This is a genomic window from Streptomyces sp. NPDC053426, assembly GCF_055585405.1.
The window spans coordinates 165,281-221,652 of sequence record NZ_JBVJKE010000011.1 but is presented as its reverse complement, the minus strand read 5'-3'; the positions used below and the strand labels follow the sequence as shown (position 1 = coordinate 221,652).

General features: G+C 71.2%; 51 protein-coding genes (2 of these 51 running past the window's edge). 28 read left to right on the top strand and 23 right to left on the bottom strand.

Annotation, left to right across the window (positions count from 1 at the left end):
• From ACZ62B_RS23360 to arfA, 5 genes are all read left to right on the top strand, one after another.
• Positions 1-33 carry the final stretch of an extracellular solute-binding protein gene (locus tag ACZ62B_RS23360; RefSeq protein ID WP_344564673.1) on the top strand. 1,317 nt of this gene lie to the left of the window's left edge, so the window shows 33 of its 1,350 coding nt (coding positions 1,318-1,350); its start codon lies beyond the left edge, outside the window; its stop codon occupies positions 31-33.
• Positions 30-971 (top strand): carbohydrate ABC transporter permease, encoded by a 942-nt coding sequence (locus ACZ62B_RS23355; RefSeq protein ID WP_344564675.1) that lies wholly within the window; start codon positions 30-32, stop codon positions 969-971. The genes ACZ62B_RS23360 and ACZ62B_RS23355 overlap by 4 nt, the downstream gene beginning before the upstream one ends.
• The gene (locus ACZ62B_RS23350; protein ID WP_344564677.1) at positions 968-1,834 is read left to right on the top strand and encodes a carbohydrate ABC transporter permease; all 867 of its coding nucleotides are present in this window, start codon (positions 968-970) and stop codon (positions 1,832-1,834) included. Before ACZ62B_RS23355 ends, ACZ62B_RS23350 begins: the two co-directional genes overlap by 4 nt.
• 21 nt (positions 1,835-1,855) lie before the next feature.
• Positions 1,856-2,824, top strand: a complete 969-nt coding sequence (locus tag ACZ62B_RS23345; RefSeq protein ID WP_469691918.1) for an arabinan endo-1,5-alpha-L-arabinosidase — start codon at positions 1,856-1,858, stop codon at positions 2,822-2,824.
• Positions 2,825-2,928: 104 nt separating this feature from the next.
• A complete protein-coding gene (arfA, locus tag ACZ62B_RS23340; RefSeq protein ID WP_344564681.1) occupies positions 2,929-4,434 on the top strand; it encodes an arabinosylfuranosidase ArfA in 1,506 nt (501 codons plus the stop codon).
• Between the two features lie 16 nt (positions 4,435-4,450).
• Here the strand turns inward: arfA and ACZ62B_RS23335 are convergent, their stop codons facing one another.
• Positions 4,451-7,303, bottom strand: coding sequence for a glycoside hydrolase family 35 protein (locus ACZ62B_RS23335; protein WP_344564683.1), 2,853 nt, complete (start codon positions 7,301-7,303; stop codon positions 4,451-4,453).
• 294 nt (positions 7,304-7,597) lie between these two features.
• On the opposite strand from ACZ62B_RS23335, the gene ACZ62B_RS23330 reads away from it, so the two are divergent.
• The 3 genes from ACZ62B_RS23330 to ACZ62B_RS23320 all read left to right on the top strand — a co-directional run bounded on the left by ACZ62B_RS23330 (position 7,598) and on the right by ACZ62B_RS23320 (position 10,844).
• The gene (locus tag ACZ62B_RS23330; RefSeq protein WP_468889370.1) at positions 7,598-8,248 is read left to right on the top strand and encodes a DUF4360 domain-containing protein; all 651 of its coding nucleotides are present in this window, start codon (positions 7,598-7,600) and stop codon (positions 8,246-8,248) included.
• Between the two features lie 203 nt (positions 8,249-8,451).
• The gene (locus ACZ62B_RS23325; protein WP_344564687.1) at positions 8,452-9,429 is read left to right on the top strand and encodes an arabinan endo-1,5-alpha-L-arabinosidase; all 978 of its coding nucleotides are present in this window, start codon (positions 8,452-8,454) and stop codon (positions 9,427-9,429) included.
• Positions 9,411-10,844 carry a family 43 glycosylhydrolase gene (locus tag ACZ62B_RS23320; RefSeq protein ID WP_469691915.1) on the top strand — a complete coding sequence of 478 codons (1,434 nt, stop codon included), beginning with the start codon at positions 9,411-9,413 and terminating at the stop codon, positions 10,842-10,844. Before ACZ62B_RS23325 ends, ACZ62B_RS23320 begins: the two co-directional genes overlap by 19 nt.
• 69 nt (positions 10,845-10,913) lie before the next feature.
• On the opposite strand, the gene ACZ62B_RS23315 is transcribed toward ACZ62B_RS23320, so the two are convergent.
• The 4 genes from ACZ62B_RS23315 to ACZ62B_RS23300 form a co-directional block, all read right to left on the bottom strand.
• Positions 10,914-12,125, bottom strand: a complete 1,212-nt coding sequence (locus ACZ62B_RS23315; protein WP_344564691.1) for a helix-turn-helix domain-containing protein — start codon at positions 12,123-12,125, stop codon at positions 10,914-10,916.
• Between the two features lie 214 nt (positions 12,126-12,339).
• Positions 12,340-13,281 carry a hypothetical protein gene (locus ACZ62B_RS23310; protein WP_468725009.1) on the bottom strand — a complete coding sequence of 314 codons (942 nt, stop codon included), beginning with the start codon at positions 13,279-13,281 and terminating at the stop codon, positions 12,340-12,342.
• Between the two features lie 36 nt (positions 13,282-13,317).
• The gene (locus ACZ62B_RS23305) at positions 13,318-14,910 is read right to left on the bottom strand and encodes a DUF6801 domain-containing protein (RefSeq protein WP_468725007.1); all 1,593 of its coding nucleotides are present in this window, start codon (positions 14,908-14,910) and stop codon (positions 13,318-13,320) included.
• Positions 14,911-15,011: 101 nt separating this feature from the next.
• The gene (locus tag ACZ62B_RS23300) at positions 15,012-15,644 is read right to left on the bottom strand and encodes a hypothetical protein (RefSeq protein ID WP_344564697.1); all 633 of its coding nucleotides are present in this window, start codon (positions 15,642-15,644) and stop codon (positions 15,012-15,014) included.
• 651 nt (positions 15,645-16,295) lie between these two features.
• Between ACZ62B_RS23300 and ACZ62B_RS23295 the strand changes: the two genes are divergently transcribed.
• From ACZ62B_RS23295 to ACZ62B_RS23230, 14 genes are read left to right on the top strand one after another with little or no spacing between them, the layout of a single operon-like run.
• Positions 16,296-17,306: an ABC transporter ATP-binding protein gene (locus tag ACZ62B_RS23295; protein ID WP_468725005.1), complete on the top strand. Its 1,011-nt coding sequence runs from the start codon at positions 16,296-16,298 to the stop codon at positions 17,304-17,306.
• A complete protein-coding gene (locus ACZ62B_RS23290; RefSeq protein ID WP_344564701.1) occupies positions 17,303-18,067 on the top strand; it encodes an MlaE family ABC transporter permease in 765 nt (254 codons plus the stop codon). The genes ACZ62B_RS23295 and ACZ62B_RS23290 overlap by 4 nt, the downstream gene beginning before the upstream one ends.
• A gap of 6 nt (positions 18,068-18,073) precedes the next feature.
• The gene (locus ACZ62B_RS23285) at positions 18,074-18,880 is read left to right on the top strand and encodes an MlaE family ABC transporter permease (RefSeq protein WP_085574364.1); all 807 of its coding nucleotides are present in this window, start codon (positions 18,074-18,076) and stop codon (positions 18,878-18,880) included.
• A 1-nt stretch (position 18,881) separates the two neighbouring features.
• Positions 18,882-20,156, top strand: coding sequence for an MCE family protein (locus ACZ62B_RS23280; RefSeq protein WP_344564703.1), 1,275 nt, complete (start codon positions 18,882-18,884; stop codon positions 20,154-20,156).
• Complete coding sequence (locus ACZ62B_RS23275) at positions 20,153-21,217, top strand: MlaD family protein (protein WP_344564705.1); 1,065 nt, start codon at positions 20,153-20,155, stop codon at positions 21,215-21,217. Before ACZ62B_RS23280 ends, ACZ62B_RS23275 begins: the two co-directional genes overlap by 4 nt.
• Entirely contained in the window at positions 21,214-22,254 is a 1,041-nt protein-coding gene (locus tag ACZ62B_RS23270; RefSeq protein WP_468724999.1) for an MCE family protein, read from the top strand. The genes ACZ62B_RS23275 and ACZ62B_RS23270 overlap by 4 nt, the downstream gene beginning before the upstream one ends.
• On the top strand, positions 22,254-23,276 hold the full coding sequence (locus ACZ62B_RS23265; protein WP_468878579.1) for an MCE family protein: 1,023 nt from the start codon (positions 22,254-22,256) through the stop codon (positions 23,274-23,276). Before ACZ62B_RS23270 ends, ACZ62B_RS23265 begins: the two co-directional genes overlap by 1 nt.
• A complete protein-coding gene (locus ACZ62B_RS23260; protein ID WP_344564711.1) occupies positions 23,273-24,547 on the top strand; it encodes an MCE family protein in 1,275 nt (424 codons plus the stop codon). The genes ACZ62B_RS23265 and ACZ62B_RS23260 overlap by 4 nt, the downstream gene beginning before the upstream one ends.
• On the top strand, positions 24,544-25,824 hold the full coding sequence (locus ACZ62B_RS23255) for an MlaD family protein (RefSeq protein WP_344564713.1): 1,281 nt from the start codon (positions 24,544-24,546) through the stop codon (positions 25,822-25,824). Before ACZ62B_RS23260 ends, ACZ62B_RS23255 begins: the two co-directional genes overlap by 4 nt.
• Complete coding sequence (locus tag ACZ62B_RS23250) at positions 25,821-26,336, top strand: hypothetical protein (protein ID WP_468878583.1); 516 nt, start codon at positions 25,821-25,823, stop codon at positions 26,334-26,336. Before ACZ62B_RS23255 ends, ACZ62B_RS23250 begins: the two co-directional genes overlap by 4 nt.
• Entirely contained in the window at positions 26,333-27,022 is a 690-nt protein-coding gene (locus tag ACZ62B_RS23245; protein WP_468889384.1) for a hypothetical protein, read from the top strand. Before ACZ62B_RS23250 ends, ACZ62B_RS23245 begins: the two co-directional genes overlap by 4 nt.
• A gap of 26 nt (positions 27,023-27,048) precedes the next feature.
• Entirely contained in the window at positions 27,049-27,597 is a 549-nt protein-coding gene (locus tag ACZ62B_RS23240) for a nuclear transport factor 2 family protein (protein WP_468724988.1), read from the top strand.
• 49 nt (positions 27,598-27,646) lie between these two features.
• Entirely contained in the window at positions 27,647-28,450 is an 804-nt protein-coding gene (locus ACZ62B_RS23235; protein WP_469691910.1) for a hypothetical protein, read from the top strand.
• A 52-nt stretch (positions 28,451-28,502) separates the two neighbouring features.
• Positions 28,503-29,765: a lytic transglycosylase domain-containing protein gene (locus tag ACZ62B_RS23230; protein WP_344564721.1), complete on the top strand. Its 1,263-nt coding sequence runs from the start codon at positions 28,503-28,505 to the stop codon at positions 29,763-29,765.
• Positions 29,766-29,798: 33 nt separating this feature from the next.
• On the opposite strand, the gene ACZ62B_RS23225 is transcribed toward ACZ62B_RS23230, so the two are convergent.
• The 8 genes from ACZ62B_RS23225 to ACZ62B_RS23190 form a co-directional block, all read right to left on the bottom strand.
• Positions 29,799-31,559: a pyridoxal phosphate-dependent aminotransferase gene (locus ACZ62B_RS23225; protein ID WP_468878590.1), complete on the bottom strand. Its 1,761-nt coding sequence runs from the start codon at positions 31,557-31,559 to the stop codon at positions 29,799-29,801.
• Positions 31,560-31,717: 158 nt separating this feature from the next.
• Positions 31,718-32,875 carry an aldose epimerase family protein gene (locus tag ACZ62B_RS23220; protein WP_344564725.1) on the bottom strand — a complete coding sequence of 386 codons (1,158 nt, stop codon included), beginning with the start codon at positions 32,873-32,875 and terminating at the stop codon, positions 31,718-31,720.
• 55 nt (positions 32,876-32,930) lie between these two features.
• Positions 32,931-34,178, bottom strand: coding sequence for a multiple monosaccharide ABC transporter permease (gene mmsB, locus ACZ62B_RS23215; protein ID WP_344564727.1), 1,248 nt, complete (start codon positions 34,176-34,178; stop codon positions 32,931-32,933).
• On the bottom strand, positions 34,175-35,725 hold the full coding sequence (mmsA, locus tag ACZ62B_RS23210; protein ID WP_344564729.1) for a multiple monosaccharide ABC transporter ATP-binding protein: 1,551 nt from the start codon (positions 35,723-35,725) through the stop codon (positions 34,175-34,177). Before mmsA ends, mmsB begins: the two co-directional genes overlap by 4 nt.
• A gap of 34 nt (positions 35,726-35,759) precedes the next feature.
• Positions 35,760-36,872 carry a multiple monosaccharide ABC transporter substrate-binding protein gene (chvE, locus tag ACZ62B_RS23205; RefSeq protein ID WP_344564731.1) on the bottom strand — a complete coding sequence of 371 codons (1,113 nt, stop codon included), beginning with the start codon at positions 36,870-36,872 and terminating at the stop codon, positions 35,760-35,762.
• A gap of 141 nt (positions 36,873-37,013) precedes the next feature.
• Positions 37,014-37,982 carry a hypothetical protein gene (locus tag ACZ62B_RS23200; RefSeq protein WP_344564733.1) on the bottom strand — a complete coding sequence of 323 codons (969 nt, stop codon included), beginning with the start codon at positions 37,980-37,982 and terminating at the stop codon, positions 37,014-37,016.
• Between the two features lie 128 nt (positions 37,983-38,110).
• Positions 38,111-39,115 (bottom strand): zinc-dependent alcohol dehydrogenase, encoded by a 1,005-nt coding sequence (locus tag ACZ62B_RS23195; protein ID WP_344564735.1) that lies wholly within the window; start codon positions 39,113-39,115, stop codon positions 38,111-38,113.
• A 28-nt stretch (positions 39,116-39,143) separates the two neighbouring features.
• Positions 39,144-40,307: a mandelate racemase/muconate lactonizing enzyme family protein gene (locus ACZ62B_RS23190; RefSeq protein ID WP_344564740.1), complete on the bottom strand. Its 1,164-nt coding sequence runs from the start codon at positions 40,305-40,307 to the stop codon at positions 39,144-39,146.
• Between the two features lie 241 nt (positions 40,308-40,548).
• Here ACZ62B_RS23190 and ACZ62B_RS23185 point away from each other — a divergent pair, with 241 nt between their 5' ends.
• On the top strand, positions 40,549-41,370 hold the full coding sequence (locus tag ACZ62B_RS23185; protein ID WP_468889392.1) for an SCO2400 family protein: 822 nt from the start codon (positions 40,549-40,551) through the stop codon (positions 41,368-41,370).
• Between the two features lie 325 nt (positions 41,371-41,695).
• Here the strand turns inward: ACZ62B_RS23185 and ACZ62B_RS23180 are convergent, their stop codons facing one another.
• Positions 41,696-42,133, bottom strand: a complete 438-nt coding sequence (locus tag ACZ62B_RS23180) for a MarR family winged helix-turn-helix transcriptional regulator (protein WP_344564744.1) — start codon at positions 42,131-42,133, stop codon at positions 41,696-41,698.
• Positions 42,134-42,225: 92 nt separating this feature from the next.
• Here ACZ62B_RS23180 and ACZ62B_RS23175 point away from each other — a divergent pair, with 92 nt between their 5' ends.
• The 3 genes from ACZ62B_RS23175 (at position 42,226) to ACZ62B_RS23165 (ending at position 44,767) form a co-directional block, all read left to right on the top strand.
• Positions 42,226-43,245, top strand: coding sequence for an NADP-dependent oxidoreductase (locus ACZ62B_RS23175; protein ID WP_344564746.1), 1,020 nt, complete (start codon positions 42,226-42,228; stop codon positions 43,243-43,245).
• Positions 43,246-43,361: 116 nt separating this feature from the next.
• Positions 43,362-44,156: an EI24 domain-containing protein gene (locus ACZ62B_RS23170; protein WP_344564747.1), complete on the top strand. Its 795-nt coding sequence runs from the start codon at positions 43,362-43,364 to the stop codon at positions 44,154-44,156.
• Positions 44,153-44,767 carry a LysE family translocator gene (locus ACZ62B_RS23165; RefSeq protein ID WP_344564749.1) on the top strand — a complete coding sequence of 205 codons (615 nt, stop codon included), beginning with the start codon at positions 44,153-44,155 and terminating at the stop codon, positions 44,765-44,767. Before ACZ62B_RS23170 ends, ACZ62B_RS23165 begins: the two co-directional genes overlap by 4 nt.
• On the opposite strand, the gene ACZ62B_RS23160 is transcribed toward ACZ62B_RS23165, so the two are convergent.
• From ACZ62B_RS23160 to ACZ62B_RS23150, 3 genes are all read right to left on the bottom strand, one after another.
• Positions 44,739-45,986 (bottom strand): pyroglutamyl-peptidase I, encoded by a 1,248-nt coding sequence (locus ACZ62B_RS23160; protein WP_469691905.1) that lies wholly within the window; start codon positions 45,984-45,986, stop codon positions 44,739-44,741. The two genes, ACZ62B_RS23165 and ACZ62B_RS23160, sit on opposite strands and share 29 nt — an antisense overlap.
• Positions 45,987-46,420: 434 nt before the next feature.
• Positions 46,421-47,398 (bottom strand): aldose epimerase family protein, encoded by a 978-nt coding sequence (locus tag ACZ62B_RS23155; RefSeq protein ID WP_468889395.1) that lies wholly within the window; start codon positions 47,396-47,398, stop codon positions 46,421-46,423.
• 15 nt (positions 47,399-47,413) lie between these two features.
• Complete coding sequence (locus ACZ62B_RS23150; RefSeq protein WP_469691903.1) at positions 47,414-48,313, bottom strand: SGNH/GDSL hydrolase family protein; 900 nt, start codon at positions 48,311-48,313, stop codon at positions 47,414-47,416.
• Positions 48,314-48,508: 195 nt separating this feature from the next.
• Between ACZ62B_RS23150 and ACZ62B_RS23145 the strand changes: the two genes are divergently transcribed.
• Positions 48,509-49,003, top strand: coding sequence for a DUF3145 domain-containing protein (locus ACZ62B_RS23145; protein ID WP_344564755.1), 495 nt, complete (start codon positions 48,509-48,511; stop codon positions 49,001-49,003).
• A 216-nt stretch (positions 49,004-49,219) separates the two neighbouring features.
• Here ACZ62B_RS23145 and fabF read toward each other — a convergent pair whose 3' ends face one another.
• The 5 genes from fabF to fasR form a co-directional block, all read right to left on the bottom strand.
• Positions 49,220-50,491, bottom strand: a complete 1,272-nt coding sequence (gene fabF, locus ACZ62B_RS23140) for a beta-ketoacyl-ACP synthase II (RefSeq protein ID WP_344564758.1) — start codon at positions 50,489-50,491, stop codon at positions 49,220-49,222.
• A 115-nt stretch (positions 50,492-50,606) separates the two neighbouring features.
• The gene (locus tag ACZ62B_RS23135; protein ID WP_344564761.1) at positions 50,607-50,864 is read right to left on the bottom strand and encodes an acyl carrier protein; all 258 of its coding nucleotides are present in this window, start codon (positions 50,862-50,864) and stop codon (positions 50,607-50,609) included.
• Positions 50,865-50,944: 80 nt separating this feature from the next.
• Positions 50,945-51,946 carry a ketoacyl-ACP synthase III gene (locus tag ACZ62B_RS23130; RefSeq protein WP_344564763.1) on the bottom strand — a complete coding sequence of 334 codons (1,002 nt, stop codon included), beginning with the start codon at positions 51,944-51,946 and terminating at the stop codon, positions 50,945-50,947.
• Between the two features lie 23 nt (positions 51,947-51,969).
• Positions 51,970-52,881, bottom strand: coding sequence for an ACP S-malonyltransferase (locus ACZ62B_RS23125; protein WP_344564765.1), 912 nt, complete (start codon positions 52,879-52,881; stop codon positions 51,970-51,972).
• Positions 52,882-52,970: 89 nt separating this feature from the next.
• The gene (gene fasR / locus ACZ62B_RS23120) at positions 52,971-54,176 is read right to left on the bottom strand and encodes a fatty acid biosynthesis transcriptional regulator FasR (protein ID WP_468889398.1); all 1,206 of its coding nucleotides are present in this window, start codon (positions 54,174-54,176) and stop codon (positions 52,971-52,973) included.
• A 59-nt stretch (positions 54,177-54,235) separates the two neighbouring features.
• On the opposite strand from fasR, the gene ACZ62B_RS23115 reads away from it, so the two are divergent.
• Positions 54,236-54,898 carry a pirin family protein gene (locus ACZ62B_RS23115; RefSeq protein WP_469691900.1) on the top strand — a complete coding sequence of 221 codons (663 nt, stop codon included), beginning with the start codon at positions 54,236-54,238 and terminating at the stop codon, positions 54,896-54,898.
• Positions 54,899-54,928: 30 nt separating this feature from the next.
• Here the strand turns inward: ACZ62B_RS23115 and ACZ62B_RS23110 are convergent, their stop codons facing one another.
• Positions 54,929-56,372: the 3' portion of a serine/threonine-protein kinase gene (locus tag ACZ62B_RS23110; protein WP_469691898.1), read on the bottom strand. The gene runs 83 nt beyond the window's last position; 1,444 of the gene's 1,527 nt are visible here — the last part of the coding sequence; its start codon lies beyond the right edge, outside the window; it ends in the stop codon at positions 54,929-54,931.

The following is a 56,372-nucleotide window of genomic DNA, read 5'->3' as shown; positions in this document are numbered from 1 at the left end:
CACACCGCCGCGCAGGGAGGTGCGGTCGCATGACGACGACCGGCGCAGAGACCGTCATCCGCCCGGCACGCGCGAAGACCGCCACCGCCGGCGCCACCGTCCGCCGCAAGCAGGGCTTCCAGCACGGGGGCTGGTTCGTCGCCCCCTTCCTGGCGCTCTTCGTGCTGTTCATCGTCTGGCCGCTGCTGCGCGGCGTCTACCTCAGCTTCACGGACGCCAACATCTCCGGCGAGGGCGCGAGCTTCGTCGGCCTCGACAACTACCGCGAGGCGCTGAACGACTCGGCGATGTGGGACGCGCTCGGCCACAGCGCGTACTTCACGCTCCTGGTCGTGCCCTGCATCACCGTCATGGCCTTCCTCCTCGCGATGCTCGCCCACCACATCGAACGCGGCAAGTGGCTGTGGCGGCTGTGCTTCTTCGTCCCGTTCCTGCTGCCGTCGACGGTCGCGGCCAACATGTGGCAGTGGCTGTTCACCCAGGGCATCGGCCTGTTCAACCACACCCTCGGGATCGACACGCCCTGGCTGACCGACAAGTCGTACGCCATGCTCGCCATCGTGATCCAGACCCTGTGGTGGACGGTCGGGTTCAGCTTCCTGCTGTACCTCGCCGCCCTCCAGGGCATCCCCGGCCACCTGTACGAGGCGGCCAAGCTGGACGGGGCGAACGCCTGGCACCGCGTGGTCCACATCACCCTGCCGATGCTGCGCAACATCACCGGCCTGGTGATCGCGCTCCAGGTCCTCGCCTCGCTGCAACTGTTCGACCAGGCCGTCGTGATGATGGACTTCAGCCCCGGACCGGAGCTCAGCACCCGCTCCTTCGTCCAGTACACCCTCGAACAGGGCTTCACCAGCTACCGCGTGGGCTACGCCTCCGCGATGTCCATCATCTTCTTCGTGATCATCGCAGCCGTCGCCCTGGCGCGGATGTGGCTGCTGCGCAACCGTGAGGAGGGCGGCCGATGACCACCGCCGCGACCACGCCGATACGCACCAAGTCCCGCAAGCGCTGGACGCCCAGCCAGATCGTCCTCACCCTGCTCGGCACCGCCGTCTCCGCCGTCTTCGTGGCGCCGATCGCCGCGGCCCTGTTCACCTCGCTCAAGTCCGAGGCGGAGGCCGCCGAGATCCCGCCGCACTGGCTGCCGGAGGTCTGGACGGGCCAGGCCTGGAAGGCGCTCTTCGAGACCGGCAACATCACCAACTGGTTCGTGAACTCCCTGGTGGTGTCCGTCTGCGTGACGGCGATCGTGCTGGTGACCAGCGCCCTCGCCGGGTACGGCTTCGCCCGCACCGAGTTCCGCGGCAAGAACGTCCTGATGGGCGTCGTCATGGCCGGCCTCATGGTCTCCCCGGCCGTGCTCGGCGTCCCCCTGTTCACCACCGTCCAGCAGATGGGCATGGTCGACACCTACTGGGGCATGATCCTGCCGCAGTGCGCGCCCGCCGCGATGGTCTACATCCTCTACAAGTTCTTCCAGGGCATCCCGCGTGAACTGGAGGAGGCCGCCTTCATCGACGGCGCCGGCCGCTGGCGCGTCTTCTTCACGATCATCGTGCCGCTCTCCCGCCCCTCCCTCGCGGCCGTCGGCATCTTCACCTTCATCAGCTCGTGGAACAACTTCCTGTGGCCCTACATGGTCACCAACAACCCCGACCTGATGACCATGCCGAACGGCATCGCGACCGTCATGAACTCCTACGGCATCCAGTGGGCCCAGCTCATGGCCGGCGGTCTCATGGCGGGCCTGCCCCTGATCATCGTCTTCGTCTTCTTCCAGCGCCAGATCGTGGCGGGCGTCGCCCACACCGGTCTGGCCGGCCAGTGATCCCGCCGAGCGGAGCCTGATGTGAAACGCCTGAGACTCGTCACCCTCCTGGCCGCCGCGGTCGTGGCCCTGCTGCCGACCACGGCCCGGGCGGACGTGACCTACCCCGACCCCCAGCCGGTCACCGGCCAGCAGATCATCCACGACCCGACCGTGATGCGCCTCAAGTCCGGCGGCTACGTGGCCTATTCGACCGGCGGCGTCATCGGCGCCCGCACCTCGAAGGACCGCGTCCACTGGACGGACGCCGGCAACGCCTTCGCCGAACCCCCCGCCTGGTGGTACGAGTACAACGACACCGGCGACCCCTGGGCCCCCGACCTCTCCTACCGCGCCGGCCGCTACTGGCTCTACTACGCCGTCTCCTCCTGGGGCACCAACCGCTCCGCGATCGGCGTGGCCACCTCCCGCACGGGCCTGCCGGGCACCTGGACCGACCACGGCAAGGTCTTCACCTCACAGACCACCGACCACTGGAACGCCATCGACCCGGCGGTCGTCCGGGCCGACGGCCGCCTGTGGATGACCTTCGGCTCGTACTGGACCGGCATCCGCATGGTCGAACTGGACCCGGCGACGGGCAAGGCGGTCGAGGACGCCCCGGTCCACCACCTGGCCACCCGCCCCGACGAGCCGTACGCGGTCGAGGGCCCGGAGATCGTCAAGCACGGCCGCCACTACTACCTGTTCGCGTCCTACGACGCGTGCTGCTCGGGCGTGAACTCGACGTACAGGATCAAGGTCGGCCGCTCGACATCGATCACCGGCCCGTACGTCGACAGCGAGGGCACCCCGATGCTGGAAGGCGGCGGCGACCTCCTCCTCGCCGGCCACGGCAAGTACGTGGGCACGGGCGGCCAGTCGGTCTTCCGCGACCGGGGCGGCGACTGGCTGGCCTACCACTATTACGACGCAGAGGACGAAGGCACCCCCAAGCTGGGGCTGAACACCTTGAGCTGGACAAGAGACGGCTGGCCAACCGTCCGCTAGGGGCGCGGGGCTGTGTCGATATGCGGCTCCGCCGCGTGTGCGCGACCAGCCACCGACGACCCGCAGCCGCGATGACACAGAAACCCCATATTCGAAAGGCGCACATGCGAACCGCCCGTTTCACCCTGGACCCCGCCTTCACCGTAGGTGAAGTAAACCCCCGCCTCTTCGGATCGTTCGTAGAACACCTCGGCCGTTGCGTGTACACCGGCATCTTCGAACCGGACCATCCCACAGCAGACCCGGAGGGACTCCGGACAGACGTCCTCGACCTCGTCAGGGAACTCGGCGTCACCGCCATCCGCTACCCCGGCGGCAACTTCGTCTCCGGCTACAAGTGGGAGGACTCCGTAGGCCCCGTGGAGGACCGCCCCCGCCGCCTGGACCTCGCCTGGCGCTCCACGGAGACCAACCGCTTCGGCCTCTCCGAGTACATCGCGTTCCTGAAGAAGATCGGCCCCCAGGCCGAGCCCATGATGGCCGTCAACCTCGGCACCCGGGGCGTCGCCGAGGCCCTGGAGCTCCAGGAGTACTCCAACCACCCCTCCGGCACGGCCCTTTCGGACCTGCGCGTCGAGCACGGCGACAAGGACCCGTTCGACATCCGCGTGTGGTGCCTCGGCAACGAGATGGACGGCCCCTGGCAGACCGGGCACAAGACCGCCGAGGAGTACGGCCGGATCGCCGCCGAGACCGCCCGCGCCATGCGCCAGATCGACCCGGGTGTCGAGCTCGTCGCCTGCGGCTCCTCCGGCCAGTCCATGGAGACCTTCGCCGAGTGGGAGGCGACGGTCCTCAAGGAGACGTACGACCTGGTCGACTACATCTCCCTGCACGCCTACTACGAGCCGCTCGACGGCGACGTCGACTCCTTCCTCGCCTCCGCCGTCGACATGGAGTCCTTCATCGAGAACGTGGTCGCCACCTGTGACCACGTCGGCGCCCGTCTCAAGTCCAAGAAGAAGATCAACCTCTCCTTCGACGAGTGGAACGTCTGGTACCTCTCCCGTACGGAAGCCCAGGTCAGCGCTCTCGACTGGCCCGAGGCCCCCCGCCTCCTGGAGGACAACTACAACGTCACCGACGCCGTCGTCTTCGGCTCGCTGCTCATCGCGCTGCTCCGGCACGCGGACCGCGTCACCGTCGCCTGTCTCGCCCAGCTCGTCAACGTGATCGCCCCGATCATGACCGAGCCCGGCGGCCCGGCCTGGCGGCAGACGACGTTCTTCCCGTTCGCCCAGGCCTCGAAGTACGGCCGGGGCGAGGTGCTCGACGTCCGCGTGGACTCACCGACGTACGAGACGAAGAAGTACGGCGAGGCCGACCTGCTGCACGCCACCGCCGTGCGCGCCGAGGACGGCACGGTCACCGTGTTCGCCGTCAACCGCAGCCGCACCGAGTCGCTGCCGCTGGACGTCGTCCTCAACGGCCTCGACCTCACCTCGGTCGTCGAGCACAGCGCCCTCGCGGACGCCGACCCCGACGCCCGCAACACCCTCGCCGAGCCCGAGCGGGTCGTCCCGCACACGGTCGACGGCACGGCCCTGGACGGCGGCCGGCTCTCCGCCGTACTGGAGCCGCTGTCCTGGAACGTGATCCGGCTGGCGTGAGCGCCCGGCGGTGGGCTCACCTGCCGGGTCGTCTCCCGGGTGAGTCCACCGCCTCCACCGGAACCCCGCCCCGCACCGCGCCCAGCAGGGTCAGCCGTACGTCACGCGGGCCCGAGGGTGTGGTCCCGTCGGACAGCACCGCCAGGGCCAGTGTGTTGGTCCCACGTGTGCGCAGAATCCCGTTCGGCAGGACGAAGGTGTGCTGCGGGCCCACGTCGTTGATGTACTGGCCCATGTTCCAGCCGTTGAGGAAGATCTGGACCCGGTAGGCGCGCTCCGGGTCGTCGTCGATCGTGAGCCCGATCGAGGCGTCCACGTCGGTGGGCACGTCCAGCCGGAAGCCCGTCCGGCACCAGGTCACCCCCTGCCGCCGCACCTCCCGGGGGAACTCCGCGGTCCGCCACTCCCGGTCGTCGAACCCCGGCAGGTGCCAGCCCTCCCGCTCCCCGTACAGTCCGCCGTTGTTCAGCGGCCCGCGCACCCGGTCCGGCGCCGTGGCGCCCTGGATCCGCCACTCCACGCTCCGGGAGCGGCCCCCGAACTCGACGGCGACGAGCCCGCGCGCGGCCTTGTGCGTGTCCTCGGCCCGCTCGTCCCCGTCGTGCTGCATCGGCCGTACGAGCACCGACAGCACGTGCGGGCCCCGTTCGCGCCGCTTCTCCGGCACGTCGAAGGAGGCCGTCGCCGTCCACGTGCCCCGATCCGCCGTGTCCTCGTCCGGCACCGGCATGCGGTGCGTGCCCAGCGGGCGGCCGTCCAGCCAGGCCATCAGCAGCCCCTGCGTACCGGTGCTGTAGGACAGCGACACGGACTCGACACCGCGCGTGTCCTCGAACCGCCCCCGGTACCAGACGTCGCCGTGGTGGAAGCCGTAGTCGTCCGCGAAGAGGACGGGACCACCCTCGGGCACGGGCGTCGTACTGTGCGACGACGTGAGATCGGCGGCCGGCCACGCCGAGTCGTCGAAATCCACCCCGGACTCCGGGTTCTCCGCCTGCCTCCGCCAGCCCTTCAGCGCGGGCAGCCGCACCTCGGGGACGTCCGGCATCAGCCTCTCCATCACCAGGCTCCCGGCCCGGCTCACACGGGTACGCACCGGCTGCCCGTTCCAGGTCACGGCGGTGATCCCGCGCGGTGCCCACACCTCCAGGCCCATCCTGCCGACGTGGTCGCCGACGAGATGGGCGGTGGAGCCGCGCAGGGTGACCGAGCGGAGCAGCGCCGGGCCGTGGACCAGCAGTGAGCCGGAGGGGGTCTCGTACGGCCACAGGTGCAGCGCCGTCGCGTCGTCGGCGAACAGCAGCACCATGGGCGTCTCGGAGTCCCCGCCCTCGACCAGCACCCTGCTCAGCCCGCCCACCCCGAGCGGCACCACGACGTTCAGCCTGCCCCGGTCGTAGGACCATCCGGGCTCGTCGTCCAGCCGGTTGGTGACCGGCTCGGTGTCGCAGTCCAGCGCGACCTGTGCCGTCTCGCCTCTGCGGCCCGTGAACAGGGCGATGTCCTGCCGTCCGACGGTCGTGTTCAGCATGGGCTGCGCGGTGGAGTACGCCAGTTTCCGCCGGCCCAGTTCCAGCCCGGTGACGAGCAGCTTGGCGTCGCGGGCGCCGACGGTGACCGGTACGTCGATGCCGGTGTCCGGCAGCATCGAGTCGACCGGCTCCTCGGAGTCGTTGTGCAGGACGTACACCTGGGCGCCGGTGTCGGGGTTGGCCAGGTGGCGCACCTTCAGCCGGCCGTCCTCGGCCCGTACCTCCTTCGCCGGGTCCAGCCGGGCGAGGTCGGGCACGGTCCGCAGCAGATGGCCGAGCTGCTGGAGCGCGGCCAGTTTCGGCGTCGGCCGGCGGCCCTCGGTGATCGCCGCCCCGTAGTCGTACGAGGTGTAGACGCCCGGCGAGGGCAGCCAGCCCCACGAGGTCCCGCCGAACGCCACGCGGACGTTGTGCACCGTGGCGCCGGCGGCGAGGCTCGTGAGGTGGTCGCGCCGCTCGTGGGCCGCGTCGTGCGTCCGCCGCACCTCCGCGTACCCCTTGCCGCCGGAGGTGGCCCCGCCCCACGGATCGGCCGCCCCGCCGGCCGCCGCGGCCACGAACGAGGGCGTCAGCCGGCCGGTCCCGCCCTCGTCGAAGCGGCCGTCCGCGTGGAACAGCGGTACGTCGATGCGGTCGGCGCGCGCCTTGTCGTACAGATGGGTCAGATAGGCCCGCCCGGCCGGATCGCCGATGGAGACCCCGGACCCGTCCTCGAACTGGTACAGCAGCACGGTGCCGCCGCCCGCGGTGAACAGGTGCCGGACGGCGATGCGGTTGACGGCGCTCAGCCACTCGTCGACGTGCCGCAGATACCGGGGGTCGGCGGTGCGGGCGCGGCCCTCGGCGGCCGTCAGCCATCCGGGGAGGCCGCCGGCGTCGAGATCGGCGGAGCCGAGGTACGGGCCGGGGCGCAGGATGACGTACAGCCGTTCCTCGGCGGCCATGGTCAGGAAGAGGTCCAGGTCCCGCACGCCGGTGAAGTCGTACGTTCCGGGCGCGGGGGAGTGGTAGTTCCACGGCACGGGGACGCTGACCGCGTTGCAGCCGCCCGCGCGCAGCTTCTGCAGCACGTCCCGCCACAGGGACGGGCTGGGCAGCCGGAAGGGGTGCAGCTCGCCGGACCACAGCACCAGGCGCCGGCCGTCGACCAGCAGCGAGTACCGGTCGTGGCCGATCCGGTGCCGCTTGCCGTCCGCGCTCGGGGGAGGGGGCGGCGGGCCCGTCGGCACGCCGCGCGGTCCGTGCGCGCCGGTCGCCGCCCCGCCGCTGCCGGCGAGCGCGAGACCGAGCGCCGCCGTACCGGCCAGGGCGGTGAAGGTACGCCTGCTGAGCTCCAAGGGAGCGCCTCCTGCTTGTACTGCCACACGGGGTGCCGGTGGGCCATTGTCCATGAACCGGCGCCTCCGCGTTCACACGAGGGTTCCGGTACGCCTGTTTCCTCCCGGTTCGGTGTGACGGAAGTGAATGGCCGGAGTTCGCCCTGTCCGCCGGTCGCGGGGCTTCGTACGATGCGAGCGCTCCCGGCCTTCACCGCACCTTCATGCCTCCTTCACGAGGCCGGGAGCACGTGTGCGCGCCTTATTGGCATGTACATGACGCTTCAATCACCCCCCACCGAAGGATGGAGAACCATGGCTGGTGGACTGCTCCTGAGCGCGGCGGCGGCCGCGCTCCTCACCGCCGCGTTACCCGCGCACAACCCGGCGACCGGTTTCGAGGACCCGCCGCCGGACAAGATCGTCATCAAGGTCGCCACAGTGAACGGTTCCGGTTGCCCCCAGGGCACCGCCGCGGTCGCCGTCTCCGCGGACAACACCGCCTTCACCGTGACGTACAGCGACTACCTCGCCCAGGCCGGCGGGAACTCCGCCCCCACGGACTCCCGCAAGAACTGCCAGCTCAGCCTGCTGGTGCACGTCCCCCAGGGCTTCACCTACGCCATCGCCAGCGCCGACTACCGGGGCTTCGCCTCGCTCCAGCCCGGCGCGAAGGGGACGCAGAGGGCGTCGTACTACTTCCAGGGCTCCCCGAACACGGAGTACCGCAGCCACCCCTTCACGGGCCCCATCGACGACAACTGGCAGGCCACGGACGAGACCGACTGGGCCCAGCTGGTCTACGCACCCTGCGGGGTCCAGCGCAACTTCAACATCAACACGGAGCTGCGGGTGAGCGCGGGCACCACGGCGCCCGACGACGTCAGCTTCATGACGATGGACTCCACGGACGGGGACATCAGCACCGTGTACCACCTCGCGTGGAAGGAGTGCCCGGAGGAGTGAGGGCCCGCTGAGAAGCGGGAACGGGAGCGGGCGGGCCGACGCGGCCCGCCCGCTCCTTTCGGCGGGGCCGTCCGCGCGGAGGCAAGCGGTGCTGCGCGGACCATTGACGCGCAAGTGGTTCGATTCTACGGTCCGTTCGAACTTGCGATCGCCGTTCGGAATCCCGAACGGCCTCCCCACCCCCACCGCAAGGAGAACCCCGCATGAGCCGCACCCTCCGCAAGCGCACCGCCCTCCTCGCGATCCCCGCCGCCGCCCTCCTGGCGCTGATGCCGACCACCGCCTCGGCGTACCCCAACCCCGGCTACGTCACCGGGTCCGTCGTCACGCACGACCCCTCGATGATCCGGACCTCCTCCGGCCAGTACCTCCTCTACGCCACCGGCGACGGCATCACCAGCAAGACCTCCACCGACCGCACCGCCTTCTCCGCCGGCGCCGACGCGTTCTCGTCCCGCCCGAGCTGGTGGCGGAACTACTCCGCCGAGCCGGAGGCCTGGGCGCCCGACATCTCGTACCACGGCGGCAAGTACCTGATGTACTACTCCGTCTCGTCGTTCGGTGAGAACACCTCCGCCATCGGGCTGGCCGGCTCCACCACCGGACAGCCGGGCAGCTGGACCGACTACGGCACCGTCTACACCTCGAACTCCTCCAGCGACTACAACGCCATCGACCCCAACCTCTTCGTCGACGACGACGGCAAGTGGTGGCTGTCCTTCGGCAGTTGGTGGACCGGGATCAAGATGATCCAGATCGACCCGTCCACCGGGAAGCAGCTCTCCTCCAACACCACCCGCTACTCGCTCGCCTCCCGCCCCTCCGGGACGAAGGCCGTCGAGGCGCCGTTCATCGTCAAGCGGAACGGCTACTACTACCTCTTCGCCTCGTACGACACCTGCTGCGCCGGCACCAGCTCCACCTACAAGGTCAAGGTCGGCCGCGCCACCAGCGTCACCGGGCCGTACCGCGACCGGAACGGCGTCTCGATGATGAACAACGGCGGCACGCCCGTGCTCGAGTCGCACGGCAGCGTCATCGGCCCCGGCGGCCAGTCGATCATGAACGACGTCGACGGGGACCTGATCGTCTACCACTACTACGACGGAAACGACAACGGCACCCCCAAGCTCGGCATCAACCTCCTGAACTGGAGCAGCGGATGGCCCGTCGCCTACTGACCCTGCTGGCCGCGCTGCTGCTCGCCCTGACGCTCGGGCAGTCGTCCGCGCAGGCGGCCTCCTTCGCCAACCCCGTCAAGGCCCAGAAGGGCGCCGACCCCTGGATCGTCCGCCACGACGGGAACTACTACCTGATCAGCACGTCCTGGACCGACGTCATCACCATCCGCAGGTCACCCACCCTCGGCGGCCTCGCCACCGCCCCCAGCGTGCAGGTGTGGCAGGGCGACGCGGCCTCCCGGTGCTGCAACATCTGGGCGCCGGAACTGCACTACCTCAACGGCCGCTGGTACCTCTACTACGTCGCCGGGCAGAACGTCGCCGACTACAACCCCACCCAGCGCAGCCACGTGCTGGAGAGCGCGGGCTCCGATCCCATGGGGCCCTACACCTACAAGGGACAGCTCAACTCCTCCTGGATGCTGGACCCGACGGTCGCCACCATCAACGGGCAGCTGTACCTCTTCGGCAGCACGCACAACGGCACGCAGAACATCGTCGCCGCGCGGATGTCCAATCCGTACACGGTGAGTTCGTCGTTCTCGACGATCTCCACGCCCACCCACGACTGGGAACGGCAGGGCGGGACCGTCAACGAGGGCCCCGAGATCCTCCAGCGCGACGGGCGCACCTTCCTCGTCTACTCGGCGAGCGGCTGCTGGACTCCCGACTACAAGCTCGGCCAGCTCACTCTCACCGGGTCGAACCCGGCCTCCGCCTCCTCCTGGACCAAGAAGTCCACGCCCGTCTTCCAGCGCAGTGACGGCAACGGCGTCTACGGGCCCGGCCACAACGGGTTCTTCACCTCGCCGGACGGCTCGGAGAGCTGGATCGTCTACCACGCCAACGACTCCGCCTCCGAGGGGTGCGACAACGGGCGTACGGCGCGGGCGCAGAAGTTCACCTGGAACTCCGACGGGTCACCGGACTTCGGCACACCCGTGCGGCTCGGAGCGAGCCGGGCCGGGCCCTCGGGGGAGCCGTCCGGCACCTCCACCACGTACACCCTCACCAACCGCAACAGCGGCAAGTGCCTGGACGTGGCGGGCGGTTCGTCCGCCGACGGTGCCGATGTGCAGCAGTACGCCTGCAACGGCGGCGCCAACCAGCGGTGGCGGCTGGAGGACCTCGGGGACGACACCCACCGGCTGGTCAACGTGGCCACCGGCAAGGTGCTCGACACCGAGAACTGCTCCTCAGCCGACGGCGCCGACCTGCGGCAGTGGTCGTGGCTGGACAACACCTGCCAGCGGTTCCGGTTCGTGGCGACGGACAACGGTCACGTCCGCATCGTCAACCAGGCCACCGGCAAGGTCGCCGACGTCGCCGACTGCTCCACCGCGGACGGCGCCGACGTACGCCAGTGGACCTGGCTGAACAACGGCTGTCAGCAGTGGCGGCTGAACCCGGCGTAATACCTGTACGAGGTCGGCGTGAGGCCCGTACGAGGTCTCACGCCGGCCTCGGGGGCACTGCCTCGGGGGTCACTCCGCGCTGTCGTGGCCCCGCAGGTGGAGCGAGCGGAGGGCCACCTCGATGGCGAAGCGGTGGTCGGGGTCGGCGAGCCGGTCGCCCAGATAGGTGTCCAGCATCCGCAGGCGGTAGCGGACGGTCTGGGCGTGCACGCCCAGTATCTCGCCGACCTGCTCGGCGGGCGCCCGGGTGGAGACGTGGACCCGGAGGGTCTCGACGAGCCGGTCGCGCCGCCTGGCGGGCAACTCGTCGAGCGCGGCCAGTTCACGCGCCGCGACCCGGTCGACGAGGGCGGAGTCGGACAGCAGCCACAGGGTCGTCAGATGGTCCTCGCAGCGGATCAGCGGGGCGTCGGGTATGACATCGTCGTCAACGAGCTGGAGCACACGACGGGCCCAGCGGACGGAGTCGGCGGCCTGCGCGATCGGCACGGTCAGGCCCACCGCGGCACGGGTGCCGGTCAGGGCCGTACGGATCATGTCGAGGCGCCGGGGGGTGAGGTCCCCGGGCACGAGCAGGTGCGGCTGCGGTATGTCCAGGTCGGCGAGGACGTCCCGGTCGAGTCCCGCCTGGATGTGCTCCGGCGCCGGAGGGCGCAGGGCGACGAGGAAGCACGAGCGGGGCAGCTCCCAGGCGGCGGCCTTGCACAGTTCGGAGAGGGTCGTCCGGGGCATCGGCGAGGAGGCCAGGAGGAAGTGTAATAACTGCCTCCGTAACGCCGACTCCTCGGAGGCGGCCCGCTCCCGCACCTCCGCGTACCCCTCGCGGGTGATCGCCTCCAGCTCCTCGACGTACGCGAAGAGGGCGTCGGCGAAGGCGAGGATCAGCGCGGGGGAGAGGCTGTACTGCCGTCCCAGGGTCTTGGCCCGGCGCAGTGCGATGCGGGCGCCGAGCCGGTAGGCGCCCTGGAGGACCTCCAGGTCACGGCCCTCGTAGGCCTCCACCCGGCCGAACCTGCGCAGCAGTTCGTCCCGCAGCTCCGAACTGCTGCCGGGGTCGGCCACCCGGTCCACGAAGGCGGTCAGCGCCTGTTCGACGCCCTGGCGGATCGCGTCCCCGTCCGGGCCGTTGAGCAGCCTGCCGTACACCGGGTAGGTGCGGGTGACCTCGGTCCGTATCTCGTTCAGCAGCCCCGGAAGCAGTGGCCGCATGAAGGCCGCGAACTTCTTGGGGAGCGGGTCGAGCGGTTCACCGAGCACCGAGGGACGCGCGCTTGAGGGCATGAGTGATCCCCTTGCTCTCCGACATGTCCGGTGGGGCGGCCGGCCGGGCCCCGCCCTCGTCGGGCGGCACCCGGACCGGTCCACCGGTGTTCACCGGCTTGGCAAGCTGACGGTAAATCAACTTTGTTGTGTTGTACATCACTTGTGGAGGAATCGCGTCACGGTTGTGAGAGTCGGCCGCCGGGGCGGCCGCGCGGTTCTGGTCCCGTGGTGGCTACTCGGCGGCGGAGTGCCAGTTCTCCGCCAGGACCTTGCCGGCGTCGGGGGCGACGGTCCCGGGGGCGTTGAGGCCGGTGAGGTGGGTCTGCGTGTCATTGAGGGTCAGGCTGTTGTTCCCGGAGGCGGAGGGCAGCCCGGTCTTCGCGTTGACCGCGGCGTTGATCAGGCCGACGTTCAGGCCGCAGCCGGTGGCGCCGGGGACGGCGAAGGTGCTGTCGTTCTGGGTGGCGCCGGTGAGGTCGATCCGGCTCATCTCGCCGGCCGGGTCGAGGGTGCCGTCACCCTGGAAGAAGGTCATCCCGAACGCCGGGTACTCGCGGTTCTCGGGGCGCAGCACGATCGGGTCGGCGGCCGTTCCGATGTAGCACTTGCTGCCGAGGAGCGGGTTCTCCAGGTGGATGCGGACCGGCAGGGCGATGATGGGTGCGTCCGTGAGGACGCCCGCGGTCTGGTCGAAGGCGTAGGGCGCGCCGACGGACTCCATGGTCGCGGTGATCTTGTTGAGGCTGGAGTTCTCCAGCGACTCGCAGATGCCCGTGATCACGAAGATGTCGCTCGGGCACATCAGGCCGAGCAGCCCGCCGGGCACGGTGGCGGGCTCGGCGACCAGCGCGCCGGAGGCCGGGGCGACCACGCTGCTGGTGCCGTCCGCGTTCTGGACGACGCCGATCTGGAGGTTGGTCCTGCCGGTCGTCACGATGGTGTCGCCCAGCTTGATGGAGCCGCTCGCCGAGGTGGAGACCACGCACTGCGGGGTCTTGTCGAAGCCGTCGGCGGCCAGCATCGCCGGGGCGTCCACGGGACAGCGGGTGAAGGGCGCCCACTCGCCGTTCAGCGCGGGGTCGGCGGCGGTCGCCGTGCCCAGGGAGGCGAAGGCGCCGAGCGCGGTCAGCGCGGACACGGTGGCGAGCCGGGTGCGGGCGGGGATCGGGGGCATGGTGGTGGCCTTCCGTGGAGGTGGGGACAGGGGGGGTCAGTGCTCGGCGACGGGGATCTCGTAGGGCTGGAGGTCCTCGGTGCACTGGCCTTCGTTGGTCGGGCTCGGGAACACGGGGGCGGCGATCGCGCACGTCTGGCCCTGGACCTGCTTGATGAGGTTGCCGGGACCGGAGACGGAGGCGGTGAGCAGGCGGTCGAGGTCCTCGCCGTCGGTGCCGCAGCCGGTGAAGGCGGGAATGGTCGCCTCGCCGGACAGCGTGCCGCCGCTCAGCAGCAGGTAACCGGTGGCCGGCTGGCCGATGATCTGCTCGCCCCGGCCGTACAGCACCAGGTGGTCGCCCGGGAAGTTCGCGGGGTCCGGGTCCTCGGAGACGAGGGGCGTCTCGGTCCGGCACCCGGAACCGACGTCCAGGGGCGTTCCGTTGACCTCGAGATCCAGCACGTGCAGGACCAGCGGGGCCCGGACGTAGGTGTCCGTGATCGTGGTGAAGTCGGTCAGGCGCATCTTCATGCGCGAGTCGATCCTCATGGGACCCGTCTGCTTCAGCACCATGGTGGCCTTCACCGGGGCGAAGTCGAAGGACAGGAAGGTCGCCTCGAAGGGCGGTGTCTGCTCGCGCTCCTGGTAGTGGAAGTTCGCGTACGACACGGTGTCGAAGATCAGGTACTCCGGGTCGGGGGGACCCATCACGGGGATCCCCTGCTCGATCAGCACGCACGACGGCGGCAGGTACGCCGCGCCCTTCAACTTCTTCACGTTGGCGTAGCCGGTGACGTAGGCGTTGAGCGACACGTCCGTGGGCGGGTGCTGTTCGTCGTAGCGGCACGGCGGTACGTCGCGGTCCGCGGCGGTGCCGGGCGAGTTCTCCAGCACCTTCGGCGACCGGTCCCCCTGCCGCTCCTCCGGCCGCTCCCCCCGCCCGTCCCCCGGTGAGCCCGATGGCTCCGCGGACCCGGACGGGGAAGGCGAGCCGCTCGCCCCGGGGCCGCCCGTGCCGACCGGTACGGTGGCCAGCAGCCCCTGGTCCGGAGCGTCCTCGGCGAGGGAGCAGTCGACGGTCAGCGCGCCGGGGCCGGCGGCGGACGGGTCCGCCGGGTCCGCCGTGCCGAGCGCCAGGTCGATCGCGAGGTCGCCGGCGGTGAAGGTCAGGTCGCCGTCGCTCCGGCCGGTCACCGAGGGGACGTCGCCCTTCGTGGTCAGTGCCAGCGGCCCGGAGGCGGGAAGGGCGACGGGTTCGGCGTGTCCGCGCCAGGTCGCCGTGGCCGTCGCCGCGTTCTGGGCGACGCCCACGGCGAGCCGGGTCGCCGCCCGTACCTCGGCCGCCTCACGCGCGGTGAGGTCCGCGACGGCCTCCGCCGGGAGTTCCACGGTGGTGGTGACGCCGGTGGGCGAGAACGCCTCGCCGCTCTCCGCCCGTTCCGGGAAGTCCGCCGAGATCCGCACCGTCGCGGGCAGTTGTCCCGAGGGGAGGGTACAGACGTAGGGGAGCTCGGCCTCGACCTCCTGGGGCCCCGTGGCGGAGGCCGTGGTCGGGATCAGGGCGGCGAGCACGACGAACGCGGCGATCGACGTGGTCCGGGCGCGGGCACGGGAGGGCCGCGGGGCGGCGGCTCGTTGGACTCTCATACAACTCCGCTCGATAGGAGACCGGTGTCGGCGGGACGCGGCACGGAGCCCGCGAACGCCCGGCCGGGGTCGCCGGCCGGGCGGACGTGGGCGGGAGCGGTCTACGGGTTGGAGCCGACGATGGTCGGGATGGCGCCGGTGCCCGCCACCTTGACGGCGTAGTTGCCCTTGAAGGTGGGCTTGGTGTTGACGGTGACGATCGCCCCGCAGTTGACGGGGTTGCTGACCTTCAGCTCACCGGCGACGCTGTTGACCGCCAGGACGCCGGTGGAGTTGGTGTAGGTGGCCGAGGCCTCGCCCGTCACCGTGAACTTGCAGGCGCCGGCGGTCACGTTGGCCGTGACGTTGCCGACGTGGCCCGTGGTGACACCGGTCGAGGCGTTGTAGTCCTCCGCGACGACGTCCCAGGGGGTGACCGACGTGGTGGTGACGTTGCCCAGGACACTGGTGCACGGCGAGCCGGAGGCACCGAAGTTCATGGTGGTGATGTCGGCGACGTCCGCGGGGTTGCCGGTGGCGCTGTTCATCACGCCGGCCGCGTTGGAGGTCGTACAGGTCATCGGGATGGTGGCGGTCAGCACGATGTTGCCGACGTTCACGGCCTGGAACGAGGCCGGCGAGGGGGTGACGGTCCACACCGTGGAGGGCACCGCGGAGGACGGGCCGGCGGCGAGACCCAGCGCCGACGCGGCCGCGCACACCACGATGGCCGACCTTCTCGTGTTCTTCTTCATGACTCGGACGCTCCTTGAGGGTTGACCTGCAGTGAGCGGTGACGTTACTCGCCGGAAACTTAGCCGAACAATGCGGTTGTCCATGATTCTTTTAAAAGTGGAACAAGCTGTTTCCCCAGTGAGTGATTCACGGTTCGCCTTAGTCACGTGCTGCCAAGGCGGAAGCCTTCGGTGGAGATGATCACGCTCTCCGGGCGCTCCCCGTACCGGGGGTCGTGACACTCACCCGCCGACAACATCGGTAGGGTTTTTTGTGTCCCGCGTGACAGGTTCCGGATGGCCGGAGTCGGTATCCCGGAAAACTCGGATTCCGGTGTTGCCCGCCGAGGTTACCCGGCCGTAACGTGCCGGTGTGGTGCTCGGTTCCAGGTCGGTGGCCCCCGTCGGCCGGAGCCATGACGGGCGCTTTCCGGCCCCCCTCCCACCGGGCTCGGGCGTCCGTCGGCAGGGTCTCACGGATCCACACCCCCCGTAGCCGCGGGACCCTGCCCTGTCTCCCCGGAGACAAGTGCGGGGCCGGTGTGTTGTGTGCGCGGTGACAAGTTCCGCAGGGCCGGCGGGGATCCGGCGCCGCACCCGTTGTCAGTGCGCTCCGCGCCGACTTAACGTGCGCCCGCGGCACATATCCGATTGACGTCCGCTGGAGGTGATATGGGAATCGAAGTGGTGGTCGAGGGCCTGACCAAGTCCTTCGGTGAGCAGAGCATCTGGCGGGACGTGACACTCACCCTTCCCGCCGGGGAGGTGAGCGTGATGCTGGGTCCGTCCGGCACCGGGAAGACCGTTTTCCTGAAGTCGCTCATAGGGCTGCTCAAACCCGAGAAGGGCCGTGTCCTCATCGACGGGGTGGACATGGTGAACAGCCCCGAAAGGGATATCTACGAGACCCGTAAATTGTTCGGTCTCATGTTCCAGGACGGGGCCCTCTTCGGGTCCATGTCCCTTTTCGACAACATCGCCTTCCCGCTGCGCGAGCACACCCGCAAGAAGGAGTCCGAGATCCGCCGCATCGTCATGGAGCGGATCGAGGTCGTCGGGCTGCTGGGCGCGGAGGGCAAGCTTCCGGGAGAGATCAGCGGAGGCATGCGCAAGCGGGCCGGACTGGCCCGCGCGCTCGTCCTCGACCCGCAGATCATCCTGTGCGACGAACCGGACTCCGGACTCGACCCGGTCCGCACCGCCTACCTCTCCCAGCTGCTGATCGACCTGAACGCGCAGATCGACGCGACGATGCTGATCGTCACCCACAACCTCGACATCGCCGCCACCGTGCCCGACAACATGGGGATGCTCTTCCGGCGCGAACTCGTCACCTTCGGCCCGCGCGAGGTGCTGCTCACCAGCGACGAGCCGGTCGTGTCCCAGTTCCTGGGCGGCCGGCGCGAGGGCCCCATCGGGATGTCCGAGGAGAAGGACGCGGCCACCCTCGCCGCCGAGGCGGACGCCGCCTCCTCCGCCCCCGCCGCACCCCGGGTGATCGTCCCGCAGCTGGAACCGTCGCCCGGCCTCCCGCAGCGCCGGGCCGTCGCCCGGCGGCGCAACCGTGTCATGAGCATGATCGACACCTTGCCGCCCGCCGCGCGCTCCGCCATCCGGGACACCTACGCGAAGAACCCCGAGGCGGCCACCCTGCCGATGCCCACCACCGGGAGCGGCGCGTGATCACCGGCGCGCTGCGGCAGACCGGCCGGCTCTTCGCGCTCGCCGCCGAAGTCGCCCGCGCCGTCTTCCGAAGACCCTTCCAGTTCCGCGAGTTCGTCGAGCAGTTCTGGTTCGTCGCGAGCGTGACCATCCTGCCCGCCGCCCTCGTCTCGATCCCCTTCGGCGCCGTCATCGCCCTCCAGGTCGGCTCCCTGACCGAGCAGTTGGGCGCCCAGTCGTTCACCGGCGGCGCCAGCGTCCTCGCCGTCGTCCAGCAGGCCAGCCCGCTCATCGTCGCCCTGCTCATCGCCGGCGCCGGCGGCTCGGCCATCTGCGCCGACCTCGGCTCCCGCAAGATCCGCGAGGAACTCGACGCGATGGAGGTCATGGGCGTCTCACCCGTGCAGCGCCTGGTCGTGCCCCGCGTCCTGGCCGCCATGGGCGTGGCCGTCCTGCTCAACGGCCTGGTCTCCGTCGTCGGCATCCTCGGCGGCTACTTCTTCAACGTCGTCATGCAGGGCGGCACCCCCGGCGCCTACCTCTCCAGCTTCTCCGCCCTCGCCCAGCTCCCCGACCTGTACATCAGCGAACTCAAGGCGCTGGTCTTCGGGTTCATCGCGGGCATCGTCGCCGCCTACCGGGGCCTCAACCCGCGCGGCGGCCCCAAGGGCGTCGGCGACGCCGTCAACCAGTCCGTCGTCATCACGTTCCTCCTGCTCTTCTTCGTCAACATGGTGATGACGGCCGTCTACCTCCAGATCGTCCCGCCGAAGGGAGGCTGAGGTCCGATGGCCTCCCCGCTCGTCTGGCTCGACCGCTCCGGCGACCAACTGCTCTTCTACGTCCGCGCCCTGCTGTGGATCCCGCGGACCCTGCGCCGTTACCTCAAGGAGGTGCAGCGCCTGCTCGCCGAGGTGGCCTTCGGCTCCGGCGGCCTCGGGATCATCGGCGGCACCATCGGCGTGATGATCGCGATGACGCTCTTCACCGGGACCGTCGTCGGACTCCAGGGCTACGCGGCCCTCGACCAGATCGGCACGGCCGCGTTCACCGGATTCGTCTCCGCCTACTTCAACACCCGCGAGATCGCCCCCCTCGTCGCCGGACTCGCCCTCTCCGCGACCGTCGGCGCCGGCTTCACCGCCCAGCTCGGCGCCATGCGCATCAACGAGGAGGTCGACGCCCTGGAGGGCATGGGCATCCGCTCCATGCCCTACCTGGTCACCACCCGCATCATCGCCGGCGTCGTCGCCATCGTCCCGCTCTACGCGATCGGGCTGCTCTCCTCCTACGTCGCCTCCCGCTATGTGACCGTCCTGTTCAACGGACAGTCCCGGGGGACGTACGACCACTACTTCAACCTCTTCCTCTCCCCGACGGACGTGCTGCTCTCCGTACTGAAGGTGCTGATCTTCAGCGTGATGGTGATCCTCGCCCACTGCTACTACGGCTTCCGCGCCTCGGGCGGCCCCGCCGGCGTCGGCGTCGCCGTCGGCCGGTCCGTGCGCAACGCCATCGTGCTGATCAGCGTCACCGACTTCTTCCTGTCGCTCGCCCTGTGGGGCGCGACCACGACCGTGAAGGTGGCGGGGTGAGATGAGCGGACCCCGCGGATCCCGAGGACACGGAGGCCGGACGCTGCGCCGCCGGCTGGCCGGGGTGGTGTTCGTGCTGGTGCCGGCCCTGCTGATCTGGCTGTCCGTCGCCGTCTACGACAAGAAGTTCACCGACTCCGACCCGGTGGTCGTCGAGACCGGCAGCGCCGGCAACCAGATGCACCCGGGCGCCGAGGTGAAACTGCGCGGCGTCGTCGTCGGCGAGGTCCGCGCCATCGACGCCACCGGCGACGGCGCCCGGCTCACCCTCGCCATGAAGCCCGGCACGCTGGACGACGTACCGTCCGACGTCCGCGCGCAGATGCTGCCGACCACCCTGTTCGGCGAACGGTTCGTGGCCCTCGTACCGCCCGAGGACCCCTCGCCCGAGCCCCTGGCCGCCGGAGCCGTCGTCCCCCAGGACCGCTCCGAGAACGCCATCGAACTCCAGCAGGTGCTCGACGACGTCCTGCCGATGCTCACCGCCGTCCAGCCGCAGAAGCTCTCCGCGACCCTGTCGGCCGTCTCCCAGGCCCTGGAAGGCCGCGGGGACCGGCTCGGCGAGACGCTGAGCCTGCTGGACGAGCACCTGGCGGAGTTCAACCCCCACCTGCCCGCCCTCAACCGTGACCTCAGGGAACTCGTGAAGGTCAGCCATGTCTACGCGGACGCCGCGCCCGACGTCATCACGGCGCTCACCGACTTCACCACCACCAGCGGCACCCTCGCCGAGCAGGAGGCCGAACTCGCCGCCACCCTCGGCGCCACCACCCGGACGGCCGAGGACGTGACGGCCTTCCTGCGGAAGAACAAGGACAACATCATCCGGCTCGGCGCCGCCGGCCGGCCCACCCTGGAACTGCTCGCCGAGTACTCCCCGGCCTTCCCCTGCACCCTGCGCACCCTCGCCGAGTTCGTCCCGGCCATGGACAAGGCGCTCGGCAAGGGCACCGACCGGCCCGGCATCCACGTCGACGTCACCACCGTCGCCTCGCGCGGCGCCTACCGCCCCGGCCGCGACACCCCGGTGTACGACTCCGGCGGCGGCCCCCGCTGCCCCTCCGTGCCCTACCTCGGCTCGCTGCCCCGGCCCGCCGCCCCGGCCGCCGGCCCCGCGGCCGAGCAGGACCTCGGACCCGCCAACTCCCCTGCGGAGAACGACCTCGTCAACGAACTCCTCGCCCCCGCCGCCGGCAAGAGCCCCGGCGACCTGCCCGACTGGAGCAGCCTGCTCGTCGGCCCCGTCTACCGCGGTACGGAGGTGACCCTCGGATGACCACCGCCGACGACGCGCACACCCGGCGCCGCCCGCTGACCGGGCCGCTGCTCAAGTCCCTCGCCTTCGTGGTGGTCACCGCCCTCGCCACGACCGTGCTCGGCATCGGCGTCGCCAACACCGGCGTCGGCTCCGACACCGGCACCACCACCTACAAGGCCCTGTTCACCGACGTCACCGGACTCGTCGACGGCGACAGCGTGCGGATCTCCGGGGTGGAGGTCGGCGAGGTCACCGACGTGCGCGTGGTGGAACGGCGCACCGCGCAGGTCACCTTCACCGTCCGCGACGACCGCCGGCTGCCCCGGTCGACCACCGCCGCCGTGAAGTACCTCAACATGGTCGGCCAGCGCTACGTCTCCCTCGGCCGCGGCAGCGGCGACCTCACCGGCACCCTGGAGGAGGGTGGCACCGTCCCGCTGGAGCGCACCACGCCCGCGCTCGACCTGACCCTGCTCTTCAACGGCTTCAAACCGCTGTTCGAAGGACTCTCGCCGAAGGACGTCAACGAACTCGCCGGATCCATCGTGCAGGTGCTCCAGGGCGAGGGCGCCACCGTCGACAGCCTGATCCGCCACATCGGCTCGCTCAGTACGACCGTCGCCGCCAAGGACGAGGTGATCGGCCAGGTCGTCGGGAACCTCACCACCGTCCTGGACACCCTCAACGACCGCGAGGACAGCTTCGACGACCTCGTCGTCACCCTCCAGGAACTCGTCACCGGCTTCAACGAGGACCGCGAACCCCTCGGCAAGGCCGTCGCGGCCATGGGCGACCTGACCACCGTCACCGCCGACCTCCTCGAGGACGGACGGGAGCCCCTCGAACAGGACATCCGCGAACTGGGCCGGCTCTCGGCGAACCTCGGCGAGCACACCCCGCAGATCGAGGACTTCCTGGAGAAGACCCCCGCCAAGATGACCGCCCTGGCCCGCCTGTCCTCCTACGGATCGTGGTTCAACCTCTACCTCTGCGAGGCGCGCGTGAGCGGAGTCACCACCTCCGACGGCTCCGAACCGCCGACCGGCATCGCGATCACCGAATCGAGGTGCCGCGGATGAGACGCCCGCACATCAAACCCGTGAAAGAGCGCGACCCCGTCGCCGTCGGCGTCGTCGGGCTGCTCGTCCTCACCCTGATCGCCCTCCTCGCCTACAACGTCGACCGGCTTCCGTTCGGCGGCGGAACCGCCTACAGCGCCGACTTCTCCGAGGCCGCGGGCCTGGACGAGGGAGACGAGGTGCGCATCGCGGGTGTCAAGGTCGGCCAGGTCACCGGCGTCGCGCTCGACGGCGCCAAGGTGAAGGTCACCTTCGAGGTCGAGGACGCCTGGCTCGGCGACCGCACGACCGCCGCCATCGCCATCAAGACCGTCCTCGGCGACAAGTACCTGGCGCTCGACCCGCTCGGCTCCGGCCGGCAGGACCCCGGCAGCCGCATCCCGCTGACCCGCACCACCTCCCCCTACGACGTGACCCAGGCGTTCCAGGACCTCAGCGGCACCGTCGACGACATCGACACACGGCGGCTCGCGGAGAGCTTCGAGACCATCTCCGACACCTTCGAGGACTCACCGCCCCATGTGCGCAAGGCCGCCACCGGCCTGTCCGACCTGTCGCGGTCCGTCTCCGAGCGCGACGCGGAACTGGCCGAACTCCTCAAGGGCAGCGCCAGGTTCACCAAGACGCTGGAGAACAGGAAGTCCAGCTTCGAGACCCTCATCGAGGACGGCGGCTCCCTGCTCGGCGAACTGAGGGACCGCCGCGCCGCCATCAAGGCCCTGCTCAAGGGCAGCAAGGACCTCGGCACCGAACTCGGCGGCCTCGTCGAGGACAACGAGAAGCAGCTCGGCCCCACCCTCAAGGCCCTGAGCCGCGTCACCGGTGTCCTGGAGGAGAACAACACCCAGCTCGGCAAGACCCTCGCGCTGGTCGGCCCGTACTACCGCCTGGTCGGCAACACCCTCGGCAACGGCCGCTGGTTCGACAGCTACCTGTGCGGTGTCGTGCCCCGCGACTACCTGCCCGAGACCTCCCAGCCCGAGACCGGATGCCTGCCGCCGAAACAGCCGGCGGCGGCCCAGGGGAGCGGTGAGTGATGAACCGACGCGGAAAGATCCTCACCGGCGTGCTCGCCTTCCTGGTGCTCGCCGCCGGCGGCGTGGCCACCGTCCGGGCCCTCGCATCCGACGGCACCCGCATCACCGCCTACTTCGACCGCGCCACCGGCATTTACGCCGGATCCGACCTGCGCGTCCTCGGGGTACGGGTCGGCGAGGTGGAGTCGGTGCGGCCCGAGGGCACCACGGTCCGCGTCGGCCTCCGCCTGGACGAGGGGGTCAAGGTCCCCGAGGGCGCGCGGGCCGTCGTCGTCGCGCCGAGTGTCGTCGCCGACCGCTACGTGCAGCTCACCCCCGCCCACAGCACGGGCCCCGCCCTCGCCGACGGCGCCGTGCTGCCCGCCTCGCGCAACCGCCTCCCCGTCGAGATCGACCAGATCTACGAGTCGATCACCGAACTCGGCGAGGCCCTCGGCCCGGACGGCGCCAACGCCGACGGCGCCCTGTCCGAACTGCTGAGGACCGGCGCCGACAACCTCGACGGCAACGGCGAGGCCATCGGCGAGAGCGTCGAGGAGTTCGGCAAGGCGGCCAAGACCCTCGACGGCAGCAGCGGCGACCTGTTCAAGACCCTCGGCAGCCTCCAGACCTTCACCACCATGCTGAAGAACAAGGACACCGACGTGCGCACCGCGCAGGAACGCCTGGACGAGGTCGTCGGCTTCTTCGCCGACAACAAGGACGACCTCACCGGCGCGCTGGAGGAACTCGGCAAGGCTCTCGGCCAGGTCAAGACCTTCATCGAGGACAACCGGGGCGAGCTGAAGAAGAACGTCGACCGGCTCGTCCCCATCACCCGCACCCTGGTCGAGCAACGGGCCTCGCTGGCCGAGGCGCTGGACGTGGCACCGCTGGCCGCGGGCAACGTCGTAAGCGCCTACAACCCCGACACCCGCACCCTCGACGGCCGCGCCAACCTCAACGAGATCAGCATCGGCGGCCCGCTGCTGCCGCTGCCCGTGGCCGGTGCGTCCGACGGGCGGAAGGGGGACGGCCGATGAAGCGCGGCGCGCTCACCGCGGGCCGGGCCGCGGGCCTCACCGCGGGCGGACTGATCGCCCTCGGCCTCGGCTTCACCCTCGCCCTCGGCGCGGTCACCGTCGGACCGCCGCGCTTCGACGGCATCGAGGACCTGCCGCTGCCCGGCGGCGCCGACCTCGGCGACCACCCCTACACCGTCACCGCGGAACTCCACGACGTGCTCAGCCTGGTCCCGCACGCCGCGGTGAAGGTCGACGACGTCGCCGTCGGCCGGATCACCGGCATCGAACTCGGCCGCGACGACTGGTCGGCCCGCGTCACCATGGAGATCAACGGCGATGTGCGGCTGCCCGCCGACACCACCGCACGGCTCGAACAGTCCAGCCTGCTGGGCGAGAAGTACATCCAGCTCGTCGCACCCGCCGAGGAGACCGGAGCCGGCCGGCTGACGGACGGGAACGTCATCCCGCTGGCCCGCACCAGCCGCAACACCGAGGTCGAGGAGGTGTTCGGCGCGCTGTCCCTGCTCCTCAACGGCGGCGGCGTCAACCAGCTCAAGACCATCACCCGGGAGCTCAACGCGGCCCTCGGCGGCCGCGAGCCCGAGGTCCGCTCCATGCTGAAACGGGTCGACACCCTGGTGACCGACCTCGACGACCACCGGGGAGACATCACCGACGCCCTCGACGCCGTCAACCGGCTCTCCTCGACCCTCGCCACCCGCAAGGACGACGTCGGCACCGTCCTCACCGGCCTCTCGCCCGGACTGAAGACGCTGGAGAAGCAGCGCGGCTCCCTGCTGACCATGCTGCGCTCCCTCGACACGCTCTCCGGCGTCGCCGTCTCCACCGTCAACGCGAGCAAGGACGACATGATCGCCGACCTCAAGGCCATCGCGCCGACGCTGAAGGCGCTCGCCGACGCGGGCACGGACCTGCCCGACTCGCTCCAGGTGCTGGTGACGTACCCGTTCACCGACGAGGTGCTGCGCGGGGTGAAGGGCGACTACCTCAACGCGTACCTGAACATGGCCGCCGTACCGGGGACACAGGTGATCCCGCCGATCGAGGACCCGTCCTCGCCCTCCCCCACCCCCACCTTCACGGTGGGCGGCGGGACGGGCGCGGCGGGGAAGAAGCGGTCCTCCGGGGAGGACGACGGCGGGAAGACGGGCTCCGGGGCGCCGTCCGCCTCGTCCTCCGGGTCGCCGTCGTCGTCCGCGTCGCCGCCGGGGAGCTCTTCGCCCCTGCCGCTGCCCTCCGTGTCCGGGTCCGGAGGTGAGAGCAGGTGATCACCCTCGCCGTACGGCTGAAGAACCTCGCCTTCCTCCTCGTCGCCGTCCTCGCCCTCTCCTTCCTCGGCATCCGCTACGCCGACCTCGGCCGGTACGTGGGCGTCGCCGACTACTACACGGTGGACGTGCGACTCCCGCACACGGGAGGCCTGTTCACCCACTCCGACGTCACCTACCGGGGCGTCTCGGTGGGCCGCGTCGGCCCGATCGGCCTCACCGCCGACGGCGTCGTCGCCGAACTCCGCATCAAGAAGTCCGCCCCCCGCATCCCCGCCGACACCAAGGCCGTGGTCGCCGGACTCTCCGCCGTCGGCGAGCAGTACATCGACCTGCGGCCCGAGAGCGACGGCTCCCCCTACCTCGCCGACGGCACCCGCATCGAACAGGCCGACACCCAGGTGCCCGCACCCGTCACCGACGTCCTCACCAGCGTCGACGAGCTCGTCAGCTCCGTCCCGCTGGAGGATCTGCGCACGGTCGTCGACGAGTTCGGCAAGGCCTTCGAAGGGCACGGCGACGACCTCCAGGCGCTGATCGACAGCGGCGGCGACTTCGTCGAGGCCGCCGACCGCGCCCTGCCGTCCACCACCCTGCTCATCGACGACGGCGAGACCGTCCTGCGCACCCAGGCCCAGGAGGCGAAGGCCATCCGAGACTTCGCCACCGGGGCGGAGGAACTGGCCCGCGCCCTCAAGGGCTCCGACGCCGACCTGCGCCGCCTCCTCGCGGTCACCCCCGAGGCCGCCACCCAGGTCAGCGGCCTGCTGCGGGACCTCGACCCGAGCCTCGGCGTCGTCCTCGCCAACCTCCTCACCACCTCCGAGGTCGCCGTCACCCGGCAGCGCGGCATCGAGGAACTCCTCGTGAAGTACCCGGCGGCCGTCGCCGCCGGCTCCACCGCCGTCGACGGAGGGAAGCTGAACCTCGGCATGGCCGTCACCTTCTTCGCCCCCCTGCCCTGCACCGACGGATACGGCGCCACGCGCTACCGCAACGGCCTCGACCTCGGCACCGCGCCCGCCCTCAACACCGGCGCGGCCTGCACCGCCCCGGCCTCGGGCGGCTCGAACGTACGCGGTTCGGCGAACGCCCCGAAGGGCGGCGCGGTGCCCGAACCGGCCAGGCCCGGCTCCCTGCCCTCGGGCAGCGGCGGGACACCGGCGAAGGACGGGTCCGCGGCGCTCCCCGGCGCGCTCGCCCTGCCCGGACGGAGCGGCGAGGCACCGGCGGACCTGTCGGGACTCCTCACCCCGGCCACCGGTGGTACGCGATGAGGAGGGCCCGGATCCTCACCGGGGCAGGGCTCGTGCTGGCCCTCGGCTTCTGCGGCACCGGCGCGTGGACGTACGCGCAGGCCCGCACCGACGACTCGCTCGCGTACGGCCGGGAGCGGGACGAGGCGCTCGCCGACGGACGGGCGGGCATCGCGGCTCTCACCACGCTCGACGCCTCCACCCGGCAGCGGGCGGAGCAGGGCATCCGGGCCTGGCGCGCCGCCTCCACCGGGCCGCTGCGCGAGGAGTTGGGCCGTACCGACGCCGAGGCGGGCGCCTCGGCGCGCGGCACGGTCACCGAGGCCGCCGTCACCGCGCTCGACACGCGGTCCGGCACGGCCAAGCTCATCGCCACCGTCCGCGTCGAGGTCACGCCCGCCGGGACGAAGCGGCCGACCACCGACCGCAAGCGCCTGGAGGCGGTCCTGGCCCGCACGGGCGAGGGGGAGTGGAAGGTGAGGGCGCTGAGCGCGGTACCGGTCGAGGGCGAGAAGGAGGACGGCGACCGATGACGCTGACGCGACTGCTGCGCAGGGGCGGACCACCGGAGCCCGGCACGGAGGCGGACCCGGCGGGCGCGCCCGCCGGGAGGGAGGGCGGGGACGGGCCCGAGTCCGTAGCGGAGGAGGGCGGGCAGGAGCCCGGGTCCGCCGCCGGCGTGCCGGACGGTGCCCGCGCCCACCGCCCGCCGGACGGGCGGCTGCGGCGGGCCGCGGCCGTCACAGCCGTCGTGGTGCTCGTCCTCGGTGGCGGTGGCTTCTTCCACGGGGCCCACCAGTTGAGGTCGGCCGCGTCCGCCCGCAACCACGCGCTCACCGACACCGGGGCCACCACCCGCGTCGCCGGCGACGTCGGCAACGCCCTCGCCCGTGTCTTCTCCTACACGCCGGACGGCACCGCGGCCGCCGAGCGCTCCGCGCGCACCGTTCTCGACGGGCGCGCCGCCCGCCAGTACGAAACCCTCTTCGAGCGGGTCCGCGACGACCTCACCGAGCAGCGCGTCACCCTGAGCACCCGGGCCGTCCGCACCGGAGTGGTCGAACTCGACGGCGACGAGGCCCGCCTGCTGGTCTTCCTCGACCAGACCTCCCACAAGGGCGGGGGCGAGGCCGAGGTCACCACCGCGGCGGCCCAGCTCACCGTCACGGCCCGGTTCGAGGACGACCGGTGGCGGATCGTCGACATCAAGGCCCGCTGAACGTGCGCGGGAGACTGGAGCACCCCATGGAACGCGTGGTCCGCGCCCTCGCCGGAACCCGCTCCCGGCCGCTGCCGGCCCTGGTCCTCGCCCTCACCCTCGTGGCGGGCGGCTTCGCCGCGTGGGCCGGGCAGGACTGGTACCGCGCGGCCCACGACGACCGGGCCGCGTACGCCGGGCAACGGGACGAGGCACTCGCCGCCGGGGAGCAGGCCGTACAGAACCTCAACACGCTCGACCACCGCGACGTGGACCGGGGCCTCGACCTCTGGGAGTCGTCGACCACCGGCGAACTGCACGAACAACTGACCTCCGGACGCGCCGAGTTCGCCGAACAGGTGAAGGCGGCGAAAACGGTCACCACGGCCCGGGTGCTGTCGGGCGCCGTCACCGAACTCGACGACCGGGCCGGCCGCGCCCGGGTGCTGATCGCCCTGCGGGTCACCGTCAAGGCGTCCGACGGCGCGAAGACCGACAAGGACAGCCGCATGCTCGGCGAACTCACCCGGACCGACGGCCGGTGGAAGCTGAGCGCCCTGGGCCAGGCACCCGTGGGCGGCACATCGGCCGGCTGACCCGGTCCCGTACCGCGGCAGCCGGCCGCACCGAGGAGGACACCGCACCATGTCGACGACCCGCCACCACATCAACCGCCAGCGCCGCCGCCAGGCCCGCGAGACCCGGCCCGCCGCCCCCGCCGCCCCCGCCGCCCCCGCCGGCTCCGCCGGGGCCCCGGAGAGCACGGGAGGCCGGACCCGTACGCGCGGCACGGCGCTCCTGTCCCCCTCCGGCGCCTCGTCCCCGTCGCCGGCCTCCGCGCGGACGGCGGAACCGGTCGCGGCCGACGACGGGAAGGCCGGCCGGACCCGGCCGCGCCGGCCGGTGGGCCTCGTGGCGCTCTGCGCGCTGACCGTGCTCCTCGGCGGCTTCGCCGGCTGGGCGCACGCGGAGGCCGAAGCGCTCCGGGACGACCCCGCGCGACACAACACCGCCCTGACCGACCTGGCCCGCACCAGCGAGATCAAGGGGCAGACGGCCAAGGCCGTCGACGCGCTCTTCTCCTACGACCACACCGACCCCGGCGCCCTGGAGAAAGCCGCGGAGGACCTCCTCACGGGAAAGGCCGTCGACCAGCACGGAGCCCTGCTCGCCGACGTCCGCGAGCGGGCCGACGAACAGAAGGCGGTGATCACCACGACGGTCACCGAGAGCGCGGTCGAACGGATCGACGGCGACCGGGCCCGGGTCCTCGTCTACGCCGACCAGAGCAGCGTCGGCACCGCCGGGAGCACGAAGGACGCGAAGGACGCGGAGGACTCGAAGGACGCGAAGGACGAGGGCGTGTACGCGGGGGCCATGCTCGCCGTCGACGTCGTACACCGCGACGGACGCTGGCTCGTCTCCGGCATCGACACCTTCGGCCGCTGAGGACCGTACGACCGCCCCTCCCACCGGCACACCACCCACAGGAGCGACAGTCATGCCCGTACGCCGCGCCGCCCGACGCCCGTATGCCGGCCGGACCCGCAGGGGACTGCGGACGACCGCCGTCGCAGTGGCGGCCATGGCGGCCCTCACCGCCTCCCAGGCGCCCGGCCTCACCCGGGACGCGAAGGACGACCGCGCCGCCCCGCTCGCCGACGACGTGCGCACACCGGCGGCAGGCGGCCCGTACACCGAGTTAGCCCCTCCGGGTGACGGCTCCTACCACACCGAACTCCCGCCCCTGGACACCCCGGACGTCGCGTCGGCGCCCCCGGTGCTCGTGCGGGACCTCCGTTCCCAGTCGGGCATCCCGGCCACCGTGCTGCGCGCCTACCGCGGCGCCGAGGCCTCCGTCGGCGACACGGACCCCGGCTGCCGGCTGCCCTGGGAACTGCTCGCGGCGATCGGCAAGGTCGAGTCGGGCCAGGCGCGCGGCGGCGCGGTCGACCGGAACGGCACGACGCTGGGCCGCATCACCGGACCGCCGCTCAACGGGCGGGGTTTCGCCCTGATCCGGGACACGGACGGGGGCGCCCACGACGGTGACACGGTCTACGACCGCGCGGTGGGGCCGATGCAGTTCCTGCCGTCCACCTGGGCCCGCTGGGGCACGGACGGCAACGGCGACGGCCGCGCCGACCCGAACAACGTCTTCGACGCGGCCCTGGCGGCCGGCCACTACCTGTGCGCCGGCGACCGGGATCTGGGCCGGGCGGCGGACCTGGACCGGGCGGTCCTCAGCTACAACCACTCGTACTCCTACCTGAGGCTGGTCAGGTACTGGCTGGAGTTCTACGGCCGGGGGGTCCACACCGTCCCCGACGGCGAGGGCGTCGTCCCGAGGAGTCCCGGCGCGGGCGGTGAGACCCCGGCGACCGAGCCCGTCGACGGCGGGAGCGGCGGCAAGGGGGGCGGGAACGAGGGCGGCGGCATCGTCATCGGCCCGGACCCGGGCACGTCGGGCGGCCCCGGGCCGTCCCCCTCCGCTCCCTCACCGTCGTCCACCCCGCGTCCGACGACCTCCCCGTCTCCGGAGCCCTCCTCCCCGACGGCGTCTCCGACGAGCCCGGACCCCTCGCAGCCGCCCGGCGAGTCCCCCACCGGGTCCCCGTCACCCTCGCCGGACCCGACCGGCCCGAGCCCCTCGCCCACCGCCCCGGACGACTGCGCCACGGAGTCCGCGACCCCGTCCCCCGACCCCAGCGCCTCCCCGACCGCCTCGCCCTGCCCGACCGTCCCGGCCACTCCCTCCGAGTGAGGCCCGGCACTCCCTGAGCGGATGCCGGCGGGCTCAGCCCACCTGGTCCATCCCCGCCGGGTTCGGCCAGCTCCGCGGCCCCTGCCAGCCCGTCGCCGGGGCCATGGAGAGGCCGTCGGTGCCCCTGACCTGGGCGGCCGTCAGGCCGCCGCGGGCGGGGACACCGGGCGGGGTGGGACCGGCGGGCGGCGGCATCTGCGGTGGTACCTGGGCCGCCGTCGGTGCCGGTGCGGGGAACGCCGCGGCGGGCATCGGCGCCTGCGCCACGGGCGCGAGCGGCTGGACGGGCGCAGGCACCGGCACGGGCTGCGGTACGGGCTGCGGCACCGACGCCGGGACCTGCTGTGGCACGGGCTGCGGCACCGGCGCGGGGACCTGCTGCGGCACGGGCTGGGCGACCGGCTGAGGCGTTCCGGGTGCCCCCGTCACCACCGAAGCCGCGGCCGGCACCGGCATCCCGCCGCCCGCGCCCACCGCGGGGGCGGACGCGGCGGCGGGGAGCGGCATGCCGGTGCCGGCGGACGGAGCGGCGGCGAACCCCGGAACGCCGGCACCGGCGGTCTGAGCGGCGAGCCCCCGCACGCCGGCCCCGTTGGTCCGGCTCACCAGCCGGTCCACGGCCGCCGTGCCCGAGCTGTAGCCGGTCCCGGTGGCCTGCTCGGGCGCGGCGCCTCCCCTCCTGGACGTCCCGTAGAGCACCTGTTCCAGGCCGGACACCAGGCGGCGCACGTCGACCTGGGGGCGTACCACGAGACGCAGGAAGCGGCTGGACGAGCCGATCTTGTTGCCGCACTCGCGGACCAGGATCCGGTGCTCGGTGAGCATCCGGTCCCGGACCACGGTGCCCTCGGCGCCCACGGGGAGGCGCACGAAGAGGAAGTTGCCCTGGGACGGGTAGACCGTCAGTCCGGGCAGCGAGGAGAGCTGGCCGGACATGTCCATCCGGTCGCGGCGGACCTGGTGCAGGCTCTGGGCGTACTCGGCGCCGTGCTCCTTCAGCATGAACACCACGTGCTCGGCGAAGGAGTTGAGGTTCCACTTGGGGAGCATGGATCTCACCCGCCCCGCCAGGGCCGGGTTGGCGACCAGGTAGCCGAAGCGGATGCCGTGCAGGCCGAAGTTCTTGCCGAGGCTGCGCAGCACGATGACGTTGGGGCGCAGCATCGCCTCCTGCACCACGCTCGGCTCGTTCTCCGCGTCGGCGAACTCCAGGAACGACTCGTCGATCACCACCAGGTCCAGGTCGGCCATGGCGTCCATGAACTGCACGATCGCGTGCTTGTGGAGGAAGCCGCCGTCGGGGTTGTTGGGGTTGCAGATGACGGCGACCCGGGTGCCGCGCGCCCGGATGAACTCGGCGTACTGCGCGAGGTCGAGGGCGAAGCCGCCGGCCTCCTGGAGCGGGAACATGTCGACCCGTTTGCCGGTCTCCATGGGCTGGTCGGTCCAGCGGCCGAAGGTGGGGACGGGGACGGCGAGGGACTCACGGACCAGCAGGTGGTCGATCCAGGTGATCAGCTCGGTCGAGCCGTTGCCCATCGCCACGCACTGCGGCGGCAGTCGGAGCAGGCCGCACAGTTCGGCCGTGATGGTGTCGGCGCTGCTCGGGTAGTACGTGATGATGTCGCGCAGCCGGCCCGCCATGTCCTCGAACATGGCGGGGGTGGGGAAGTACGGGTTGCAGGGGATGCAGAAGTCCACCGGGCCGGCCCCGTCGCTCTCCCGTGTCAGCGCCGCCATCGACGGACTGTGCGCCGTGGTGCTGCGGAACAACGAGGTGACGTTGTCGGCCAAGGGAACCTCCGTGTGCGGCGGGCCCGCTGGGGAGGTGGCGGACCCGTCATGCCTGGGTGGCCCGCGCGGGGGAGCACGGGCCACCCAGGAGTACGGAGCGGGACGCGCCGCCGTTCAGTTCGTGTGAGGAAAATGTGACGGCGGCGATTCGCCGGGGCTCATGCCCCGAACGAGTGGACCGTCGTCGTCCGGTACGTCTGCCCCGGCCGCAGCACGGTCGACGGGAACGACGGCTGGTTCGGCGCGTCCGGGAAGTGCTGGGTCTCCAGGCACAGCCCGTCGCCCTGCCGGTAGACCCGGCCGCCGGTGCCGACGAGGGTGCCGTCGAGGAAGTTGCCGGAGTAGAACTGCAGGCCCGGCTCGTTCGTCGCGATCCTCAGCGTGCGGCCGGAGGACGGGTCGCGGAGGACGGCGACCTGCTCGGGACGGCGGGTGATGCCCTTGTCGAGCACCCAGTTGTGGTCGAAGCCCTGCCCGTAGAGCACCTGCTGGTGTGCGGTGCGGATGTCCCGGCCGACCGGCTTGGCCCGGCGGAAGTCGAAGGGGGTGCCCGCGACCCGCGCCAGTTCGCCCGTGGGGATCAGCCCCGAGTCGACCGGCGTGTAGCGGGAGGCGGCGATGGACAGCTCGTGGTCGTGGATCGAGCCGCTGCCCTCGCCGGCGAGGTTCCAGTAGACGTGGCTGGTGAGGTTGACGACGGTGGCCTTGTCGGTGGTGGCCTCGTAGTCGACGCGCCAGTCGCCGTCACGGGTGAGGGTGTACGTGACCTTCGTGCGCAGCGTGCCCGGGTAGCCCATCTCGCCGTCGACGCTGGTGTAGTACAGGCGCAGGCCGACGTCGGAGCCCCGGGTGAACGGCTCGACGTCCCAGACCCGCTTGTCGAAGCCCTGGGCGCCGCCGTGCAGGCTGTTCTCGCCGTCGTTGACGGAGAGCTGGTACGGGGTGCCGTCGAGGGTGAAGCGGCCCTGGTCGACGCGGTTGCCGTAGCGGCCGATCAGCGCGCCGAAGTAGGGGCTGGAGGCGACGTACTCCTCGATGGTGTTGAAGCCGAGGGAGACGTTGGTGTACCGGCCGCGGCGGTCGGGGATCTCCAGGGACTGGACGATGCCGCCGTAGGAGAGGACCTTCATCCGGGTGCCGCCGTTCTCCAGCGACCAGCGGTGGACCTTGGTGCCGTCCGCGAGTCTGCCGAAGAGCGACTTCACCGGCTTCCCCCTGCCTGACGAGGCGTGTGCCGTTCCGCCGAACGCGGTGGTGGTGGCGGCTGCCCCGGCCGCCGCCGCGCCCGCGATGACCGTGCGTCTGTTCAGTTCCATCCGTGCGGCTCCCGAAAAGGAAGGGGCCCCGCCGTCCGGCGGGGCCCGAGCTGACTTACGAACCGGACTTGCGCTTGTTCCACACGTCGAAGCCGACGGCCGCCAGCAGCACCAGGCCCTTGATGACCTGCTGCCAGTCGGTGCCGATGCCGACGAGGTTCATACCGTTGTTCAGCACGCCCAGGACCAGGCCGCCGATGATCGCGCCGAGGACCGTGCCGACGCCGCCGCTCATCGACGCGCCGCCGATGAACGCGGCGGCGATCGCCTCCAGCTCGAAGTTGAGGCCGGCCTTGGGAGAGGCCGCGTTGAAGCGGGCGGCGAAGACCAGACCCGCCAGGGCCGCGAGCATGCCCATGTTCAGGAAGACCAGGAAGGTGACCTTCTTGTCCCGCACGCCCGACAGCTTGGCCGCGGGCAGGTTGCCGCCGATGGCGTAGATGTGGCGGCCGATGACGGCGTTGCGCATCATGTAGCCGAAGCCGACGAGCAGCGCGCCGAGGATCAGCAGCACGATCGGGGCGCCCTTGTAGCTGGCCAGCAGCAGCGTCACGACCAGGATGGCGGAGCCGAGCGCGACGAGCTTCAGCAGGAACAGCTTGGTGGGCAGGACGTCGAGGTCGAACTCCTTCTGGCGGCGGCGGTCGCGGACCTCCTGGAGGACCACGAGCGCGATCAGTGCGAAGCCGAGGAGCAGGGTGAGGTTGTGGTAGTTGGTCTCGGGGCCGACCTCGGGCATGAAGCCGTTGGCGACCTTCTGCAGGCCCTTGGGGAAGGGGCCGAGGGTCTGGCCCTCCAGGAAGATCTCGGTGAGACCGCGGAAGGTCAGCATGCCCGCGAGGGTCACGATGAACGACGGTATGCCGCCGTAGGCGATGAACCATCCCTGTATCGCGCCCGCGAGGGCGCCCACGGCCAGACACAGCACCACCGCGACCGGCCAGGGCAGGTCGTTCCTGACCATGAACACCGCGGCCATCGAGCCGACGAACGCCGTCAGTGAGCCGACCGACAGGTCGATGTGGCCCGCGATGATGATCAGCATCATGCCGATCGCGAGGATCAGGATGTAGCTGTTCTGCAGCACCAGGTTGGAGACGTTGCGCGGCAGCAGCAGGTCGCCGCCGCTCCACACCGCGAACAGCACCACGATCAGGCCGAGCGCCATCAGCATGCCGTACTGCCGCATGTTGCGGCGCATGCCGTCCAGCATGATCTGGAGCAGGCCGTCGCCGCCGCCCGCCCCGCCCTTGCCCGGCGGCGCGGCCGCCGGCGTCTTGTCGGTGACTTCCGTGCTGCTCATCGGGATACCTCTTTGTCCTTAGTCATCTGACGCATCAGCGATTCCTGGGAGGCCTCGGCCCGCGAGAACTCACCGGTCAGCCGCCCCGCGGCCATCGTGTAGATGCGGTCGCACATGCCGAGCAGTTCGGGCAGCTCGGAGGAGATGAAGACGACCGCCTTGCCCTGGGCGGCCAGCTGGTCGATGACCGTGTAGATCTCGTACTTGGCGCCGACGTCGATGCCGCGCGTCGGCTCGTCGAGGATCAGCACATCGGGACCGGCGAAGATCCACTTGCTGAGCACGACCTTCTGCTGGTTGCCGCCGGACAACTTGCCCACCGGCTCGAACACCGTCGGCGCCTTGATGTTCATGGACTTCCGGAAGCCCTCGGCGACCTGCCGCTCCTCGTGCTCGTCCACCACACCGCGCCTGGCGACCTTCTTCAGGGCGCTGAGCGAGATGTTGCGGTTGATGGTGTCGATGAGGTTCAGGCCGTAGTGCTTGCGGTCCTCGGTGACGTACGCGATGCCGTGGCCGACCGCCTCGGGGACGGTCTTCGTACGGATCTCCGTGCCGTCCTTGAGGACGGTGCCCGCGGCGTGCCGGCCGTAGGTGCGGCCGAAGACGCTCATCGCGAGTTCGGTGCGGCCGGCGCCCATCAGCCCGGCGATGCCGACGATCTCGCCGCGCCGGACCGTCAGCGACACGTCGTCGACGACCTTGCGGTGCTGGTCGATCGGGTGGTGCACGGTCCAGTTGCGGATCTCCAGGGCCGGGGCGGCGCCCTCCTCCGGCTGGTGCGGGGTGCGCTCCGGGAAGCGGTGCTCCAGGTCGCGGCCGACCATCCCGCTGATGATCCGGTCCTCGCTGGTCTCCGGGGCCTTCACGTCGAGCGTCTCGATGGTGCGCCCGTCCCGCAGGATCGTCACCGAGTCGGCGACCGCGCGGATCTCGTTCAGCTTGTGGGAGATGATGATCGAGGTGATGCCCTGATCCTTCAACTGGAGGATCAGGTCGAGGAGTTTGCCGCTGTCCTCGTCGTTGAGCGCCGCGGTGGGCTCGTCGAGGATGAGCAGCTTCACCTTCTTCGACAGCGCCTTGGCGATCTCCACCAGCTGCTGCTTGCCGACGCCGATGTCGGCGACCCGGGTCTCCGGGTGCTCGTCGAGCCCGACCCGGCGCAGCAGTTCGGTGGCGTGCCTGAGGGTGTCGTTCCAGTTGATGAACCCGCGCGTGGCGTGTTCGTTGCCGAGGAAGATGTTCTCGGCGATCGACAGGTAGGGCACCAGGGCCAGTTCCTGGTGGATGATCACGATGCCGTGCTCTTCGCTGGCCCGGATGTCCTTGAACCGGCAGAGCTGTTCCTCGAAGAGGATGTCGCCCTCGTAGGTGCCGTGCGGGTGGACGCCGGAGAGGACCTTCATGAGGGTCGACTTGCCGGCGCCGTTCTCGCCGCAGATGGCGTGGACCTCGCCCTGCTGGACGGTCAGGGTGACGTCCGACAGCGCCTTGACGCCGGGAAAGGTCTTGACGATCGAGCGCATTTCCAGGACGGGTCCCGCCATGGTCGTGCCTTCCAATCCGTGGGGGGGGCGGGGGTCAGTTGAGGTCGCTGTCCTTGATGTAGCCGGAGTCGACGAGGGTCTTCTGGTAGTTGTCCTTGTCCACCGCGACCGGCTCCAGCAGGTAGGCGGGGACGACCTTGGCGCCGTTGTCGTAGGACGTGGTGTCGTTGGTCTCGGGCTTCTTGTCGTTGAGCAGCGCGTCGACCATGTTGGAGGCGACCTTGGCGAGTTCGCGGAGGTCCTTGAAGACGGTCATCGACTGCTGGCCCGACATGATCGACTTCACCGAGGCCACCTCGGCGTCCTGGCCGGTGACGACGGGCAGCGGCTTGTCCTTGGCGCCGTAGCCGTCCGACTTGAGGGCGGACAGGATGCCGATGGAGATGCCGTCGTACGGCGACAGCACCGCGTCCACCCGGTCGCTGCGGTAGGCCGAGGTCAGGATGTCGTCCATGCGCTTCTGCGCGGTGCCGCCGTCCCAGCGCAGGGTGGTGACCTGGTTCAGCTGCGTCTGGCCGGACTTGACGACGAGCTGCTTCTTGTCGATGTAGGGCTGCAGGACGTTCATCGCGCCCTGGAAGAAGTAGCGGGTGTTGTTGTCGTCGTTGGAGCCGGCGAACAGCTCGATGTTGAAGGGGCCCTTCTCGCTGCCGTCCTTCAGGCCGAGCTTCTCGACGATGTAGCTGCCCTGGAGCTCGCCGACCTTCTCGTTGTCGAACGAGGCGTAGTAGTCGACGTTCTCCGTGCCGAGGATGAGGCGGTCGTAGGAGACCACCGGGATGTCGGCGTCCTTGGCCTGCTGCATGACGTTGTTCAGCGACTTGTTGTCGATGGCCGCCACGATCAGGGCGTCCACGCCCTGCGTGATCATGTTCTCGATCTGCGAGACCTGCTGGTCGGGGTCGTCCTCGCCGAAGACCAGCTTGGTCTTGTAGCCCTTGGCCTCGAGTTCCTTCACGACGTTGTTGCCGTCGGCGATCCAGCGCTCGGAGGACTTGGTCGGCATCGCGATGCCGATGGTGGCTCCGTCCGAGCCGCCCTTGTCCTCCTCGCTGCCGCCCTCGCTGCTCTGGCCGCAGGCGGTCAGGGTGAGGGCGAGGGCGGCGGCCGAGGCGACGGCGGCGAGTGCGGCTCTGCGATTACGCATGATCATCATCCTTGATGTGTGTGCGGGGTCGGTCCGGACGAGCAAGGCGTTCTCGGGGGTGGGACCGGAGGGGGCCGGAAAAGAGGTGTGTGCGATTGTGCGCGGCTGTGTCCACTTGTGTGAAGCCGAGTTTCCGGAACGTTATGACGAGATCTCGAACCGCCGCTGGTCACCCGGAAGCCGGGATCCGAGCGGCGCCATGTCGCCGTCCGCGCCGTGGCGGGCCAGCAGGTCCAGGGCCAGCCGGCCGCGCCGCACACGCTCCTTCGCGGTCGCCAGGGTCAGCTCCCGCAGGTGGTGCCCGTACGGGTAGATACCGGGCGCCTTGGCCAGACCGAACTTCAGGTACAGCGGGGCGCCGCGCCGGATGAGTTCGGCGACCTCGTACATCCGCACATAGCCGCCGAGGTCGTCGGGGGCCTCGATGTACATGTCCATCGGCGTGGCCGAAACCCGCCGTATCTCGGTGAGGTGATCGAGCGTCAGATCGCTGGGGACGTTGATCGAGTCGGCGCCGAGCCGCTCGTAGACCGCGAACGAGGCCGGGTTGACCGGCCCGACGAGCGCCGACAGCTTCAGCGTGGTGTCGGCGGGGAGCAGCCCGGCCGCCCGCGCCCGGTGCAGCGTCCACAGCACGCCCTCGTCGGCGACGAGCAGGCACTTGACGCCCAGCTCCGTGGCGCGCACGGCGTCCTCGACACAGCCGGCGACCGCGTCGTGGCCCCGGGCGCGCAGTCCGGCGCCGCCCGAGTCGGTACGGGTGGAGCCGCCGATGTCCCAGGTGCCGCGCGGGCCGGTGAACAGGCAGAGCTCGATGTCGCGCTCCGCGGTGGCCTCGACCATCTCGGTGATCTCGGCGTCGGTCAGCATCCAGACGCCGCTGCCCTGGCTGATCCGGTGGATCGGCACGTCGAGGCGCGAGGCCTCCTTCAGTACCACGGCCAGCGCCTCGGGCCCCTCGCACGAGGGGACCTCGGTGCGCCAGCGGCCGCCGCCGGGGAAGGTGTGCGGCGAGGCGTCGGCGGGATCGGGGGCGGGGGCGCTCATGCCGAGCGCGGCGAGGGTCTGCTCACCGGGCCTGCGGGGAGCCGTGGCGGAAGCGTCGGTCACAGGGTGTCCTTTGGTTCGATATATCGGACGAAGTTCGCGGCTCGGGGTACGAGTCGGGCGGGTTCGGGGCGGGGCCGGGTGCACGCCGGTACGGGGGCCGTCAGGTCGTCCCCGCACCGGCGTACGGACTAGGGACGCAACAGCACCTTGCCCACCTTCGGGTCGCCGGACCCCACCAGCTCGATGGCCCCCGGGAACTCGGCCAGCGGCAGCTCGTGGCTCACCAGCGGCAGCGGATCGAGCAGTCCGGCGGCGAACACCCGCACGGTGTGCGCCCAGGCGTCCGGCGGAGCGCCGAAGACGGTGTGCACCTCGAGCTGCCGTACGACCAGATCCGTGGGGTCGAGCCCGTCGGCGCCCGGCGCCGGGATGCCGGTGAGGACCAGCCGCCCGCCGCGCCGCAGCAGCGAGGCCGCGGTGCGGGCCGCGTCCGCGGACCCGGCGGTCTCGATCACCACGTCGAAGTCGTCCGGGAGTTCACGGTCCTTGGTGCGGAAGTCGGTGGCCCCGTACCGCCGGGACAGCGCCTCGCGGTCGCCCCGGCTGCCCACCACCAGCAGCTCGGCAGGGGAGCCCGCGCGCAGGAACTGCACGGCGAACATCCCCAGCGTGCCGGTGCCGACCACCGCCACCCGCTCGCCGGGCACCGCGTTCGCCTTCAGCGCGGCGGCGGCGATGCAGGCGGCCGGCTCCAGGAGCGCGGCGGCGCTCAGGTCGGCGTCGTCGGGCAGGACGTGCAGCAGCCGGGCCGGGAGGGTCAGCGTGGCGGCCATGGCGCCCGGCTGGGTGAACCCGGTCTCCTCGTACCCCGCCGAGCACAGCGTCGTCTCACCGGCGTGACAGCGGTCGCAGACCTGGCAGTTGCGGAAGCCCTCACCGACGACCTTGCGGCCGACCAGCGAGGCGGGCACGCCCGCGCCCACCCGCTCCACGGTCCCGGACCACTCGTGGCCCGGGACGAGCGGGTACCGCACGTACCCCTCGGGCCGGTTGCCCTGGTACACCTCGCGGTCACTGCCGCAGATGCCGGCGGCGTGCACCCTCACCAGGGCCTCGCCGGCACCGGGCTCGCGCGGCTCGTGCGGGACCAGGCGGTGCTCGCCGGGTCCCTCGATGACGACCTGGGTGCTCATCGCCGCGCCTCCCGGCGGTCCGCGGCGGTCACTTCGCGCCCTTGGGCTTGCGCGTCTCCCAGCCCTCGGCCCACAGGTCGAACCGGGCCTGCTGCTGCGGGAACTCGGCCGCCGCGTCGACGTCCAGCTCCACACCGAGGCCGGGGGCGTCGGAGAGGTGGAAGCAGCCGTCCTCCGGGTCCACCTGGGGCGCGCCCTTGATCACCTTCTTGATCTCCGCGTCCGCGAAGTCGTTGAAGTGCTCCAGGATCTTGAAGTTCGGCGCGGTGAAGCCGACCTGGAGGGACGCGGCGGTCAGCACGGGACCGCCCACGTTGTGCGGGGCGACCAGCATGTAGTGGGTCTCGGCGGTCGCGGCGAGCTTGCGGGTCTCCCAGATGCCGCCGATGTGGCCGACGTCCGGCTGGATGATGTCGACGGCCTGGCTCTCGAACAGCTCGCGGAACTCGATCCGGTCGTGGATGCGCTCACCGGTGGCGAGGGGCATGTCGACCTTCGCGGCGACCTTCTCCAGCGCCTTGAGGTTCTCCGGCGGGACCGGCTCCTCCAGCCAGGCCGGCTTGAACGGCGCCAGCTCGTGCGCGAGGCGCACGGCGGTGGCGGGGGAGAAGCGGCCGTGCATCTCCAGCATCAGCTCGGCGTCCGGGCCGATGGCGTCGCGGACCGCCTCGATCAGCGAGACCGCGTACAGCGTCTGCTCGTGGTCCAGCTCGAAGTGGCCGGTGCCGAACGGGTCGATCTTCAGCGCCCGGTACCCGCGCTCCATGACGCCCTGCGCGGCCTTGTGGTACGCCTCGGGGGTGCGCTCGGTGGTGTACCAGCCGTTGGCGTACGCCTTGACCTTGTCGGTGACCTTGCCGCCCAGGAGCTGCCAGACGGGCACGCCGAGGGCCTTGCCCTTGATGTCCCAGCAGGCCATCTCGACGACGGCGATGCCGGACATCACGATCTCGCCGGCGCGGCCGTAGTCGCCGTACTTCATCCGGCGGACCAGGTCCTCGACAGCGAACGGGTCGGAGCCGAGAATATGGTTGACCTCGGCTTCCTTCAGGTAACCCAGGAGGGCGTCGGTGTGGCCCAGCATCCGGGTCTCGCCGACTCCGGTGATTCCCTCGTCGGTGTGCACCTGGACGTACGTCAGGTTGCGCCACGGCGTCCCGACCACGTGTGTGCTGATTCCGGTGATGCGCACGGCAGTTAGCCCCTCGCTGTGGTGGCGGACCTTGTCTTCGTCGTCAGCGGTTCGACGCGTTCGATATTTCGGCACACGTTCGAAATGCTGGCGTGACAGTAAGGACGGTGTGGCGGGGGTGTCAATGGGTCGCGCGCATAACGGTTTCGGCAGTTTCGAAACACTTGGGCGTTGGTCCGCACCAAACCTTCACAGCAAGGCCTATGAAGCGGGCCCGACCGGAACCTAACCTTCCCGCGTCATGGACTTTTGCCACCCGTGCCGACGGCACCTCAACGGCGCCCTTGCCTGCCCCGGCTGCGGCACACCCGCCGAGACGCTCCGCGCCCAGCAGCGGCAGGAACCTGCCGGGCCTCCGGGGTACGAGGGCGAGACGTACGGGGCCGAGGAGACCGTCCAAGTCGCGGAGAACTCCGGGGAGTACGACGACGGGGAGCCGCGGGACGGCGAACCGCGGGACGACGCGCCGCGCGGGCGCCGGGCGGCCCGGCGCCGGGGGAGGCGGCCGGAACCGGAACCCGAACCGGACGAGGCCGCCACGGCCGGCGAGAGCCGCCGGGACCGCAAGGCCGCGGCGCACCGCCGCCGGCGCAACCGCACCCTGCTGATCGCGGCCGGTTTCGTCCTCGCGGCGGGCGGACTGAGCCTCGCGGAACTCGGCCTGGACGCGCCCGGCTCGGACCCGAAGCCGGCCGCCGCCGGGGAGAAGACCCCGGACGGCGGCGCGACGGAGGTGGAGCCGAAGGAGTCGGCGAGCGACGGCGTCACGGACGCGGTGGCGCCCGGAAAGTCGGCCGGTGCGAAGCCTTCCGGCTCCCCGTCGGCTTCCGGGTCCCCGACGGGCGAGGAGTCCGAGGAGGCGGAGGACGAGACCGATCAGGACCCCTCGTCCGCATCCGCATCCGCGGCCCCGCCCACGACCGACCCGACGACGCCCCCGCCGCCGGAACCCCCGGCGGATCCGGAGACCCCGGAACCGGACCCGGACCCGACGACGAAGAAGCCCGAACCGGAACCCGAGCCCACGGAGACGTGCGACCGTTTCCTGTGGTGGTGCACCTGAACCACCCCCGCCCCTGCGTTCCCGCGGGCAGCCGCATGCCGTATCGGCCGCGGGTAGCCACATGCCGCGTCAGCCGCGGTCAGCCACATGCCGCGGGTAGCCGCGTCAGCCGCGGGCAGTCGTGCCTCCCCCAGTGCCTTAAGGGCCTGGGAGGTACCCCCAGGGCGGCACGGGTGGGCGCGACGGCACCCCGCAAAGCGCCGGGCTGCGCAACGCACCCCCGGCCCGCACCCACGCCGGGGCACCCGCAAAGCGCCGGGCCGCGCAACCCACCCCCGCCCCACACCCACGCCGGGGCACCCCGTCAACGCACTCGGCGTAGCCGCTACCCCAGCATCCTCCGCAGAGCGTCCCGCAGAGCCACCCGCTCCCCCTCCGAAAGCCCCGCCAACGGCTCACGAGCGAACCGCAGAGACTCCCGCAGGCTCCGAGCCACCCGCCGCCCCTCCTCCGTCGCCGCCGCCAGCTTCACGCGCCGGTCCGCCGGATCCGGCCGGCGCTCCGCCAGTCCCCGCGCCTCCAGCCGGTCGACGATCCCCGTGACGTTCGACGGCTCGCACTTCAGCCGCTGCGCCAGCTTCCGCATCGGCAGCGGCTCCAGCGACAGCAGACTCAACAGCTTCGCCTGGGCCCCCGTGAGGGCGTGACCGGCGGCGGCTTCCTCGTACTCCTCGTGGTAGCGGGCCACCACCGAGCCGATGAGCTCGACGACCTCCAGGGTGAGGGCGTCGGGACGGCGCGAGGAGGCATCGGGTGTGACCATGCGCTCCAGGGTACCCGTTTGCTTGACATCCTGAAATATTCAGCCGCATGGTTGTTTCAGGTACTGAACTATCCGAGGAAAGGTGCCAGGCCATGACCGCCCCCACACTCCCCACCACCGGCCACGAGTGGCATCTGCTGAGCCGCCCCGTCGGCTGGCCGAAGCCCGAGGACTTCGCCCTCGTCGAGAAGGAGGTCCCCGCCCCGGCCGAGGGGCAGGTGCTCGTACGGAACGAGTACCTCTCCGTCGACCCGTACATGCGCGGCAGGATGTCGGCCGCGAAGTCCTACGTCGCCCCGTTCGAGCTGGGCAAGGTCATGCAGGGCGGCGCCGTCGGCGAGGTCGTCGCCTCGAACGCCGAGGGGATCGCCGTCGGCGACCACGTCCTGCACTTCTTCGGCTGGCGCGAGTACGCCGTCGTGGACGCGAAGAACGCCGTCAAGGTGGACCCGGAGGCGGCGCCCCTCTCGGCGTACCTGGGCGTGCTGGGCATGACCGGCCTCACCGCCTACGCCGGCCTGCTGCGCACCGCCTCCTTCAAGGAGGGCGACTCCGTCTTCGTCTCCGGTGCCGCGGGCGCCGTCGGCAGCCAGGTCGGGCAGCTCGCCAGGCTCAAGGGCGCCTCGCGGGTGATCGGCTCGGCCGGCTCCGACGAGAAGGTGAAGCTGCTCGTCGAGGAGTACGGCTTCGACGCCGCCTTCAACTACAAGAACGGCCCCGTGAGCGAGCAGCTCCGCGCCGCCGCCCCGGACGGCGTCGACGTCTACTTCGACAACGTCGGCGGCGACCACCTGGAGGCCGCCATCGGCTCCCTCAACCGGGACGGCCGTATCGCGGTCTGCGGGATGATCTCGGTCTACAACAACACCGAGCCCGCCCCCGGCCCCCGCAACCTCGCCCGGCTGATCCAGACCCGCGGCCGCATCGAGGGCTTCCTCGTCGGCGACCACTACGACCTCCAGCCGCAGTTCGTCCAGGAGGTGGGCCCCTGGGTCCGCTCGGGCGAGCTGAAGTACCGCGAGACGGTCGTCGAGGGCATCGAGAACAACCTGGAGGCGTTCCTCGGCGTCCTGCGCGGCGACAACACCGGGAAGATGATCGTCAAGCTCTGACCCGGCCGTGACGCGGCACCGGTGACGGTCGTTGCGTACGACGGGGGCCGCACCCTTGGACGTGGGGTGCGGCCCTTGCCCGTACCGGGGGACGGCGCCCCGATAGGGTCTCCCCCATGCGCGATCTTGGGGCGGGTTTCCGGTATCTCATGAAGGGCCAGCGGTGGGTGGCCCGGCACGGCAGGCAGTTCGGGTTCGGGCTGCTGCCGGGGCTGATCACCCTCGTGCTGTACGCGGCGGCGCTGGTCGCGCTGGCGCTGTGGGGGGAGGACTTCGTCGCGTGGGCGACACCGTTCGCCGACGACTGGTCCAGCCCCTGGGCCGGGCTGTTCCGCGGCTTCCTCACCGCCGTGCTGTTCGCGCTCGGCCTGCTGCTGTCCGTGCTCACCTTCACCGCGGTGACCCTGCTCATCGGGCAGCCGTTCTACGAGAAGCTCTCCGAGGAGGTCGACCGGGACGTCTCGCCCGACGGCACCGCCCCCGAGTCGGGGCTGCCGCTGTGGCGGGAGCTGTGGATCTCGGCCCGCGACAGCCTCCGTATCGTCGTACGGGCCCTGGTGTGGGGCGTGCTGCTGTTCGCGCTCGGGTTCATCCCGGTGGTCGGGCAGACCGTCGTACCGGTGATCGGGTTCTTCGTCACCGGGTTCTTCCTCACCGAGGAGCTCACCGCCGTCGCCCTCCAGCGGCGCGGGGTCGAACTGCGCGAGCGGCTCCGCCTGCTGCGCTCCCGCAAGACCCTCGTCTGGGGCTTCGGCACACCCCTGGGGCTGGCGTTCCTCGTCCCGTTCGTCGCCGTGTTCCTGATGCCCGGCGCGGTCGCCGGCGCCACGCTGATGGCCCGCGACCTGCTCGGTGAGGAGACCGCCGGGGACGACGCCGAGGAGTCCGAGGAGGAGGGCGTCTCGTCGTGACCGAGGTGCTCGCCGTCGCCGTCATCACCGTCCTGGCCGTGATCGCGCCGGGCGCCGACTTCGCCATGGTGGTCCGCAACAGCTACCTCCACGGCCGCCGCACCGGTCTGCTCGGCGCGCTCGGCGTCGCCGCCGGTGTCCTCGTCCACGTCACCTACACGATGCTCGGCGTCGGCCTGCTGATCGCCTCCTCGACCTTCCTCTTCACGGTGATCAAGCTGGTCGGCGCGGCCTACCTCGTGTACATCGGCGTCCGCACCTTCCGCACCCGCGGCGAGGTCACCGTCGACCTGGAGAACAGGACGGGGCTGACCCCGCTCGCGGCGCTGCGCACCGGCTTCCTGACCAACGTCCTCAACCCGAAGACGACCCTGTTCGTCGTCTCGACCTTCGCGCAGGTCGTCAGCCCCGGCACCCCGGTCCTCCAGCAGGTGGGCTACGGGCTGTTCATGTCGCTCGCCCACCTGCTGTGGTTCGGCGTCGTCGCCGTGTTCTTCTCCCACGACCGGATGCGCACCCTGATGCTGCGCGGCCAGAAGGTCCTCAACAAGGTGATCGGATCCGTCCTGGCCGGTCTCGGCGTCAGCCTCGCGTTCGCTCCGTCGCACTGACCGCCACGGCCACGATCGACCGCACCTGGTCGATGATGTCCAGCCGGTTCCGTACGAACTCGGGGTCGGTGACCTCGGTGGTGTTCCCGGCGCCGAACTGCAGCACGGGCGTGTGCACATGTCCGCCCGGCAGCCTGTCGTGCAGCCCGAGCCGGTCCCGGAGCAGGGTCGCCCGGTAGGCGATCTCGTTGGACAGGTAGTCCCCGCCGCCCCCGGCCCGCGCCGTCGAGCCGGGCGTCGGCCCCTGAGGCCGTACGACGGGCTCGGTGCCGCCCGCCGGGATCTCGGTCACGCTCGTGTTGTCGTACACCGGGAACCGTCCGGTGTCCGCGGCGACGATCTGCGCGTACGGCAGTGTCGTGGACGTCCACTGCGGCTGCGAGGCCGGGTCGCTGACCGGGATCGTCTCCGTGCGGCCGACGTTCTCGTTGTCCCCGAAGCCGCCCCGCCAGGCCCCGTTGGTCCGCTCGACGTCGAAGCGGCCCACCCGGCCCTGGCTGACGGTGGTGAACAGGTCGACCTCCGGCAGATGCGGCCGCAGCGCCCGCTCCACCGTCCCCTCCGAGAAGTCCCGCCAGCGCACCGGGAACACGGCCGTCTCGACGCGCGCGGGGCCGTCCGCGGTCTCGATCACCGTGCCGTCCAGGGCGAGCGCGACGGCGCCGGACGGGTTGGAGATACGGATGTCCCGGTCCAGGGTGAACGGGTCGAAACCGGTCAGCAGGACCCGCTTCACGCCCTTCCCGTGCGGATGGCGGACAGTGGTCTGCCCGCGCGAGGCCCGCTCCAGCTCGTCGAGCAGCCGCTCCCGCCGCTCGTCGCCCAGCCGGAACCCCGGCTCCCAGGCGCGCAGTTCACGGGTCATCCCGAGCCGCGCCCAGTACAGCGGCCGGTCGTCGTCCCGGCTGAGGTCACCACCCGCCGGACCGCGCCCCTGCGCCCGGTCGACGGCCCTGCGCCACAACGCGGTCCCCTCGCGCACGACGACACGGCGGGCCTGGGCGTAGGAGTGCGTGCGGTCGAGCGCGCGGGCCAACTCCGGCGCCACGTCGGCGAACCCGGAACGGCGGAGTATCTCCTGCGGAGCGTCCCCGTCCAGGCGGCGCTCCTCGACGGTGGGGGAGGACGCCGTCTCGGCGGCGGTCGCGGTCGTGGGGGCGGTGAGGCCGGTCAACAGGGCCAGCCCGAGAACACCGATGCGAACACGTACGGATCTCAAGGAAGTTGGGCCTTCCGTCGTCGTGGGGTACGGGATGCCGAAGGCCGCAGTATCGCCCGCCCGCCACGCCCCACGTCAACCACAGGCAGCCCCCGCCCTCCGCGGGCAGCCCCTCCGCAATCCGCGGGCAGTCGTGCCGCTGGGGCGGCACGGGTGGGCGCGACGGCACCCCGCAAGCGCCGGGCTGCGCAGACACCCTCCGGCCCACACCCACGCCGGGGCACCCCGTACAGCGCCGGGCAGCGCGACCCACCCCCGGCCCACCGCAACACGGCCATATGTGAAGGCTTCGTACGAGATTCAAGCGGGCATGCTGATCGAGGACCCTGATCTCACCGCAACGATTAACGTCTGATCCGGGAAGCACCCACATGAGCAGCCCCGGTCCGGGACCCTGACCCCGGACCGGGGCTTGTGCGTGAGCGGAGGCCGGGCTACCGCACCCCGAACCCGTACACCGTCTCCGACCGGAACACCTCACCCGGCTTCAGCACCGTGCTCGGGAACTCCGGACGGTTCGGGGAGTCCGGGAAGTGCTGGGTCTCCAGCGCGATGCCGTCACCGGGGGCGAAGGGTTCCCCGATGTGGTCCGCGGTGTAGAGCTGCATGCCGGGCTCGGTGGTCGCCACCGTCAGCACCCGGCCCGACGCCGGGTCGTACAGCTCGGCGACCTCCTCGGCGGCCGCCGTCACCCCCTTGTCGAGCACGAAGTTGTCGTCGTACCCGGTGCCCGCCTTCCGCGCCTCACGGAAGTCGAAACGGGTCCCGGTGACGTCGGCGAGCTCCCCGCTCGGGATCAGGTCCGCGTCGGACGGGGTGTAGCGGGAGGCCGCGAGCCGCAGCTCGTGCCCGGCCGCGCTGCCGGAGCCGGCGCCGGCCAGGTTCCAGTACGAGTGGTTCGTCAGGTTCACGTGCGTCGGCGCGTCCGTCACCGCCTCGTACGCGATCCCCAGCGCGCCCCGCTCGCCCAGCGTGTACGTCACGGAGACCTCCAGACGGCCCGGGAAGCCCTCCTCGCCGTCCTCGCAGACCAGGGAGAGCCGCAGACCGTGCTCGACCGGGCTCGCGTCCCACACCCGCTTGTCGAAGCCCCGCTCACCGCCGTGCAGCGAGTTCGGCCCGTTGTTCGCGGCGAGCGTGTGGTCGCGCCCGGCCAGGGAGAAGCGGGCGCCCGCGATCCGGTTGGCGTACCGGCCGATCAGGGCGCCCAGGAAGGGTTCCGGGTGCCGGAGGTAGCCGTCCAGGTCGGAGAACCCCAGCACCACGTTCCCGGTCCGCCCGTCCCGGTCCGGCACCTCGACGTCCTGCACGATCCCGCCGTAGGACAGGATCCGTACCCGTACGCCCGCCCGCTCCAGGGTCCAACGGTGCACCGGCGTGCCGTCGGAAAGTGTGCCGAAGAGTTCGTTCATGTGCGAAACAATAAGTCACGGCTGCTTCGCCGTGACCGTGCGGTACGCGATCTCGGCCAGCTCGGCCTGCCCGTCGACACTGGGGTGGAACCAGTCCCAGCGGCTCAACTGGTCGGTGCCGAAACGGTACTCGTACACCGCGCCGCCGTCGAAGCGGCAGCGGCGGTCCTTCGCGCAGACCTCCTCCAGCACCTCGTTGTAGTCCTCCACCCGGTTCTGCACCGTCTCGCGCCGCAGCGTCGCCGCCGCGTCCAGCGCGTCCGCGTCGCCCAGCATCGACGGGCAGATGCCCAGCTTCCACACCTGCTTGCCCAGCGGATTGGTCCGCCCCTGCGACCAGAGCCGCTTCAGGTTCGGCACGCTCGCCACATACACCTGCGCCTTGGGCAGCGCCTCGCGCAGCGTGCGCATGGCCTCCTGGAAGTCGGCGCGGAAGTCATCCACCGACGTCATCGCCGACGTCGTCTCCCGGCAGGCGTCGTTCGCCCCGGCCATCACCGCCACCAGCTCCGGACTCCGCCGCACCGCCCGCGCCATCTGCCCCGGCAGGTCCGCCATCCGGGCCCCGGTCACCGAGTAGTTCCAGCTCCGCTCGGCCGCCCCCGCCCGCCCCAGCAGCCGTACGGCGAGACTGTCGACCTCCTCGCTGCCGCCCGTCGCCCACGACACCTCGGGGCAGTCCGTCAGCACCGCGCACGCGTCGAAACCGCGCGTGATGGAGTCCCCCACGGCGGCGACCGACTCCGGACTGGTGTCCCACACGGGCGTGGGCTTCGGGGACGGCCGCACCTTCTCCGCCGCCGTGCCCGACGGGGCGGGGGAGCCGCCGCCGGCGGCGTCACAGCCGGTCACACCCAGCGCGACGGCCGTCATGACGGCGAGCACGGTCCGTGAACGGCGTCCGTGTCTCCGCATCGCCCGCTCCATCCATCGCCTCCCCGCGTGTCGTGGTGTGTTCATTGCACACCCGTACAGGCGTCCTGCCGGGTGAATGCTGGAGGTTTCCCGGCACCGGGACCGACGGTACGTCACACTCCTTGCGCCGTCGCACGGTAGCCTCGCCATCAACGTGGTCCACCCGGACCGCGCCTGTTCCGTCCGGAGGTTCCGGTGACGACTCGTGGAGTTCTGTACGTGCACTCCGCGCCGCGCGCGTTGTGCCCGCACGTCGAGTGGGCCATCGCCGGGGTGCTCGGCACGCGCGTCAGCCTGGACTGGATCCGCCAGCCCGCCGCCCCCGGCACCTGGCGCTCGGAGTTCTCCTGGCAGGGCCAGGCCGGCACCGCCTCCAAACTCGCCTCCGCGCTGCGCGGCTGGCAGATGCTGCGCTTCGAGGTCACCTCGGAACCCTGCCCCACCGCCGAGGGCGAGCGCTACAGCTGCACCCCCGACCTGGGCATCTTCCACGCCGTCACCGGCATCCACGGCGACATCCTCATCCCCGAGGACCGCCTCCGCGCCGCCCTGACCCGCTCCCAGACCGAACAGACCGACCTGGAATCGGAGATCGCCAAACTCCTCGGCAAGCCCTGGGACGACGAACTGGAACCCTTCCGCTACGCAGGCGAAGGCGCCCCGGTCCGCTGGCTCCACCAGGTGGTCTAGCAAAACGCGCCCCGATAGGGGCGCGGGGAACTGCGCGACAAGCCACGACGAACCCGCACCCGACCGATCTCCCCCTGGGGTCGAAGGGGCGAAGCCCCTTGAGGACGGGAAGGGTAAGGGCGGCGGGGGCGAAAAAACTCCCGGCACACCCCCACGGCGCCGCACGGCGAAGGGCCCCCACCCCGCCAGGGGTGAAGGCCCTTCGAACAGCCCAGGTCACACGGACCGGAACGCCAGCACCACGTTGTGCCCACCGAACCCGAACGAGTCGTTCAACGCGGCGATCCGCCCGGACACGGGCAACTTCCGCGCCTCTCCCCGAACGACATCCGCCGCCGCCTCGGCCTCGGGATCGAGGTTCTCGACGTTGATCGTCGGCGGAGCCACCCGGTGGTACAGCGCGAGCACGGTGGCCACGGACTCCACCCCGCCCGCCCCGCCCAGCAGATGCCCCGTCATCGACTTCGTCGCGGAGACCGCGAAGTGGTCCGCGTGGTCCCCGAACACCTTCCGCAGAGCCTTCAGCTCCGCGATGTCACCGGCCGGCGTGGACGTCGCGTGCGCGTTGACGTGCACGATCTCCGCCGGATCCAGATCCGTCCGCTCCAGCAGGTTCTGCAGGGCGTGCGAGATGCCCCGCCCCTCCGGCTCCGGCTGCACGATGTCGTGCGCGTCGGCCGAGATGCCCTGCCCGACCGCCTCCGCGTACACGCGGGCGCCACGCGCGGCGGCGTGCTCGGCGGACTCCAGCACGACGACACCCGCGCCCTCACCCATGACGAAGCCGTCACGGGCGACGTCGTAGGGACGCGACGCGCCCTCGGGGTCGTCGTTGTTCTTGGACATCGCCATCATGTTGCCGAACGCGGCGATCGGCAGCGGGTGGATCGCCGCCTCCGTGCCGCCCGCGACGACGACGTCGGCACGGCCGGTGCGGATCATCTCGATGGCGTAGCCGATGGCCTCCGCACCCGACGCGCACGCGGAGACCGGGGTGTGCACACCGGCGCGGGCGCCCACCGCGAGACCCACGTTCGCGGACGGGCCGTTCGGCATCAGCATGGGGACGGTGTGCGGGGAGACACGGCGTACGCCCTTCTCCTTCAGCACGTCGTGCTGGTCCAGCAGGGTCGTCACACCGCCGATGCCGGAGGCGATGACCGCACCCAGCCGGTCCGGGTCGACGCTCGGGTCCTCACCGGCCTTGGCTTCGAAGCCGGCGTCGGCCCACGCCTCCTTGGCCGCGATCAGCGCGAACTGCGCCGAGCGGTCCAGGCGGCGGGCCTGCGGCCGGGGGATGACCTCGGTGGGCTCCACGGCCACCCGGGCCGCGATGCGGACCGCCTGCTCGGCGGCCCACTCCTCCGTGAGGGCCTTGACGCCGGAACGTCCGGCGACCAGTCCCTCCCAGGTCGAGGCTGCGTCGCCACCCAGTGGTGTGGTTGCGCCGATACCGGTGACGACCACGGTGCGATTGGTCGGGCTCATCGGAATTCTTTCTCCAACGGATTACGAGGATTCCTACGGCGCCACCGCCGGGTGGCGGGGCCGGGGCGCCCCGGCCTCCGGGCCTCCCGTGAGGAAGGCCCGGCAGGGCTCGGACCTACTTGCCCAGGTCCTGGTGCTCGAGGATGTACTTGGTCGCGTCGCCGACCGTCTTGAGGTTCTTGACGTCGTCGTCCGGGATCTTGACGTCGAAGCGCTCTTCGGCGGCGACGACGACCTCGACCATGGACAGCGAGTCGACGTCCAGGTCGTCGGTGAAGGACTTGTCCAGCTGGACGTCCTCAACCGGGATGCCGGCGATCTCGTTCACGATCTCCGCGAGACCGGCGACGATCTCTTCCTGAGTGGCGGCCATGGTGGCGCTCCTTCGTTGTGATTCCAGAGGATGGGGTGGTGGTTCCTCGCGTACCGGACGCACGGTCCGGCACGGAGTGCCTAGGGGAGAGTAACGACCGTAGCGGCGTAGACGAGACCCGCCCCGAAGCCGATGACGAGCGCGGTGTCGCCGCTCTTCGCCTCGCCGGTCGCCAGGAGCCGCTCCATCGCGAGCGGGATCGAGGCGGCCGAGGTGTTGCCGGTGGTGCGGATGTCACGGGCGACCGTGACGTGCTCCGGCAGTTTCAGGGTCTTCACCATCGAGTCGATGATCCGCACATTGGCCTGGTGCGGGATGAAGACGTCCAGTTCGTCCGCGGTGATCCCGGCCGCGTCCAGCGCCTGCTGAGCGACCTTCGCCATCTCGAACACGGCCCAGCGGAACACCGCCTGGCCCTCCTGCGTGATCGCGGGGAACTTCTCGACGGTCCCGTCGCGGTAGTCCGTCCACGGCACGGTCTGCTTGATGGTCTCGGACTTGTCGCCCTCCGAGCCCCACACGGTCGGGCCGATCGCGGGCTCCCGGGAGGGGCCGACGACCACCGCGCCCGCGCCGTCACCGAACAGGAAGGCCGTGGCCCGGTCCTCCAGGTCGGTCAGGTCGCTCAGCCGCTCCACGCCGATGACGAGCACGTACTCGGCGGAACCTTCCACCACCATGCCCTTGGCCAGCGTCAGCCCGTAGCCGAAGCCCGCGCAGCCGGCCGAGATGTCGAAGGCGGCGGCCTTGTCCGTGCCCAGCTTGTGGGCGATCTCGGTCGCGACGGCCGGGGTCTGGCTGAAGTGCGAGACGGTCGAGACGACGACGGCGCCGATCTGCGAGGCGTCGATCCCGGCGTCCGCGATCGCCTTGCCGGACGCCTCGACGGACATCGCGGCGACGGTCTCCTCGTCGGACGCCCAGTGCCGGGTCTCGATGCCGGAGCGGGAGCGGATCCACTCGTCGGACGAGTCGATCGTCTCCAGGATCACCTCGTTCGGCACGACCCGGGTGGGCCGGTAGCCGCCCACGCCGAGGATGCGCGCGTACGGGGCGCCCTTGCTGGGCTTGATCTTCGCCATGCGGGTCGGCTCCTTAAAGGGCGTCAGGCGTGCTCGGCGACGAGCTCGCGGGCCGCGTCGAGGTCGGCGGGGGTCTTCAGGGCCAGCGTCTTCACACCGGGCAGGGCACGCTTGGCGAGGCCGGTCAGCGTGCCGCCGGGGCAGACCTCCAGGAGGGCGGTGACGCCGAGCTCCTTGAAGGTCTCCATGCACAGGTCCCAGCGGACCGGGTTGGCGACCTGGCCGACCAGGCGCTGAAGCACCTCGGCGCCGGTCGCGACCGCCTCGCCGTCCTTGTTCGACACGTAGGTGACCTTCGGGTCGCCCGGCGTCAGGGTCTCGGCGGCCTTCGCCAGCGTGTCCACGGCGGGACCCATGTGGTGGGTGTGGAAGGCGCCGGCCACCTTGAGCGCGACGACCCGGCGCACGCCCTCGGGCTTGTCCGCCTCCAGCGCGGCGAGCTGCTCCAAGGTGCCGGCCGCGACGATCTGGCCCGCTCCGTTGATGTTCGCCGGGGTCAGGCCCAGCTTCTCCAGGTGCGCCACGGTCGTCTCGGGGTCGCCGCCGAGCAGCGCCGCCATGCCGGTCTCGGTGATCGCGGCGGCGTCGGCCATGGCCAGACCCCGCTTGCGGACCAGGGAGAGCGCGGCGGTGTCGTCGAGGACGCCCGCGAAGGCGGCGGCGGTGATCTCACCGACGCTGTGACCGGCGACGGCACCGGGTGCCACGTCTCCGAGCGCGGCGGCGGACAGCAGCCCGGCCGCGACCAGCAGCGGCTGGGCGACGGCCGTGTCACGGATCGCGTCCGCGTCGGCCTTCGTGCCGTAGTGGGCGAGGTCGAGTCCGATGGCGTCGGACCACGCGGCGACGCGCTCCCCGGCACCGGGGAGGTCGAGCCATTCAGTCAGAAAGCCGGGAGTCTGGGCACCCTGGCCGGGAGCGACGAGTACGAGCACTCTCACACTCTCTCTTGGGGGCGGCCACGGCCGCCCGTGGGGACAAGGACGAAGAACAGGAGGCGGTTTTGTGGGGCCCCGACAAAAGGCTAGGGATGGAGATCGCCGTCGGCCAGACGCCCCAGGATCAGCGCGATCCGCAGTGTGAACGCAGAGCGTACATCGGAGGGTGACCATCCGGTGACGTCAGTCACACGTCGGAGCCGGTAACGAACGGTGTTGGGATGAACGAACAGCATCCGCGCCGCGCCTTCCAGACTGCTCGCCTGCTCCAGATAGACACTGAGCGTCTCCAGCAGCGCGGCGCCGGCCTCCTCCAGCGGTCTGTAGATCTCCTCCACCAACTGCTCGCGGGCGGACGGGTCTCCGGCGATCGCCCGCTCCGGCAGCAGATCGTCCGCCAGCACCGGGCGCGGGGCGTCCTGCCAGGCGGAACACGCCTTGAGTCCCGCCGCGGCGGCCTGCGCGGACCGGGTCGCGGCCAGCAGATCGGGAACCACCGGACCGGCGACGACAGGACCCGCCGCATACGGCCCGATCAGCGACTTCGCGACGCCCAGCGGATTGTCGCTGCCGCCCGCGATCACCACCAGCCGGTCGCCGAGCACCCCGGTCAGCACCTGGAGCTTGGCGTGCCGGGCGGCCCGCCGGATGGCCTCCACGGTCAGCTCGGAGTCCCCGTCGGGCGCGGTGCCCAGCACCACGCACACATGATCGGGCGAGTTCCACCCCAGGGCGGCGGCCCGCGACACGGCCCCCTCGTCGGCCTCGCCGCTGAGCACCGCGTTCACCACCAGCGACTCCAGCCGCGCGTCCCAGGCACCCCGTGCCTCGGCGGCCTGCGCGTACACCTGGGCGGTGGCGAAGGCGATCTCCCGCGCGTACACGAGCAGCGCCTCGCGCAGCACGCTCTCGTCGCCGGGCGCCGCCACCTCGTCGATGGCGGACTCCATGACCTCGATGGTGGTGCGCACCATCTCCACGGTCTGCCGCAGTGTGATCGCCCGGGTCAGCTCGCGCGGCGCTGTGCCGAACACATCGGTGGAGATGGCCTGCGGGGCGTCGGGGTGCCGGAACCACTCGGTGAACGCGGCGATGCCCGCCTGCGCGACCAGGCCGATCCAGGAACGGTTCTCCGGGGGCATGGCCCGGTACCAGGACAGCGTCTCGTCCATCCGCGCGATCGCCTGCGCGGCGAGACTGCCGGACGACCTCTCCAGCCGCTTCAGCGTCGCGGCATGCGGATGGGCGGGGCGTGCGGCGGCTTCGTTGGTGCTGGTTTCGGGTTCGGGCACGGGAACAAGACTGCCTTATCGGTACGGCCGCGCGTGTCGCCGGGTCTACGGTGGACTCCGTGACGGACGTACGGCGCGCGCACGAGCGCTACCAGGGCGGTGATCCGGCGGCCGGGATCGAGACGTGGCACGCCTTCTCCTTCGGCCCCCACTACGACCCGGACAACCTGCGCTTCGGCGCGATGATCGCCTGCAACGAGGAGCACCTCGCCCCCGGCGCCGGCTTCGACGAGCATCCGCACAGCCACACCGAGATCGTGACGTGGGTGGTGGAGGGCGAGCTGACCCACCGGGACTCCACGGGCCGGGAGACGGTGATCCGCCCCGGCGACGTACAACGCCTGAGCGCCGCGTCCGGCGTCCGCCACGTGGAACGCAACGCCGGCGACCGCCCCCTCACCTTCCTCCAGATGTGGCTGGCGCCGCTGGAGCCCGGGGGCGACCCGCGCTACGAGGTCGTCCCCGGCATAGCGGACTCCACCCCGTACGCCCTCCCGGAGGCGGGCGCGATGCTCCACGTACGCCGGCTCGGCGCAGGGGAGCGGACCGCCGTCCCCGACGCCGCGTGCGTGTACGTCCATGTGGTGCGGGGTGAGGTGGAACTGGAGGGCGAACTGCTGGGCGCGGGCGACGCGGCCCGCCTCACGGACGCGAAGGACGTCGAGGCGGTCGCCGTGAGCCCGGCGGCGGAGCTGCTGCTGTGGGAGATGCGGGCCGTTTAGACGGAGCCCGCCCGGCGGGTCGCCCGGAGGTCAACGGGTGGAACCGTGCAGGGCGGTCCGCTTGAGGACCTTGGGGTGCGGCTGGTAGACGCCGGGCGGGGCGAAAGCCCCCAGTGCCTGGTGGACTTCGGAGCAGGAGGCGTTGCGTTCGGCCCGGTTCAGGGCCAGGAGGGTGAAGGTCGCCAGCGGCGGACGCACGGAGACCGTCTTGGCCGGAAGACCGGTGACGTCGATCTCGCCGGGGTCGCGGAAGCGGCAGAAGAGAGTGACGGAGTACGGTGCCGAGCCGACCGACATCAGGACGCGTTCGAACTCGCGCCAGGGCAGCTCGGCGATGTCGTGACCGCGTCGAAGGGTGACTCCCTCGTGGCCGACGCCCAGTTCGGAGACCTCCCGGAAGGGGCGGCAGGCCGCCCAGTAATAAGCGGCGGTGGGTACCGCGAAGGTCAGGTACAAGGCCAGGACGGCAGCCCAGTTGGCGATCACGTCCACGCCCTGCACGACGGCCACGCCCAGGGGTATCGTCCCCAGCGCCGCCACCTGCAGGAGCCCCTGGAACAGGCGCCGGAAACGTATGCCCCGGAAGCGGTCCTCGCCGCCGTCGATGAGCTCCAGCGGAGCGTCGGTGTGAGCCGGCCGGGCTTCCGCCCTCACGGGAGCCGCCGGTTCCGCGGCATCGGCGGCATCCATGCCGCGGGTGTACGCGACCGTGGGCACGGCCGCCGGGACCGGCTCGGTCGGGAGCTCACCGCCCGTGAACAGAGCGACCAGCGCGGCTGCCGAAGGCCGGCGCGCCGGGTCCTTCGCCAGGCACAGGGCGATGGTGCCGCGCAGTTCGTCGGGAACGGCCGACAGGTCCGGTTCCTCGCCGACGACCCGGTAGAGCAGAGCGACCGGGGTGCCTCTGCCGAAGGGCTCCACACCGGTGGCGGCGTGGGCGAGGACCGTGCCGAGGGAGAAGATGTCACTCGGCGTACCGACCTGCGCGCCGGTGGCCTGTTCCGGAGACATGAAGCCGGGGGTGCCGATGACCACGCCCGTGTGGGTGAGCGCGGTGCTCGTGCCCGAGCTCTCCAGGGCCTTGGAGATGCCGAAGTCGATGACGCGGGGGCCGGTGTCCGTCAGCAGGATGTTGGAGGGCTTCAGGTCCCGGTGGACCAGGTTCAGCGCGTGGATGGAGACCAGCGCCTCCGCCAGCCCGGCGCCGAGGTCGCGTACCTCGGCCGTCGAAAGCGGGCCGCCGTCGGCGATCCTGCTGTGCAGTGAAGGCCCGGGGATGTACTCGCTCGCGATCCACGGCTCGGGGGCCTCCGGATCCGCGTCCACCACCGCGGCGGTCCAGTAGCCGCCGACCTTCATCGCCAACTCGACCTCGCGGCGGAAGCGCCCACGGAACCCGGGGTCGTCGGAGATGTCGTTCCTGACCACCTTGACCGCGACCCTGCGGCCCGACGGGGACCGGCCCAGATAGACA

What these genes read in the sequence shown, in the direction of transcription:
- ACZ62B_RS23175 (WP_344564746.1), top strand. Translation starts at nt 42,226, where the DNA reads ATGACCGCCCCCACACTCCCCACCACCGGCCACGAGTGGCATCTGCTG.
- ACZ62B_RS23295 (WP_468725005.1), top strand. Translation starts at nt 16,296, where the DNA reads ATGGGAATCGAAGTGGTGGTCGAGGGCCTGACCAAGTCCTTCGGTGAG.
- ACZ62B_RS23135 (WP_344564761.1), bottom strand. Translation starts at nt 50,864, where the DNA reads ATGGCCGCCACTCAGGAAGAGATCGTCGCCGGTCTCGCGGAGATCGTG.
- ACZ62B_RS23245 (WP_468889384.1), top strand. Translation starts at nt 26,333, where the DNA reads ATGACGCTGACGCGACTGCTGCGCAGGGGCGGACCACCGGAGCCCGGC.
- ACZ62B_RS23180 (WP_344564744.1), bottom strand. Translation starts at nt 42,133, where the DNA reads ATGGTCACACCCGATGCCTCCTCGCGCCGTCCCGACGCCCTCACCCTG.
- chvE (WP_344564731.1), bottom strand. Translation starts at nt 36,872, where the DNA reads ATGCGTAATCGCAGAGCCGCACTCGCCGCCGTCGCCTCGGCCGCCGCC.
- ACZ62B_RS23260 (WP_344564711.1), top strand. Translation starts at nt 23,273, where the DNA reads ATGAAGCGCGGCGCGCTCACCGCGGGCCGGGCCGCGGGCCTCACCGCG.
- ACZ62B_RS23265 (WP_468878579.1), top strand. Translation starts at nt 22,254, where the DNA reads ATGAACCGACGCGGAAAGATCCTCACCGGCGTGCTCGCCTTCCTGGTG.
- ACZ62B_RS23220 (WP_344564725.1), bottom strand. Translation starts at nt 32,875, where the DNA reads ATGGAACTGAACAGACGCACGGTCATCGCGGGCGCGGCGGCGGCCGGG.
- ACZ62B_RS23250 (WP_468878583.1), top strand. Translation starts at nt 25,821, where the DNA reads ATGAGGAGGGCCCGGATCCTCACCGGGGCAGGGCTCGTGCTGGCCCTC.
- ACZ62B_RS23305 (WP_468725007.1), bottom strand. Translation starts at nt 14,910, where the DNA reads ATGAGAGTCCAACGAGCCGCCGCCCCGCGGCCCTCCCGTGCCCGCGCC.
- ACZ62B_RS23150 (WP_469691903.1), bottom strand. Translation starts at nt 48,313, where the DNA reads ATGCGGAGACACGGACGCCGTTCACGGACCGTGCTCGCCGTCATGACG.
- ACZ62B_RS23235 (WP_469691910.1), top strand. Translation starts at nt 27,647, where the DNA reads ATGTCGACGACCCGCCACCACATCAACCGCCAGCGCCGCCGCCAGGCC.
- ACZ62B_RS23315 (WP_344564691.1), bottom strand. Translation starts at nt 12,125, where the DNA reads ATGCCCTCAAGCGCGCGTCCCTCGGTGCTCGGTGAACCGCTCGACCCG.
- ACZ62B_RS23355 (WP_344564675.1), top strand. Translation starts at nt 30, where the DNA reads ATGACGACGACCGGCGCAGAGACCGTCATCCGCCCGGCACGCGCGAAG.
- ACZ62B_RS23300 (WP_344564697.1), bottom strand. Translation starts at nt 15,644, where the DNA reads ATGAAGAAGAACACGAGAAGGTCGGCCATCGTGGTGTGCGCGGCCGCG.
- ACZ62B_RS23285 (WP_085574364.1), top strand. Translation starts at nt 18,074, where the DNA reads ATGGCCTCCCCGCTCGTCTGGCTCGACCGCTCCGGCGACCAACTGCTC.
- ACZ62B_RS23310 (WP_468725009.1), bottom strand. Translation starts at nt 13,281, where the DNA reads ATGCCCCCGATCCCCGCCCGCACCCGGCTCGCCACCGTGTCCGCGCTG.
- fabF (WP_344564758.1), bottom strand. Translation starts at nt 50,491, where the DNA reads ATGAGCCCGACCAATCGCACCGTGGTCGTCACCGGTATCGGCGCAACC.
- ACZ62B_RS23320 (WP_469691915.1), top strand. Translation starts at nt 9,411, where the DNA reads ATGGCCCGTCGCCTACTGACCCTGCTGGCCGCGCTGCTGCTCGCCCTG.
- ACZ62B_RS23185 (WP_468889392.1), top strand. Translation starts at nt 40,549, where the DNA reads ATGGACTTTTGCCACCCGTGCCGACGGCACCTCAACGGCGCCCTTGCC.
- mmsB (WP_344564727.1), bottom strand. Translation starts at nt 34,178, where the DNA reads ATGAGCAGCACGGAAGTCACCGACAAGACGCCGGCGGCCGCGCCGCCG.
- ACZ62B_RS23240 (WP_468724988.1), top strand. Translation starts at nt 27,049, where the DNA reads ATGGAACGCGTGGTCCGCGCCCTCGCCGGAACCCGCTCCCGGCCGCTG.
- ACZ62B_RS23275 (WP_344564705.1), top strand. Translation starts at nt 20,153, where the DNA reads ATGACCACCGCCGACGACGCGCACACCCGGCGCCGCCCGCTGACCGGG.
- ACZ62B_RS23325 (WP_344564687.1), top strand. Translation starts at nt 8,452, where the DNA reads ATGAGCCGCACCCTCCGCAAGCGCACCGCCCTCCTCGCGATCCCCGCC.
- ACZ62B_RS23230 (WP_344564721.1), top strand. Translation starts at nt 28,503, where the DNA reads ATGCCCGTACGCCGCGCCGCCCGACGCCCGTATGCCGGCCGGACCCGC.
- mmsA (WP_344564729.1), bottom strand. Translation starts at nt 35,725, where the DNA reads ATGGCGGGACCCGTCCTGGAAATGCGCTCGATCGTCAAGACCTTTCCC.
- ACZ62B_RS23155 (WP_468889395.1), bottom strand. Translation starts at nt 47,398, where the DNA reads ATGAACGAACTCTTCGGCACACTTTCCGACGGCACGCCGGTGCACCGT.
- arfA (WP_344564681.1), top strand. Translation starts at nt 2,929, where the DNA reads ATGCGAACCGCCCGTTTCACCCTGGACCCCGCCTTCACCGTAGGTGAA.
- ACZ62B_RS23330 (WP_468889370.1), top strand. Translation starts at nt 7,598, where the DNA reads ATGGCTGGTGGACTGCTCCTGAGCGCGGCGGCGGCCGCGCTCCTCACC.
- ACZ62B_RS23350 (WP_344564677.1), top strand. Translation starts at nt 968, where the DNA reads ATGACCACCGCCGCGACCACGCCGATACGCACCAAGTCCCGCAAGCGC.
- ACZ62B_RS23195 (WP_344564735.1), bottom strand. Translation starts at nt 39,115, where the DNA reads ATGAGCACCCAGGTCGTCATCGAGGGACCCGGCGAGCACCGCCTGGTC.
- ACZ62B_RS23270 (WP_468724999.1), top strand. Translation starts at nt 21,214, where the DNA reads ATGAGACGCCCGCACATCAAACCCGTGAAAGAGCGCGACCCCGTCGCC.
- ACZ62B_RS23280 (WP_344564703.1), top strand. Translation starts at nt 18,882, where the DNA reads ATGAGCGGACCCCGCGGATCCCGAGGACACGGAGGCCGGACGCTGCGC.
- ACZ62B_RS23130 (WP_344564763.1), bottom strand. Translation starts at nt 51,946, where the DNA reads ATGGCGAAGATCAAGCCCAGCAAGGGCGCCCCGTACGCGCGCATCCTC.
- ACZ62B_RS23170 (WP_344564747.1), top strand. Translation starts at nt 43,362, where the DNA reads ATGCGCGATCTTGGGGCGGGTTTCCGGTATCTCATGAAGGGCCAGCGG.